The 56605-nt window shown below is 72.1% G+C and carries 55 protein-coding genes and 1 pseudogene (2 of these 56 running past the window's edge); 25 read left to right on the top strand and 31 right to left on the bottom strand.

Annotated elements, in window-relative coordinates; all coding sequences use genetic code 11:
* Positions 1–1812, top strand: the 3' portion of a protein-coding gene (locus AFR_RS17515) for a putative bifunctional diguanylate cyclase/phosphodiesterase (RefSeq protein WP_023361982.1). 543 nt of this gene lie to the left of the window's left edge; the window shows 1812 of its 2355 coding nt (coding positions 544–2355); its start codon lies beyond the left edge, outside the window; it ends in the stop codon at positions 1810–1812.
* Here the strand turns inward: AFR_RS17515 and AFR_RS17510 are convergent.
* From AFR_RS17510 to AFR_RS17495, 4 genes are all read right to left on the bottom strand, one after another.
* Entirely contained in the window at positions 1748–3043 is a 1296-nt protein-coding gene (locus AFR_RS17510) for an acyltransferase family protein (RefSeq protein ID WP_023361980.1), read from the bottom strand. The genes AFR_RS17515 and AFR_RS17510 overlap by 65 nt on opposite strands.
* 26 nt (positions 3044–3069) lie before the next feature.
* A complete protein-coding gene (locus tag AFR_RS17505) occupies positions 3070–4518 on the bottom strand; it encodes a GGDEF domain-containing protein (RefSeq protein ID WP_023361978.1) in 1449 nt (482 codons plus the stop codon).
* Between the two features lie 62 nt (positions 4519–4580).
* Positions 4581–5657, bottom strand: a complete 1077-nt coding sequence (locus AFR_RS17500) for a zinc-dependent alcohol dehydrogenase (RefSeq protein ID WP_023361976.1) — start codon at positions 5655–5657, stop codon at positions 4581–4583.
* A complete protein-coding gene (locus tag AFR_RS17495; RefSeq protein ID WP_041840933.1) occupies positions 5650–6591 on the bottom strand; it encodes a Gfo/Idh/MocA family protein in 942 nt (313 codons plus the stop codon). Before AFR_RS17495 ends, AFR_RS17500 begins: the two co-directional genes overlap by 8 nt.
* A 213-nt stretch (positions 6592–6804) precedes the next feature.
* Here AFR_RS17495 and AFR_RS17490 point away from each other — a divergent pair, with 213 nt between their 5' ends.
* Both AFR_RS17490 and AFR_RS17485 read left to right on the top strand, forming a co-directional pair.
* Positions 6805–7791, top strand: a complete 987-nt coding sequence (locus tag AFR_RS17490) for a glucosyl-3-phosphoglycerate synthase (protein WP_238547293.1) — start codon at positions 6805–6807, stop codon at positions 7789–7791.
* Positions 7788–8924, top strand: a complete 1137-nt coding sequence (locus tag AFR_RS17485; protein ID WP_023361970.1) for a glycosyltransferase — start codon at positions 7788–7790, stop codon at positions 8922–8924. The genes AFR_RS17490 and AFR_RS17485 overlap by 4 nt, the downstream gene beginning before the upstream one ends.
* Here AFR_RS17485 and AFR_RS17480 read toward each other — a convergent pair.
* Genes AFR_RS17480 through AFR_RS17470 form a run of 3 tightly spaced genes read right to left on the bottom strand, consistent with a single transcriptional unit; the run spans position 8876 to position 13070 of the window.
* Positions 8876–11173, bottom strand: coding sequence for a putative bifunctional diguanylate cyclase/phosphodiesterase (locus AFR_RS17480; protein ID WP_023361968.1), 2298 nt, complete (start codon positions 11171–11173; stop codon positions 8876–8878). The genes AFR_RS17485 and AFR_RS17480 overlap by 49 nt on opposite strands.
* Positions 11174–11223: 50 nt before the next feature.
* Positions 11224–12417: a sensor histidine kinase gene (locus tag AFR_RS17475; RefSeq protein WP_023361966.1), complete on the bottom strand. Its 1194-nt coding sequence runs from the start codon at positions 12415–12417 to the stop codon at positions 11224–11226.
* A complete protein-coding gene (locus AFR_RS17470; protein ID WP_023361964.1) occupies positions 12414–13070 on the bottom strand; it encodes a response regulator transcription factor in 657 nt (218 codons plus the stop codon). The genes AFR_RS17475 and AFR_RS17470 overlap by 4 nt, the downstream gene beginning before the upstream one ends.
* Before the next feature lie 105 nt (positions 13071–13175).
* On the opposite strand from AFR_RS17470, the gene AFR_RS47455 reads away from it, so the two are divergent.
* From AFR_RS47455 to AFR_RS17450, 4 genes and pseudogenes are all read left to right on the top strand, one after another.
* Positions 13176–13724, top strand: a complete 549-nt coding sequence (locus AFR_RS47455; protein ID WP_023361962.1) for a hypothetical protein — start codon at positions 13176–13178, stop codon at positions 13722–13724.
* Positions 13721–14758 (top strand): peptidoglycan-binding protein, encoded by a 1038-nt coding sequence (locus AFR_RS17460; RefSeq protein ID WP_023361960.1) that lies wholly within the window; start codon positions 13721–13723, stop codon positions 14756–14758. The genes AFR_RS47455 and AFR_RS17460 overlap by 4 nt, the downstream gene beginning before the upstream one ends.
* A gap of 5 nt (positions 14759–14763) precedes the next feature.
* Positions 14764–15411 carry an ABC transporter ATP-binding protein gene (locus AFR_RS17455; RefSeq protein ID WP_084298391.1) on the top strand — a complete coding sequence of 216 codons (648 nt, stop codon included), beginning with the start codon at positions 14764–14766 and terminating at the stop codon, positions 15409–15411.
* Positions 15408–16594 (top strand): annotated as a pseudogene (locus AFR_RS17450) (ABC transporter permease). The gene AFR_RS17455 and the pseudogene AFR_RS17450 overlap by 4 nt, the downstream one beginning before the upstream one ends.
* A gap of 1 nt (position 16595) precedes the next feature.
* Here the strand turns inward: AFR_RS17450 and AFR_RS17445 are convergent.
* From AFR_RS17445 to AFR_RS17430, 4 genes are read right to left on the bottom strand one after another with little or no spacing between them, the layout of a single operon-like run.
* The gene (locus tag AFR_RS17445) at positions 16596–17558 is read right to left on the bottom strand and encodes an AraC family transcriptional regulator (protein WP_023361954.1); all 963 of its coding nucleotides are present in this window, start codon (positions 17556–17558) and stop codon (positions 16596–16598) included.
* 4 nt (positions 17559–17562) lie between these two features.
* The gene (locus AFR_RS17440) at positions 17563–17880 is read right to left on the bottom strand and encodes an STAS domain-containing protein (protein ID WP_023361952.1); all 318 of its coding nucleotides are present in this window, start codon (positions 17878–17880) and stop codon (positions 17563–17565) included.
* A gap of 46 nt (positions 17881–17926) precedes the next feature.
* Positions 17927–18361: a hypothetical protein gene (locus AFR_RS17435; protein WP_023361950.1), complete on the bottom strand. Its 435-nt coding sequence runs from the start codon at positions 18359–18361 to the stop codon at positions 17927–17929.
* Positions 18358–21456, bottom strand: a complete 3099-nt coding sequence (locus AFR_RS17430; RefSeq protein ID WP_023361948.1) for an AfsR/SARP family transcriptional regulator — start codon at positions 21454–21456, stop codon at positions 18358–18360. Before AFR_RS17430 ends, AFR_RS17435 begins: the two co-directional genes overlap by 4 nt.
* 68 nt (positions 21457–21524) lie before the next feature.
* Here AFR_RS17430 and AFR_RS17425 point away from each other — a divergent pair, with 68 nt between their 5' ends.
* The gene (locus AFR_RS17425) at positions 21525–22286 is read left to right on the top strand and encodes an alpha/beta fold hydrolase (RefSeq protein ID WP_023361946.1); all 762 of its coding nucleotides are present in this window, start codon (positions 21525–21527) and stop codon (positions 22284–22286) included.
* On the opposite strand, the gene AFR_RS17420 is transcribed toward AFR_RS17425, so the two are convergent.
* A complete protein-coding gene (locus AFR_RS17420; protein WP_023361944.1) occupies positions 22276–22890 on the bottom strand; it encodes a hypothetical protein in 615 nt (204 codons plus the stop codon). The genes AFR_RS17425 and AFR_RS17420 overlap by 11 nt on opposite strands.
* A 122-nt stretch (positions 22891–23012) precedes the next feature.
* Between AFR_RS17420 and AFR_RS17415 the strand changes: the two genes are divergently transcribed.
* From AFR_RS17415 to AFR_RS17400, 4 genes are read left to right on the top strand one after another with little or no spacing between them, the layout of a single operon-like run.
* Positions 23013–24080: a hypothetical protein gene (locus AFR_RS17415; RefSeq protein ID WP_023361942.1), complete on the top strand. Its 1068-nt coding sequence runs from the start codon at positions 23013–23015 to the stop codon at positions 24078–24080.
* A complete protein-coding gene (locus tag AFR_RS17410; protein WP_023361940.1) occupies positions 24077–24967 on the top strand; it encodes a hypothetical protein in 891 nt (296 codons plus the stop codon). The genes AFR_RS17415 and AFR_RS17410 overlap by 4 nt, the downstream gene beginning before the upstream one ends.
* On the top strand, positions 24964–26100 hold the full coding sequence (locus AFR_RS17405) for a hypothetical protein (RefSeq protein ID WP_023361938.1): 1137 nt from the start codon (positions 24964–24966) through the stop codon (positions 26098–26100). Before AFR_RS17410 ends, AFR_RS17405 begins: the two co-directional genes overlap by 4 nt.
* The gene (locus AFR_RS17400; RefSeq protein WP_041840931.1) at positions 26097–26852 is read left to right on the top strand and encodes a sulfite exporter TauE/SafE family protein; all 756 of its coding nucleotides are present in this window, start codon (positions 26097–26099) and stop codon (positions 26850–26852) included. The genes AFR_RS17405 and AFR_RS17400 overlap by 4 nt, the downstream gene beginning before the upstream one ends.
* Here AFR_RS17400 and AFR_RS17395 read toward each other — a convergent pair.
* Complete coding sequence (locus AFR_RS17395) at positions 26830–28176, bottom strand: acetamidase/formamidase family protein (protein WP_023361934.1); 1347 nt, start codon at positions 28174–28176, stop codon at positions 26830–26832. The two genes, AFR_RS17400 and AFR_RS17395, sit on opposite strands and share 23 nt — an antisense overlap.
* Positions 28173–28874 carry a cytochrome P450 family protein gene (locus AFR_RS17390; protein WP_023361932.1) on the bottom strand — a complete coding sequence of 234 codons (702 nt, stop codon included), beginning with the start codon at positions 28872–28874 and terminating at the stop codon, positions 28173–28175. The genes AFR_RS17395 and AFR_RS17390 overlap by 4 nt, the downstream gene beginning before the upstream one ends.
* A gap of 159 nt (positions 28875–29033) precedes the next feature.
* Here AFR_RS17390 and AFR_RS17385 point away from each other — a divergent pair, with 159 nt between their 5' ends.
* The 4 genes from AFR_RS17385 (at position 29034) to AFR_RS17370 (ending at position 32250) form a co-directional block, all read left to right on the top strand.
* Positions 29034–29441 (top strand): hypothetical protein, encoded by a 408-nt coding sequence (locus AFR_RS17385; RefSeq protein ID WP_023361930.1) that lies wholly within the window; start codon positions 29034–29036, stop codon positions 29439–29441.
* 59 nt (positions 29442–29500) lie between these two features.
* Positions 29501–30439, top strand: a complete 939-nt coding sequence (locus AFR_RS17380) for an anti-sigma factor RsbA family regulatory protein (protein ID WP_023361928.1) — start codon at positions 29501–29503, stop codon at positions 30437–30439.
* 184 nt (positions 30440–30623) lie between these two features.
* The gene (locus AFR_RS17375; protein ID WP_023361926.1) at positions 30624–31685 is read left to right on the top strand and encodes a glycoside hydrolase family 43 protein; all 1062 of its coding nucleotides are present in this window, start codon (positions 30624–30626) and stop codon (positions 31683–31685) included.
* A gap of 7 nt (positions 31686–31692) precedes the next feature.
* Complete coding sequence (locus tag AFR_RS17370) at positions 31693–32250, top strand: hypothetical protein (protein WP_023361924.1); 558 nt, start codon at positions 31693–31695, stop codon at positions 32248–32250.
* 22 nt (positions 32251–32272) lie between these two features.
* Here AFR_RS17370 and AFR_RS17365 read toward each other — a convergent pair whose 3' ends face one another.
* A complete protein-coding gene (locus AFR_RS17365; protein WP_148307987.1) occupies positions 32273–33520 on the bottom strand; it encodes a PP2C family protein-serine/threonine phosphatase in 1248 nt (415 codons plus the stop codon).
* 70 nt (positions 33521–33590) lie between these two features.
* On the opposite strand from AFR_RS17365, the gene AFR_RS17360 reads away from it, so the two are divergent.
* Genes AFR_RS17360 through AFR_RS17345 form a run of 4 tightly spaced genes read left to right on the top strand, consistent with a single transcriptional unit; the run spans position 33591 to position 35440 of the window.
* Positions 33591–34031 (top strand): response regulator, encoded by a 441-nt coding sequence (locus AFR_RS17360; RefSeq protein ID WP_023361921.1) that lies wholly within the window; start codon positions 33591–33593, stop codon positions 34029–34031.
* Between the two features lie 23 nt (positions 34032–34054).
* On the top strand, positions 34055–34684 hold the full coding sequence (locus AFR_RS17355; RefSeq protein WP_023361919.1) for an NADPH-dependent FMN reductase: 630 nt from the start codon (positions 34055–34057) through the stop codon (positions 34682–34684).
* Between the two features lie 49 nt (positions 34685–34733).
* Positions 34734–35213, top strand: a complete 480-nt coding sequence (locus tag AFR_RS17350) for a DUF2975 domain-containing protein (protein WP_023361917.1) — start codon at positions 34734–34736, stop codon at positions 35211–35213.
* On the top strand, positions 35213–35440 hold the full coding sequence (locus AFR_RS17345; RefSeq protein ID WP_023361915.1) for a helix-turn-helix domain-containing protein: 228 nt from the start codon (positions 35213–35215) through the stop codon (positions 35438–35440). The genes AFR_RS17350 and AFR_RS17345 overlap by 1 nt, the downstream gene beginning before the upstream one ends.
* Positions 35441–36006: 566 nt before the next feature.
* Here the strand turns inward: AFR_RS17345 and AFR_RS17340 are convergent.
* Positions 36007–37374 (bottom strand): AI-2E family transporter, encoded by a 1368-nt coding sequence (locus tag AFR_RS17340; RefSeq protein ID WP_023361913.1) that lies wholly within the window; start codon positions 37372–37374, stop codon positions 36007–36009.
* 162 nt (positions 37375–37536) lie between these two features.
* Here AFR_RS17340 and AFR_RS17335 point away from each other — a divergent pair, with 162 nt between their 5' ends.
* From AFR_RS17335 to AFR_RS17320, 4 genes are all read left to right on the top strand, one after another.
* Positions 37537–37935 (top strand): DUF2752 domain-containing protein, encoded by a 399-nt coding sequence (locus tag AFR_RS17335; RefSeq protein ID WP_023361911.1) that lies wholly within the window; start codon positions 37537–37539, stop codon positions 37933–37935.
* A complete protein-coding gene (locus AFR_RS17330; protein WP_023361909.1) occupies positions 37932–38405 on the top strand; it encodes an RDD family protein in 474 nt (157 codons plus the stop codon). The genes AFR_RS17335 and AFR_RS17330 overlap by 4 nt, the downstream gene beginning before the upstream one ends.
* A gap of 88 nt (positions 38406–38493) precedes the next feature.
* Positions 38494–40323, top strand: coding sequence for a sensor histidine kinase (locus AFR_RS43695; protein WP_052359406.1), 1830 nt, complete (start codon positions 38494–38496; stop codon positions 40321–40323).
* A 64-nt stretch (positions 40324–40387) separates the two neighbouring features.
* Complete coding sequence (locus tag AFR_RS17320; RefSeq protein ID WP_063749538.1) at positions 40388–42715, top strand: putative bifunctional diguanylate cyclase/phosphodiesterase; 2328 nt, start codon at positions 40388–40390, stop codon at positions 42713–42715.
* On the opposite strand, the gene AFR_RS17315 is transcribed toward AFR_RS17320, so the two are convergent.
* The 7 genes from AFR_RS17315 to AFR_RS17285 all read right to left on the bottom strand — a co-directional run bounded on the left by AFR_RS17315 (position 42655) and on the right by AFR_RS17285 (position 48881).
* A complete protein-coding gene (locus tag AFR_RS17315) occupies positions 42655–43593 on the bottom strand; it encodes a hypothetical protein (protein ID WP_023361903.1) in 939 nt (312 codons plus the stop codon). The genes AFR_RS17320 and AFR_RS17315 overlap by 61 nt on opposite strands.
* Positions 43594–43654: 61 nt before the next feature.
* Positions 43655–44647 (bottom strand): class I mannose-6-phosphate isomerase, encoded by a 993-nt coding sequence (locus tag AFR_RS17310; RefSeq protein ID WP_041842325.1) that lies wholly within the window; start codon positions 44645–44647, stop codon positions 43655–43657.
* Positions 44644–45411: an SDR family NAD(P)-dependent oxidoreductase gene (locus AFR_RS17305; RefSeq protein ID WP_023361899.1), complete on the bottom strand. Its 768-nt coding sequence runs from the start codon at positions 45409–45411 to the stop codon at positions 44644–44646. The genes AFR_RS17310 and AFR_RS17305 overlap by 4 nt, the downstream gene beginning before the upstream one ends.
* The gene (locus AFR_RS17300; RefSeq protein ID WP_023361897.1) at positions 45408–46058 is read right to left on the bottom strand and encodes a nucleoside/nucleotide kinase family protein; all 651 of its coding nucleotides are present in this window, start codon (positions 46056–46058) and stop codon (positions 45408–45410) included. Before AFR_RS17300 ends, AFR_RS17305 begins: the two co-directional genes overlap by 4 nt.
* Positions 46055–46843 carry an ATP-binding cassette domain-containing protein gene (locus AFR_RS17295; protein WP_023361895.1) on the bottom strand — a complete coding sequence of 263 codons (789 nt, stop codon included), beginning with the start codon at positions 46841–46843 and terminating at the stop codon, positions 46055–46057. Before AFR_RS17295 ends, AFR_RS17300 begins: the two co-directional genes overlap by 4 nt.
* Positions 46840–47853, bottom strand: coding sequence for an ABC transporter permease (locus AFR_RS17290; protein ID WP_023361893.1), 1014 nt, complete (start codon positions 47851–47853; stop codon positions 46840–46842). The genes AFR_RS17295 and AFR_RS17290 overlap by 4 nt, the downstream gene beginning before the upstream one ends.
* Complete coding sequence (locus AFR_RS17285) at positions 47850–48881, bottom strand: substrate-binding domain-containing protein (protein ID WP_023361891.1); 1032 nt, start codon at positions 48879–48881, stop codon at positions 47850–47852. The genes AFR_RS17290 and AFR_RS17285 overlap by 4 nt, the downstream gene beginning before the upstream one ends.
* 194 nt (positions 48882–49075) lie before the next feature.
* Here AFR_RS17285 and AFR_RS17280 point away from each other — a divergent pair, with 194 nt between their 5' ends.
* The gene (locus AFR_RS17280) at positions 49076–50290 is read left to right on the top strand and encodes an ROK family transcriptional regulator (protein WP_023361889.1); all 1215 of its coding nucleotides are present in this window, start codon (positions 49076–49078) and stop codon (positions 50288–50290) included.
* Between the two features lie 104 nt (positions 50291–50394).
* On the opposite strand, the gene AFR_RS17275 is transcribed toward AFR_RS17280, so the two are convergent.
* The 8 genes from AFR_RS17275 to AFR_RS17240 form a co-directional block, all read right to left on the bottom strand.
* The gene (locus AFR_RS17275; protein WP_023361887.1) at positions 50395–50898 is read right to left on the bottom strand and encodes a LytR C-terminal domain-containing protein; all 504 of its coding nucleotides are present in this window, start codon (positions 50896–50898) and stop codon (positions 50395–50397) included.
* A gap of 83 nt (positions 50899–50981) precedes the next feature.
* On the bottom strand, positions 50982–51533 hold the full coding sequence (locus tag AFR_RS17270; protein WP_023361885.1) for a dihydrofolate reductase family protein: 552 nt from the start codon (positions 51531–51533) through the stop codon (positions 50982–50984).
* 64 nt (positions 51534–51597) lie between these two features.
* Positions 51598–52935 (bottom strand): NAD(P)/FAD-dependent oxidoreductase, encoded by a 1338-nt coding sequence (locus AFR_RS17265; RefSeq protein WP_023361883.1) that lies wholly within the window; start codon positions 52933–52935, stop codon positions 51598–51600.
* A 76-nt stretch (positions 52936–53011) separates the two neighbouring features.
* The gene (locus AFR_RS17260; RefSeq protein WP_023361881.1) at positions 53012–53845 is read right to left on the bottom strand and encodes a helix-turn-helix transcriptional regulator; all 834 of its coding nucleotides are present in this window, start codon (positions 53843–53845) and stop codon (positions 53012–53014) included.
* Positions 53845–54738 carry an SDR family oxidoreductase gene (locus tag AFR_RS17255; RefSeq protein WP_023361879.1) on the bottom strand — a complete coding sequence of 298 codons (894 nt, stop codon included), beginning with the start codon at positions 54736–54738 and terminating at the stop codon, positions 53845–53847. Before AFR_RS17255 ends, AFR_RS17260 begins: the two co-directional genes overlap by 1 nt.
* 52 nt (positions 54739–54790) lie before the next feature.
* A complete protein-coding gene (locus AFR_RS17250; RefSeq protein ID WP_148307986.1) occupies positions 54791–55432 on the bottom strand; it encodes a DedA family protein in 642 nt (213 codons plus the stop codon).
* A 63-nt stretch (positions 55433–55495) separates the two neighbouring features.
* Positions 55496–56281 carry a maleylpyruvate isomerase family mycothiol-dependent enzyme gene (locus AFR_RS17245; protein ID WP_023361875.1) on the bottom strand — a complete coding sequence of 262 codons (786 nt, stop codon included), beginning with the start codon at positions 56279–56281 and terminating at the stop codon, positions 55496–55498.
* Positions 56282–56300: 19 nt separating this feature from the next.
* Positions 56301–56605, bottom strand: the end of a protein-coding gene (locus AFR_RS17240; RefSeq protein ID WP_023361873.1) for a glycoside hydrolase family 27 protein. 1267 nt of this gene lie beyond the right edge of the window; the window shows 305 of its 1572 coding nt (coding positions 1268–1572); its start codon lies beyond the right edge, outside the window; the stop codon is at positions 56301–56303.

The following is a 56605-nucleotide window of genomic DNA, read 5'->3' as shown; positions in this document are numbered from 1 at the left end:
GCCGCGCTGGTCATCGTCGCGGCCTTCTCGGCCACCAAGGTGGCGCTCATCCCCGAGCCGCCGATGGCCCGCATCGCCGCGTGGCCGATGGTCGGCGCGGCCCTGCTCCAAGGCGTCAGTGCCTTCCTGCCCGGCCCGTTCCAGGAGCAGGACCATGCGTACGGGTACGCCCTGTGGCTGCTCCCGTCGTTGTTCATCGCGGCCGGTCCGCGCATCCAGGAGATCGTCGTGCGGGTCGGCGCGCACAGCGGCACCGCGAAGCGCCGCCCGTACAGCCTGCTGCCGTACGGGATGATCGCCCTGACCTTCCTGGTGTTCTTCGCGATGCTGCCCGAGCGGGTGTCGAGCCAGCTCTGGGGCGCCACCGCGGGTGTCGTGGTGATCACCTGTCTGGTCGCCGGGCGGCAGCTGGTCGCGTTCCAGGACAACATGAAGCTGATCCGGCGTCTCGACGTCGCCTTGAACGTGCTGCGGGACCACGAGGTGCTGCTGCGCCGGCAGGCGTCCTTCGACGGGCTGACCGGGCTGGCGAACCGGACGCACTTCAGCGAGGAGCTGGGCCGGGCGCTGGCCGGTCTCCGGACCGCCGACGAGGCGTCGGTGCTGCTCATCGATCTCGACGACTTCAAGACCATCAACGACACCATGGGTCACGCCGCCGGCGACGCCCTGCTCGTCACCGTGGCCGAGCGGCTGCGCGAGGCCGTGGGCGCCGACGATGTCGTCTGCCGGCTCGGCGGCGACGAGTTTGCCGTCCTCCTGCGATCCGCAGGTCCGGCGACGGCGATGCGGACGGCCGGGGAGATCCTGCGCGGGCTCGCCGTGCCGACGGAGGTGCAGCAGCACACCATCGTCACCCGGGCCAGCGTCGGTGTCGCCGGCGCGAGCCCCGGCGACGAGCCGTCGGCCCTGCTGAGCAACGCCGACATCGCGATGTACGAGGCGAAGCACCGCGGCAAGAGCACGTCCGTGGTGTACACCGACGCGATGGGCGCCCGGATCGGCTCGGAGGCCGATCTGATCCGCGAGCTGGCCCAGGCCATCGAGTCGGACCAGTTCTCGCTGGTCTACCAGCCGATCGTGCGGCTCGACGACATGGCGCTGACCGGTGTCGAGGCGCTGATCCGGTGGAACCACCCGAGCCGCGGGCTGGTCTCGCCGATCGAGTTCATCCCGATCGCCGAGCGCACGGGGCAGATCGTGGCGATCGGCGCCTGGGCGCTGCGCGAGGCCTGCCGCCAGGCCGCGGACTGGCGCCGGGAATTCCCGTCGGCGCTGAATCTGACCATCGGGGTCAACGTCGCCGGCCGGCAGCTCCGCACACCCGGGTTCGCCGACGAGGTGCGCGGCGTCCTGGAGCGTACGCAGCTCCCGGCCGCCTGCCTGAGCATCGAGGTCACCGAGACCGCGGTCCTGGACGACGAGGAGTCGCACGAGGCGATGCTGGCCCTGCGCGGTCTCGGCGTGAAGCTGGCGCTGGACGACTTCGGCACGGCCGCGTCGTCGCTCGGGCTGCTCCTGACCTGCCCGGTCACCACGCTCAAGCTGGACCGGTCGTTCGTCGAGTCGATCACCACGGTCGGCCGGCAGTCGGCCGTGGCCACCGCCGTCAGCCAGATGGCTCATGCCCTCGAGTTCTCCTCGGTGGCCGAGGGCATCGAGACCGACGAGCAGCGTGAGCTGATCCAGAGCCTCGGGTACGAGTACGGCCAGGGTTATCTGTTCTCGCGGCCGCTGCCGCCCGAGCTCATGGCCGACCTGTGGGCGGCGGCACCCCGGCCGGCACGGGCGAGCGCGGCCGCGGGTCGCTGATCAGGGCATCGGACCCCCGGCGCGCGGTCAGCCACCGGGCGAGGCGGCGCCCGAGCCGCTGACCGGGCAGCTCCACGAACCGGTGGGTGAGCCAGGACAGGCTCAGCAGCAGGGCGAGGAACGCCACCGCCACGGGCACCTCGGCGATCGCCGGCAACCGGTTGCCGAGACCGGTCAGCACCGGGGCCAGCAGCTGGATCAGCACGAAGTGCACGAGGTAGACGGAGTAGCTGACCACGCCGAGCCAGGCCAGTGCCCGGGGCGTGCGCCGGTGGCGGGTCAGCAGGGCGAGCGCGAAGGCACCGCCGAAGACCACCAGGGTGATGACGGAACGGGTGCGGTACCGGGCGGTCGGCGCGCCGAGGGCGTCGAGTTCGGCGTACCAGGTGAAGAGGAGGGCGGCGGCGACCGTGGCCGCGACGGTCAGGGCGGCCCACCACCGGAGCTGGCGCTGCTGGGCCCGGTAGAGGGTCGTGCCGACGAACATGACGGCGACGATGAGCAGGCCGTCCCAGACGTGGGCGGGGTCCTGATCGGCGACCAGCAACGTGCCGGCCAGCGCCGCCAGCAGCAGACCGCCCGGCACGACGGCCCACCGATGGCCGCTGGTCACCGCGACGAGCCCGATCAGCAGGCTCACGGCGGCCACGACGGTGGCCGTGCCGGTAGGGATCAGCGTCGGCGCGAGCGGGACCGTGCAGACCGTGAGCACGGCGAGGATCACGGCAACCGCTCCCCCGCGCCGGTGCCACCGGACGGCAAAGAGCGCGCTGACCAGCAGATAGAACACCATCTCGAAGGTCAAGGTCCAGAACACCGGTGTCACCAGCGGTACGCCCAGCAGGTGCGGCAGCATCGTCGCGTGCGCCACCGCCGACGTCCACGGATGCGCCGTCAGCCAGGGATCGAGGGGCACCAGCCCACCCAGGCCCAGCACGACGACCACCGCGGTGACCACCAGATAGAGCGGCAACAGGCGGAACAGCCGGCTGACCCAGAACGCGCGCAGACTCCCGTGCCGTTCCAGCGACGCCGGGATGATGAACCCGCTGACGAGGAAGAACAGCATGACCCCGGCGGTCCCGGCGTGCAGCCACTCGCTGGAGAAGTCCCGTGCGCCGCGGAACAGGTAGCGGCTCAGGTGGGCGTAGACGACCAGGAGCACGGCGAGCGCACGCAGCCCGTCCAGCCAGGCTATCCGTTCGCCGGGGGCGGGGACGGTGGCCGGCATCCGCGAACGATAGCCCGGGGAACCCCTCAGCGGGTGAGGGCCGGCTCCGCGGTGAGGACGCGGTTACGGCCCGCGTGCTTGGCGCGGTAGAGCGCACTGTCGGCACGGGCGATCAGCTCGTCCGAGGTCTCCGTGCCGTCCCAGGCCGCAACGCCGGCCGAGAACGTCTGGCCCGCCGGTGTGGCGGTCAACGCCCGGTGCAGGGCCTCGGTGGCCAGCTCCGGCCCGGCCGCCGGCAGCAGCACGATGAACTCCTCGCCACCCCAGCGGGCCAGGGTGTCCGTCGTCCGCAGCTGCCCGTGCCAGGCGGCCGAGGCTTCCTTGAGGAGGCGGTCGCCGGCCGGGTGCCCGTACGTGTCGTTGAAGGTCTTGAAGTTGTCGAGGTCGAGCAGGGCGACGCTGACGGGCACACCGTCGCGGCGGGCGACCTCCAGCGCGCGGGGCAACTCGTCGTTCCAGGCCCGGCGGTTGGCCAGGCCGGTGAGCTCGTCGGTCCGGGCCAGCTCGCGGACCAGGCGCGACTGCCGCTCGACCTGCCGCAGCAGCTGGCTCATCCGACCCACGACCAGCAGGAAGAGCACCGTCGAGCCGATGCCGATCGCGGTGCCGTTGGTCACCGAACCGTCGTACGCCTGGGCGATGAGGGTGACCGGGGCGACCAGCGACGCCGCCGTCAGGAGCAGCAGGAGGGCGGGGCTGACACCCCGCGACTGATCACCGGTGCTGCGCGAGAGTCCGGACGAGCTCGGGTGCAGCGCCGCGACCGCGAAGAGCGAGTACGCGACCAGCGCCACCGACTCCACCCCCCGGTTCACCAGCAGCATGTCCTGCACCTGCTCGTCGAGGTTGCCGAGGACGACCCAGCAGGTGTCGCCGACCAGGAACGCCGTCAGCGACGCGGTGACCCACCAGAACGCCGAGCCGCGGACACCGCCACCACGCAGCAGCCGGGCAGTGAGCGCGAGCAGGACCAGGTCGCCGATCGGGTAGCCGACCTGCACCGCCTTCGCCGCGGCGGTCATGCCCAGACCGAACGCCGTCGGCTGGATCACGAAGATCCAGGCGAGCAGACCGAAACCGACGGTCACGATGGCCGAGTCGATGACGGCCGCGGTGTTCCGCCGGCTCTCCCGCCGCCGGATCATGAGCACCAGCCCGTAGGCGCAGGCCGGGTAGAGGCCCAGGAAGAACGGGTCGGCCAGGGTGGGCATCGACGTCTGGTCCAGCACCAGGGTGCAGAACTCGGCGACAGCGATGCCGGTGGCGTTGGCGAAGATGCCGGCCGCGAAGAGGAACCACGGCAACCGGTCGTGACGGTTCATGCGGCGGGCGGAGGCCGCGATCGCCGCCGCGGCCGCCCAGCCCAGGCCGACCTGCCAGGGCACCTTCCAGGCGGGCGTCTCCGGGATCAGCTGATAGGCGACGATCGCGAGGAGCGCCGCCAGGGCGTACAGCTTCCAGAGGTGGGTCCGCACAGTCCCAGGAGACACCCGGCGGGGAGCAGCAGCGGTCCCGCCGGGTATCAGCCCGGGAGCACTCAGAACTCGAGGACCACCTGCAGCTCGTGGCGCCGGCGGGCGGCCAGGTCGTCGAGCAGGGCCGGGGCCTCGGCGAACGGCACCACGGCCGAGATCAGGTGCTTGCGGATCAGGTCGCCGTGGGAGCCGAGCAGCGCCACCGTCTCGGCCGAGAGGCGTTCGCGGTCCCAGGTCGGCGCGAGCCCGCGGGGCACCCGGCCGATCTGGGCGCAGCGCACGCCGAGACCGTTGTGGTGGAACTCCTCGCCGAGGCGTACCTCGTCGGCGCCGCCCTGATAGAAGGCCAGGTCCACGACCGTGCCCTGCGGACGCAGCAGACGCAGGGCCAGGTGCAGCGCGGAGGCCTGCCCGCGGCACTGGAACACCACGTCGGCGCCACGGTCGTCGGCCGTGTGCCGCCACCGCGTCTTCAGCGTCACCGCCGGATCGCCGGCCTCCGGGTCGAGGGTCTCCAGCCCGAGCGCCTCCGCGACCGCGCGCCGCTCGGGCGTCGGGTCGAGCACCACGACGGAGGCGGCGCCGTTCGCCTGGGCGAACAGAGCGGTCAGCAGACCGACGACGCCGGCACCGGTGACCGCGACACGACGACCGGCGACACCGTCGCCCAGACCCCGGACGGACGGGCCGCGCAGATCGGCCGCGGCGTGCAACAGGCCGTTGGCGCAGATCGGGCCCATGTGCGCGACGTAGATGCCGAGGATCGGGTCGAGCCCGGCGGGCAGCGGGACGACCCGGTCGACCAGTGGATCACCGGTGTACCCGGTGCGGTGGCCGTACGTCATCGCCACGACCGTCCCGTCGGCGACGGCCGGGGTGCTGCTCTCCTCGACCCGCCCGACCTCCATGTACCCGAGGCGGGTCACCGGGTACGCGTCGGGCGCCTCACCGCCGAACAGCCCCAGCACGGGGTCGAACCCCGCGTGCAGCGCCGGGTTGGTGCCCTTGACGTAGCTCAGCTCGGTGCCGGCCGAGACGCCGCTGTAGAGCGTACGGACGCGGAACGGCCCGGGGGTGACGTCCTCCTCGACGATCTCCAGCCGGCCGGGTGCCGTGACGACGAGGTTGCGGTCACGCATGGGCCACCGACTCGGCGACCGCGACGGCCAGGGCGTGGGTCTTCAGGGCCTCGGCGTAGGGCACGCGGATGTCGGAGCCCTCGCCGCGGACCGCCTCGATGAAGGCGCGGTCGACGGCGACCCGGGCCGAGTCGGGGTCGCTCTCGTAGGTGCGGGTGCCGTCGGCGTCCCGGACGACCAGGCTCGTCTCGGTGATCGCCAGGGCCAGGCCGTCGGCGTAGACCTCCAGGCCGGCGCGTTCCTTCCAGCCGAGGACGCAGGTGGCGGCGAGCGTGCCGACCGCGCCGCCGGCGAACCGCAGGGTCGCGGCCGTGGCGCTGTCCACGTCGGCGCCGTCCACGGGCGGGGCGGGGTTGCCGATCGCGGACACCTCGACGACCTCTCCGGCGAGGTGCCGGGCGAGGTCGAGGACGTGGGCGGCCTGCTCGACGACCGGACCGCCGGAGCGGTCGCGGTGCGGCCACCAGCCGACGGGCGGCACCTTGTCGAGCCAGGCGCCGCTGACGAGGCGTACCGGCCGGTCGCCCAGCAATTCCCGGGCCTGCTCGACGATCGCCAGGTAGCGCCAATGATGACCAACCGAGGTCAGGAGGTCACGCTCGGCGATGAGGCCATTGATTTCTTGCGCATCGTCCAAATTGAGCGCTATTGGCTTTTCCACGAATAGCGGTAGTCCAGCGGCGATCACGGCCCGCTCGGCCGGCCCGTGCGCAAACGGCGGAACGCACACGTACGCCGCGTCGAGCCCCGACTCCAGCAACGCCGCCACATCGGGCAGCGCTCGTGTGCCGTGCTCCGCGGCGAGTTTCTCCGCGGCTTCCGGCACGACGTCGGTCACGCCCACCACCTGCACGTCCGGCAGACCGGACAGCACCCTCGCATGACGCTGGGCCACGCCGCCCGCGCCGATCAGTCCCACTCTTGTTGCCGCCATGCGGTCTCCCCGTCTCGATCGGTGTCACCGCGCCAGGACTTCTCCGCGCCCGGACCGCCGAAACGTGTGACTTTTCCCCGCACCTCCCGGACACGCAGCCGTAACCCGGTGGCTGGATTGGCGCCTGCTACACCGGGCAAACGTTGATCTCCATTCGTGATCGTGACTCTTGGGGGGTGTGCCTTGGGGCACTCAAACACGACCGTGGCACCGGTGGCCTCGCCCGTCGTCGAAGCCTGGACGACCTATCGCACCGGCAACGCCGCGGACTGGACCGCACGGGGACTCGCGCGCGCCAAGAAGGGTGACCGCGTCAGCGTGGTCATCCCCGCCCGCAACGAGGAGGCGACGATCGGCGCGATCGTCTCCACGATCCGGCGCGAGCTGGTCGACCGCGTGTCCCTGGTCGACGAGATCCTGGTGGTGGACTCGCGCTCGACCGACACCACCGCCGCCGTCGCCCAGGCCGCGGGAGCCCGGGTGGTGAGCCAGGACGAGGTGACCCGGGGCCTGCCCCGGATGGACGGCAAGGGTGACGCCCTGTGGGCCGGCCTGGCCGCGAGCACCGGCGACATCGTCGCCTTCGTCGACGGCGACCTGCGGGAGTTCTCCTCCCACTTCGTCACCGGCCTGCTCGGTCCCCTGCTGACCGATCCCTCCGTCGAGTTCGTCAAGGGCTTCTACCACCGGCCCCTGGTCTCCACGACCGGCGTCGAGGCCGACGGTGGTGGCCGGGTGACCGAACTCGCGGCCCGCCCGATGCTCAACCTCTTCTGGCCCGACCTCGCGGGCATGGTGCAGCCCCTCGCCGGTGAGTACGCCGGCCGCCGCCGCACCCTCGAGCGGATCCCCTTCGTCTCCGGGTACGGCGTGGAGATCGCGATGCTGATCGACCTGCTGGACCTCGTGGGCCTCGACGCCCTCGCCCAGGTCGACCTGGGCGAGCGGTTCCACCGCCACCAGAACACCGAGGCGCTCGGCCGGATGTCGGCGCAGATCATGGTGACCGCCTGGTCGCGGCTGCACCGCCGTGGCCTGGTCACCGAGCCGATGCCGCCCTCGTCGCTGCTGACACAGTTCCGCCGCGGCGGCGACGCCCTGCCCCACCTGGACCGCGAGATCGTGGTGACCGACATCGGCGTGCAGGAGCGGCCGCCACTGGCGACGCTGCCCCGCCCGGTGGCGGTACCGGCCGCATGAGGGTCCTGGTCAACGCCGGGCCGTGGCTGCAGGTGCCGCCGCACGGGTACGGCGGCATCGAGAACGTGATCGCCACCCTCGTGCCGGAACTGCGCCGGCTCGGCGTCGAGGTGGTCCTCGCAACGGTCGGCGAGAGCTCACTTCCCGTCGAGGAACAGGTCTCCGTCTTCCCCGAGGGGATGTTCGGGGTGCTGCAGCGGCCGTACAACCAGGTCTGCGGGGTGGTCCCGGCGCACCAGAACGCCGTCGTGCGGCGCCTCGCCGAGGGGGACATCGACCTGGTCCACGACCACGTCGAGGCGGCCGGGCTGTCGACCCTCGTGGCGCTGGGGGCGTACGGGCCGCCGGCCCTGCACACCCTGCACTGGGATCTGCAGAAGCACCCCGAGCTCTACGGCACCTTCGACGGCGGTGACCGCGTACGCGTCAACGGCGTCTCCGCCGACCAGCTGACACACGCCCCCGCGGCGCTGCAGGCCGGTTCGGTCGGCCACGTCCACCTGGCGACACCGCTGGCCGTCGGCGCGGACCGCCGCGCACCGGTCGTCAAGGACGGTTCCGTGGTGGTGCTCGGCCGGATCAACCCCGGCAAGGGTCAGGATCTCGCCGCCCGGCTGGCCCACGAGGCCGGCTTCGACCTCGTGCTGGCCGGTCCGGTCGGGCCGTACCACCGGCCGGAGGACCTGGCCGCGGCGGACCAGCAGAACCCCGACGTGCGGTTCTGGCGCGAGCACGTCGCCCCGCACGTCGACGGTGACCGGGTGCGCTGGATCGGCACGGTCACCGGCGAGGACCGCGACCAGCTCGTGGCCGGCGCCCGGGCGACGTTGTTCCCGCTGCGCTGGAACGAGCCCGGCGGCACGGCGGTCGTGGAGTCCCTCGCGCTGGGCACCCCGGTGGTCGGCATCGCCCGCGGCTGCCTGCCCGAGCTGATCGAGCACGGCCGGACCGGCCTGCTCACCACGGACGAGGCGGAGCTCGGCGACCTGGTCCAGGCCGTCGACAAGATCGAGGAAGCCGAGTGCCGGGCGGAGGCGGCCCGCCGGTTCACCCCGGCGGTGATGGCCGCCGGTTACCTCGAGCTCTACGAGAAGGTCCGGAGCCTGGCCGCGGGGAGTACGGAGAGAAGCTGATCGGTTTCGGCCGCCGGTGCGGGACGGGCGTACAGGTAGCCCTGACCCTTGTCGCAGCCGAGGCTGATCAGCAACGCCGCCTGCTCCGGTGTCTCGACACCCTCGGCCACGGTGGTCAGGCCGAGGTCGTGCGCCATGCCGACGATGGTGCGGACCAGGGCGGTCCGCTGGCCCGCCTCCGCGTCCTCCCCGACCGGGAGGAACGACTTGTCGATCTTCAGGATGTCGATCGGCAGGTCGCGGAGGTAGGCCAGCGACGAGTAACCGGTGCCGAAGTCGTCGACGGCCACCCCGACGCCCGCCGCTCGCAGCTCGGTGAGGTGGGCCAGGCTCTGCGAGGCGTGGTCGCCGGTGCTGACCAGCACGCCCTCGGTGATCTCGAGGATGAGGGCCGGTGCCGGCAGACCCGTGTCCCGCAGCGCCCGGGCGACCTTGGCGGCAAAATCGGGCTCCCGCAACTGGCGCGGTGAGACGTTGACGGTGACCTTCGTGCCGTGCCGCTCGTGCCAGACGGCCGCGTCGCGGCAGGCGCGGCGCAGCACCCACTCCCCCAGCCGCACGATCAGACCGCTGTCCTCGGCCGCCGGGATGAAACTGTCCGGGAAGATCGGGGCCTCACCCGGCGGGCGCCAGCGCACCAGCGCCTCGACCGCGTCGAAACCGCCGGTGCCGAAGGAGAGGATCGGCTGGTAGTGCACGGCGAACTCGTCGGTGCCCAGGGCGCCGCGCAGCCGTTCGACGACCGCGATCCTGGTCTGCTGCTGGTCGCGGAGCCGGGTGTCGTAGCTGACCGCGCGGTCCTTGCCGGCCGCCTTGGCCGCGTGCAGCGCCATGTCGGCATCGCTGAGCGCCTCCGAGGCGGTCGCCCCCGGGTCGAGGCGGCGCACACCGATGCTGGCCGTCACGTACAGCCGGTGGTCACGCACCTCGACCGGGCGGCGCAACGCGTCCAGGACGGTCCCGCAGCTCTCGGTCACCCCGGACTGATCATCCTCGGTCAGCAGCACCGCGAACTCGTCGCCGCCGAGCCGGGCCACCAGCACCCGCTCGTCCAGCGACGTCCGCAGGCGTGACGCCACCCCGGACAGCAGCGCGTCGCCGACGGGGTGGCCGAAACTGTCGTTGACGTGCTTGAAGCCGTCCAGGTCCAGCATCAGCAGCGTGGCGGGCTCGCCGTCGCGTACGGCCGCATCGATCCGCTGCTCCAGCGAGAGGCGGTTCGGCAGCCCGGTCAGGGCGTCGTGCAGTGCCAGGTGGCTCATCCTGCGCTGCAGGGCCGCCTGCTCCTCCAGAGCCACCTGCAGCTCGGTGGCGCGCCGGGCGACCAGGGCACCAGCATGGGACAGCCTGATCACCAGCAGCACCGCGATGATGGCGGTGGCCGTGAGCGGGACGACGATGTCACCGGCGTCGAACTCACCCTCGCGCAGATCCTTCAGGAACGCGTACGCCGTGATCGCCGGGCCGACGAGGACAACGACCAGGTAGACGCCGGTGGTCCAGCGGCCGGCGGAGGACCGGCGGCTGCCCGGCGCGTCCGCCATCGAGGGATGCACCGCCGCGGCCCCGGTCAGCAGGTGGAACAGCAGCCAGCCGGCCACGCTGACGCCGGTGCCGGACCACGATCCGCCGGCGACGACGGAGAGGAAGTAGACGACGTCGGCCGACACCAGGGCAGCTGCCGCCAGCAGCAGGAACGTGTGCGATCGGGTCCGCACGCCCGCGGACACGACCAGCCGGACCGCGGCGGCGAGCACCAGGAGATCCACCAGCGGGTACACGACGATCTCGCCGCCGCTCGCCCACCCGCCGCGGTCGTTGACGAACGGGTCCAGCAGGAAGACCCAGACCACGACGGCGGCGGTGCACGCGGCGATGCCGGCCTCGGCCAGGCCGGACAGCGCCGAGCCCTGGCCGGCCGGGGTCACCGCGACGATCCCGGCGGCGAAGAACAGGTACATGGCTAAGTAGACGATCGTGAGCACGGGAACGTCCGTGAGGTCGGCACCGGCGAGGAACCCGATCCCCCAGACCAGACAGCTCAGCCCGCCGGCGGCCGGTCCGGCGGCGAGCAACCACCACGACCACGGACGGGCCGGCCGGTACGCGCGCACACCGGCGACCACCGCCACCACGGCAGCCGCAGCCACCAGGGCGTAGGCGAGTTGTTCACCCGCCTCGCCCAGCCACGGTGCGGCCAGCACGACGGGCAGCCCGCCGATCAGCAGCCGGCGCCACGCGTGCCTCATCCGTACAGGTTTCCCGCTGACGGGGTCCGGGCGCGGGATTTTCCCAAAGGTCAGACAGTCACGGTGACGCGAAGGCCTCCCGCCGGGCCCGGTTCCGCGGTGACGTCGCCGCCGTGGGCGCGGGCGACGGTCCGCACGATCGACAGGCCGAGCCCGGTGCCGCGGGCCGAGCCGACCCGGTCGGTCAGCCGCTGGAACGGCTCGAACAGCCGGTCGACCTCGTACCCGGCGATGGGCGGACCGGTGTTGGTGACCACGAGCCGGCCCGGTCCGCAGGTGACCTCGACGCTGCCGGGGCTGACGTTGTAGGTGACGGCGTTCTGGAGGAGGTTCTGCACCAGTCGTTCCAGGAGCACCGGATCGCCCGAGGTCGGCGCCGCCCGGGCGGTCAGCGTCAGCTCCACCCCGGCCGCCGCCGCCTCCGGGCGGGCCGCGCGGACGAGCCGGGTGACGATCTCGGTGAGATCCACCGGCACCGGATCGGTGATCTCCTGGTCCGACCGGGCCAGCAGGAGCAGCCCGTCGATCAGCGCCTCGTGCCGGGCGTTGACGGCCAGCATCGTCTCCCCCAGCTGACGGACCTCCGCCGACGGGTGCGGCCGGCTCAGCGCCACCTCGATCAGGGTGCGGTTGATGGCCAGCGGTGTCCGCAGCTCGTGGGAGGCGTTGGCGGCAAAACGACGCTGGGCGGCGAAGGCGGCGTCGAGGCGGGCCAGCATGTCGTCGAAGGTGTCCGCGAGCCGCCGCAACTCGTCGCGGGGCCCGGTCAGACCGATCCGCTCGTGCAGGTTGCGCTCGGCGATCCGGCGCGCGGTCGCGGTGATGTGCTGCAGGGGCCGCAGCGTACGCCCGGCGGCGAGCCAGGCCAGCGAGGTACCGGCCACCGCCACGGCGACCAGCGCGATGACACCCTGCTGCACCAGCGAGCCGAGCGTGTCGGCGCGGAACTCCTGCTGGAGCTTCTGGGCGAGCTGCCACCGGCTCTCCGCCTCCTCCTGCTCCTCGGCGGTGAGCCCCGTGGGCAGTGCGGTCAGGTCGAGCCCCGAGTTCGCCGGCACCGCGCGGGCGGCGACCACGGCCGAGGACGAACCGGCGACCACCAGCGTCTGGTCGACCTGCTGCGAGGTCAGCGCGCGGGCCAGCAGGAAGTAGGTGATCGTCAGCAGGGCTGCCCCCGCGACCAGGAACAACACGCTGTAGAGGGCAGTCAGCCGGACCCGGACGGTCCACCGGTGGGTCGTCACGGGATCTGATACCCCACTCCGGTCACGGTCTCGACGACCTGCGGCGGGCCGAGCTTGCGGCGCAGTGTCATCACGGTCACCCGGACGACGTTCGTGAACGGGTCGGTGTGCTCGTCCCAGGCGCGTTCCAGCAGCTGTTCGGTGCTCACCACCGCCCCGTCGGCCCGCAGCAGCTCCTCCAGCACCGCGAACTCCTTGCGGGAGACGCCGACGTACTGCCCGTCGCGGAAGACCTCCCGGCGGGCGGTGTCGAGCCGCAGACCGGCGCGGTGCAGCACCGGCGGCGCCGCCGGCCGGGCCCGGCGGCCCAGCGCCCGGATCCGGGCCAGCAGCTCGGCGAAGGCGAACGGCTTGGGCAGGTAGTCGTCGGCGCCCAGGCCGAGCCCGTGGACCCGGTCGTGGAGCTCGCCGGCCGCGGTCAGCATCAGCACGCGTACGTCACCGCCGGAGCCGGCCACCGAGCGGCACACGTCGTCGCCGTGCACCCGGGGCAGGTCCCGGTCCAGCACCAGGACGTCGTACTCGTTGACCGCCAGCCGCTGCAGGGCGGTCTCGCCGTCGTAGACCGTGTCCACGGCCAGTGACTGCAGCCGCAGCCCTTCCGCGATGGCGTCGGCCAGCACGACCTCGTCCTCGGCGATCAGTATCCGCATCCGTGCATGGTGACCGGCCCACCTATAAGACTGCTGTAAGCGCCGGCGCTGATGCCCGTCCTACGGCCCCTGCGGTGTGGTTGCGGCCGACCGAGAGGAGCCGTGATGACACGCGGACAGAAATTGTGGCTGATGGCGGTACCGATGATGCTCGTACCGGTGCTGGGTGGGTGTGGTGCGGCCGAGGACAGGCCGCGGGTGGCGTCGGCCGGCCGGGACGGCAGCGCCCCGGCCTCGGCCCCGCCGGCCGACGACACGCAGAAGGCGCGGGAGTTCGTGAAGTGCATGCGGGCGGCGGGGATCGAGCTGCCGGACCCCCGCTCCGACGGGATGATCGCTGTCCCGGCGCAGGCGGCCGGCTCGGAGGGCTCGCCCGGCGCGAAGAAGATGGACGCCGCGATGGAGAAGTGCCGCGACCTGCTCCCGGCCGGTGGCGAGCCGCCGAAGCTGTCGGCCGAGGACCTCACCAAGGCGCGGGATCTCTCGCGGTGCATGCGGGAGAACGGCGTACCGGAGTTCCCGGACCCGGACCCCGAGACCGGCGCCTTCGCGATGACCGAAGACCTCGGCGACAACTCCAAGCTGGGCAAGGCGACGGAGAAGTGCCGGGGTGTCGGGCCGGACGCCCTGCCGGGCATCACGGCGGTCAAATGAGCCGCCGCGCGAGGACCGTCGCGGTCGCGGCCGCGGCGGCCCTCGCCCTGGGCGGTGCGGCCGCGGTCGCCGTCACCCTCGACGACCGGTCCTCCGGTACGCCTGCAGCCGACCTGCCCCCGGCGACGACCACGGTGACCCGGCAGACCCTCGCCACCTCCGTCACCGTCGACGGCGAGCTGGGCTTCGGCACACCCGTACCGGTCGTCTCGAAGGCCACCGGCACCGTCACCTGGCTGCCGAAGGCCGGTGCGGTCGTCAGGCGCGGCGGCACCCTGCTGCGGGCCGACGACCGGCCGGTGGTCCTGCTCTTCGGCATCCTGCCGATGTACCGGCAGCTCTCCACGGGCGCCGAGGGGCCGGACGTCGAGCAGCTGGAACGCAACCTGCACAAGCTCGGCTACGACGGCTTCACCGTCGACGACGAGTTCACTGCTCTCACCGCGAAGGCCGTCCGCCGCTGGCAGAAGAAGCTGGGCCTGCGCGAGACGGGCACGGTCGACCCGGCCTGGGCGGTGGTGGCCAACGGCGCGATCCGGGTGGCGAAGCTGACCGTCCGACTCGGCGCCCCGGCGACGGGCGAGGTGTTCTCGGGCACCGGGGCGGCCTCGGTGGTCACCGCCGACGTCGACGCGGACGCCGCGGACTGGGCCCGGGAGGGCGCCCGCGTCAGCATCGCTCTGCCGGACGGCAAGAAGATCGCCGGCCAGGTGACCTTCGTCGGGACGAAGGCCGACCCGAAGGAGGGTGAGACCCCCACGGTGCCGGTCACGATCTCGCTCGCCGGCCGGGCGCCGGGCCGGCTGCGGGAGGCGCCGGTCGACGTGACCCACACCGGCGAGCAGCGCAAGGACGTGCTCACCGTCCCGGTCGCCGCACTGCTGGCCCTGGCCGAGGGCGGGTACGGGCTCGAGGTGGTCGCCGACGGCACCACCCGCTACCTCCCGGTCGAGGTCGGCCTGTTCGCCGACGGCCGCGCCGAGGTACGCGCCGACGGCCTGACCGAGGGCCTGACCGTGGGGATGCCCTCGTGATCACGATGACCGGCGCCGGCAAGGTGTACCCGGGTGGTGTCACCGCCCTCGCCGGGGTGTCGCTGGAGGTCGGCCCGGGTGAGCTCGTCGGTGTCGTGGGCCCCTCGGGGTCGGGCAAGTCGACGATGCTGCACCTGCTCGGCGCGCTGGACCGGCCGTCGACGGGCATCGTCCGCATCGCCGGGCACGATGTGGCGGCTCTCCCCGACCGGGCCCTGTCGGCGTTGCGGGCCCGGACGATCGGCTTTGTGTTCCAGCAGTTCCACCTGGCCGCCGGGGTGTCCGCAATGGACAACGTGGCCGACGGCCTGCTCTACACCGGGGTGCGGCGGCGGCAGCGGCGCGTCCGCGCGGCGCAGGCCCTCGACCGGGTGGGCCTGCGGCACCGGGCCCATCACCGTCCCCACGAGCTGTCCGGCGGCGAGCGGCAACGGGTGGCGATCGCCCGCGCGGTCGTCGGGGAACCGGCGCTGCTCCTGGCCGACGAGCCGACCGGCAATCTCGACTCGGCGGCCGGGGCGGTCGTGATGCGGCTGCTGCACGACCTGCACGCGGCCGGCACCACGGTCGTGGTCATCACGCACGACCGGGACATCGCGGAGGCGCTGCCCCGGCGGGTCGAGCTGCGCGACGGAAAGCTGGTGGCGCCATGAGTTCCCTGCGTCCGGCGCGGCTCGCCGGTGCCGACGTGCTGCGCCTGGGGGCGGCGGGCCTGCGGGCCAGGCCGCTGCGCATGGTGCTGTCGGCGGCGGGCATCGCCATCGGCATCGCGGCGATGCTCGCGGTCATCGGCATCTCCGCGTCGAGCCGTGCCGGTCTGGACCGGACCCTCGCGGCGCTGGGCACCAACCTGCTCACCGTCGCGCCGGGCCGGACGTTCTCCGGTGCGGACGCCGACCTGCCCGCCGAGTCCCTGGCCATGGTCGGGCGCATCGGCCCGGTCCGCTCGGTCAGCGCCATCGCGCGCCTGGCCGCGAAGGTCTACCGCACCGAGCGGATCCCCGAGGGCGAGACGGGCAGCATCGCGGTCCTCGCCGCCCGGCCGGACCTGCCCGGTACGGTCGGCGCCCGGACCGCGCAGGGCCGCTGGCTCGACGCCACCGTGGACGGCCCGGTCGTGGTGCTCGGCGACACGGCCGCCCGCCGGCTGGGCATCCCGGGGCGCCGGGCCCGCGGGTGTGGCTGGGCGGTCTCTGGTTCTCCGTGGCAGGCATCCTGGCCCCGGTGCCGCTGGCGCCCGAGCTGGACTCGGCCGCCCTGGTGGGCTGGACCACCGCCGCGCGGCTGCTGGACTTCGACGGCTCGCCGACCACCGTCTACACGCGGTCGGTCGAGCAGTCCGTCGAGGAGGTCCGCCAGGTGCTGGCCGCGACGGTCAACCCGCAGGCGCCCAACGAGGTCCAGGTCTCCCGCCCGTCCGACGCCCTGGCCGCGGCCCGGGCCACCGACGCGGCGCTGAACGGCCTGCTGCTCGGCCTGGGCGCGGTCGCCCTGCTGGTCGGCGGGGTCGGCGTGGCGAACACGATGGTGATCTCCGTCCTGGAACGACGCTCGGAGATCGGTCTGCGGCGGGCCCTGGGTGCGACCGGAGGCCAGGTCAGTGTGCAGTTCCTGATGGAGTCGCTGCTGCTCTCGGCCCTGGGCGGCGGTGCCGGTGTGCTCTGCGGCGTGCTGGCCACCGCGGGCTGGTCGTGGTGGCGGTCGTGGCCGGTGGCTGTCCCGCTGTGGGCGCTCGCCGGTGGTTTCACGGCGACGCTGGTGGTCGGCGCCCTGGCCGGTCTCTATCCGGCACTGCGCGCGGCGCGGCTCTCCCCGACCGAGGCCCTCGCGCGGTGAGTCAGTCCCGCAACGTCGCCGACGGCGGTACGCCGTACCGGCTGCGGTACAGCCCCGCGAACCGCCCGAGGTGCAGGAAGCCGCAGCTGTAGGCGACCTCCGTGACGGTCGTCCGGCCCGGGTCGGCACGGCGCAACTCGTCGTGGACCCAGGCCAGGCGGACGTCGCGGAGGTACGCCATCGGCGACGTCGACAGGTGCCGCTGGAAGCTGTCCTGCAGCGACCGGGCGCTCACCCCGGCAGCGGCCGCGAGGTCGGCGACGGTGAACGGGCGGGCCGGATCGGCCCGGATGACCTCGATCGCACGCTGCACGGCGCGGGGTGTCGCCAGGGTCGTGCGCCGCCGCTCCAGCCGGTCACGGTAGTTGTGGGGCACGGCCAGGAGCAGACCGGCGACCAGGCTCTCCCGGAGCCGGCGGCCCAGCACCGGGTGGCCGGTGAGACCTTCCGGCTGCGCGGCGTCGGCGGCGATCAGGTGGGCGAGCCGCAGCCAGGTCGCGCCGGCGCCGCGGGACACGTCGAGCTCGGGACTCAGCCGCAGCGGTGTGGTCACCGGCGCGTCGAGCATCCGCTCCAGCTCGGCCTCGAGGACCGGACGTTCGATCTTGATCGCCAGGACCCGGGTGGCCGCGTCCCACCGGTCGAGGGTGGTGTCACCGTCCGGTGAGAACACGGCGGCGCTGCGCGGGGTGGCGAGGATCGGCTCCCGCCGACCCTGACGCCACAGCAGGTCACCACCCGACGGCAGATCGACGTGGTAGGCGCCGAGCTCACCGAACCGGAGGCGGACGTCGGTGCCGAACCGCAGGTCGCCGATCGTGAAGAGACCGGCGCGGGTGATCTCGAAGTCGACCGCCGGCAGGGCGCCGGGCGAGAGCCCGTCGATGACGTTCGGGTAGAAGTGCTCGGCCAGCATGCCGCGCGCCTGGTCGAGGTCCGAGGAGTTCAGATGGACGGTGCGCACCGGGTCAGCCGGCGGCCCAGGGCCACGGCCCCGTGATGTCGAGAACCCGGCTCACCACCCCGCGAGCATCCCGTACGCGGAACCGCACGTCCAGTGCCGCGGTGGCCGAGCGGCAGCCGATCAGCGCGGTGAGGCCGCCGGCGTCCAGAAAGGTCACCGCGGTGAGCAGCAGGATGATCTCGCGGACCTCGGGACGGCGTGCGGCCGTCCCGACGCTGCGGCCCAGGTCGACGCCCGTCTGGCCGTCGAGCTCACCGGTCGCGCTCAGCACGAGGGCACCGGCGGGGCCGGGCTGCTCGGTGATCGCCAGGAGTGTCCGCATCGCGACGAAGGCTACGCAACTCGTTGCCCTATGGCAAAGATCTGCGTCAGGACGAGTGAACGAGGGCACCTTCGGCGGCTATCGACGCCGCGATGACAGCCGCGGCATCCTCGGCCAGGGCTCCCGGAGTGCCGAAGCCGCTCCGGGAGGCGTACGCCCGCCACGACGCGCCGGCGTGGCTCGCGGCGACAGCCGCCACCGCCGCGATCAGCGCGGGTGCGACCACACCGGCGCCCGCCCGGCGCGCGAGGACGGCACCGGCGAGCGCACCGAGCACGATACGGCCACCCAGCGGTCCCGGTTCGAGCCGGCTCGGCGTACCCGGCAGCTTGTCGACGACGAGCTCACCCGCCGCCGCCAGGGTCGCGAGGATCCGGACCGGTCCTCCCCTGCGCTGGGCCAGAGCGGCGAGCGGGGTCGCGCTGCGGGCACCGGCGGCGGCGCCGAGCACGGCCGCGCGGAGCAGGACATGATCAGTCATGACGCAGCGCTACCCCCGGGTGACATCGTCAAACGCCCCGGGCCGGACGTCGGCGACCGGACCAGGGCCCGGGCCTCCGCGACGCTCAGCTCCCGTCCGGCGGCGGCCAGCGCGTCGAAGCCCGCACGGCCGAGAACGGCGGTGAGGCGGTCGCCGACCCGCTCGAGCTCGTCGCGTTCGGCCGGGGCGGCCGGGGCCCCGGCGGTCTCGCGAGCGGCGGCCGCGGCACCGAGCAGCCGGGCGTGCGACCTCCGGCTCGGCCCCGGCCACGCCGACGCCATCCCCTCCAGGGTGCTGATGGTGTCGCGCGGGGCGCCCATCGCCTCGGCGGCCGCGTACGCCTCGGCGTGCAGCGCCAGGGCCGCCTCCGGGTCGCCGCTCTGCTCGGCCGCATAGCCCAACTCGACCAGGACCATCGGCAGGTAGAGCGCCGGTTGCGACTCGCTGCGGCCCTGGTCGGCGAGGTTCGTCAGGTGGGTCACGGCGACGTCGAGCTTGCCCTCGCGCCGGGCGGCGATGCCGAGGCTCAGCTCCGCGAAGACCACGGCGGTCGGCGCGCCCTGCTCGACGGCCAGCCGGTACGCGCGTTCGGCCAGCTCGCGGCCCGCCGGGTAGTCACGGGTCTGCACCGCCAACCAGGCCAGCCAGGACAGGGTGCTGCCGGCCTCGGGCCACAGCGACAGCTCCTGCGCCCACCGCAGTCCTTCGCGGTGCAGGGCGGCCGCGCGTTCGAGCTCGCCGCGCATCTCGGCGAGCCCGCCGAGCCACCCGTTCGCCTGCAGGCGGCCCCAGCGGTCGCCCAGCCCGGCGAAGAGGGCGGCGCTGCGGGTGCCCGCGCGTTCCAGGGCTTCGAGGTCGCCGGCGGCGTGCGCGAGCATCGCGCGGGAACTGAGGACCGCGGCCTCGGTCCAACTGTCGACGAAGGTGTCCGGCAGCAGCGCTGCGGCCAGGGTCACGTCGCCACGGTCGAGAACCGCGGAGGCGACGAACCACGTGGCCGGGCCGTCGGTGCGGCCCGCCACCGCGGCCCGGACCTCGTCCGGTACGACCGGGGCACCCTGCCGCAGGGCGAAGCCGAGTCGCCAGGGCGCGGCGCGGATCTCGTCGGCGGGGTCGCCTGCGGCCGCCAGGGCCCGGCGGGCCTCGGTGAGCCGCCCGCGCAGGAACCAGTACCAGCTCAGCGCGAGGGCGAGACGCAGGCCGCCGCGGACCAGGGCCGTCCGGAGGTTCGCCGTCTCCGCGTCGAGGCGGGCCAGCCACTCCTGCTGGCCGGCGCCGCGCAGCTGCGGATCGGCCGTCTCGGCCAGCGCGGTGAAGAAGGCCGCGTGCCGGGCCCGGACGTCGTCGGCCCCGGTGAGCCGTTCGAGGCAGAACGCCGCCACGGACTCGAGCAGCCGGTAGCGGGGACGGGCGCCGGTGTCGTCGAGGACCACCAGCGAACGGTCGACCAGCCGGGCGAGGACGTCGAGGTCGGTGCCGCAGACCTCCTCGGCGGCCTCGGGCGTGCAACCGTCGCTGAAGACCGCGAGCCGGGCCAGCACGAGGCGTTCGGTGTCGTCGAGGAGATCCCAGCTCCAGCCGATCACCGCGGTCAGGGTGCGCTGCCGCGGCGCGACGTCACGCTGGGTGGTGCTGAGCAGCCGGAACCGGTCGTCGAGGCGGTCCACGACCCCCTGGACACCGAGCGCGCGGACCCGGGTCGCGGCGAGTTCGAGGGCCAGCGGCAGTCCGTCGAGGCGGCGGACGAGCTGGGCCACCACCGGCGCGGTCCGGTCGTCCAGCCGGAAACCTCGCTGCTGCGCGGCCGCCCGCACGGCGAAGAGCCGGGCCGCGGCCGACCGCCGGACAGCGTCGGGGTCACGGTCGTCCTCCGGTACGGCCAGCGGCGGCACCTCCCAGAGGAACTCGCCCGTGAGCCCGAGGGGTTCACGGCTGGTGGCCAGCACGCTGACGCCGGGAGCCTCGCGCAGCAACCGGGCGACCAGACCGGCCACGGCTTCGACCACGTGCTCGCAGTTGTCCAGCACCAGCAGGAGCTGCCGCTGCCCGAGCGCGGTGCACAGGCGGTCGGTCGCGGACAGGCCGGTCCCCGCGGACTCGCGCAGGTCGAGTGCCCCGAGCACCAGCTCGGCGATGCCCGGGTCGCCGGCCGGGAGCGGAGCGAGCTCGATAAGGTGCACGCCGTCCGGGACCGTGCGCTCCCGCGCGGCCTCCGTCGCCAGCCGGGTCTTGCCGACTCCGCCGGGGCCGATCAGTGTGACCAGCCGCCGCTCCGGGAGCAGGGTGCGCAGCCCGGCCAGGGCCTCGGCCCGTCCGACCAGGTCGTCGAGCCGCGCCGGCAGGCTGTTGCGCACGATCGCGGTCCGGGGCGCGGCGGCCAGCCCGGTGTCCTGTTCGAGGATCCTGCGGTGCAGCGCGGTCAGCTCCGGGCCGGGATCAAGGCCGAGCTCGTCGGCGAGGCGGGCGCGCAGGTCGGTGTAGCTGTCGAGGGCCTCGGACTGGCGGCCGGCGGCGTACAGGGCTCGCAGGTGCAGGGCGCGCAGGCCCTCGCGCAGCGGATGCCGGGCGACCAGCTCCGCCAGCTCGGCGGCGACCAGATCGTGCTCACCCGCGGCCAGGCGGGCCTCGGCGAGCCGCTCGTGGACGGCGAGCCGCTGCTCGGCCAGTCGCAGGGCCTCGGCCCGCACGAACTCCTCGTCCGCCATGTCGGCGTAGGCGTCACCGCGCCACAGGGCCAGGGCCGCAAGGAGCCGCCCGGTGTCGGTCGCGCTCGCGAGCTCGGCGAAGCGATCGGCGTCCACCGCGGCGGTCCGCAGCACGTAGCCCGGTGGCCGGGACTCGATCAGGTCGCGGGCACCGGGCTCGGCGTCGTTGAGGGCCTTGCGCAGCTGCGAGACGCGCACCTGGAGGGCGCCCGCGGGGTTGGCCGGAGCATCGTCGCCCCACAAGTCCTCGATCAGCCGGTCGGCCGACACCACCTGGTTGCGGTGCGCGAGCAGGTCCGCCAGCAGCACCCGCACCTTGACCCCGGGCACCACCACCGGCTCACCGGCACCGGTCGTGACGGCGAGCGGCCCGAGCACCCCGAACTCCACGGCGAGCATCCTAACCGCCGTAAGACGAGCTGAAGGGGACCGTAAGCGCCACGGCGCATCGTCGGGACATGGACATCCACCACGAAGTACACGGCACCGACGAGGGCCGTCCGCTCCTGCTCGTCCACGGCGCACTGTCCGGCATCGGCACGTCGTTCGGGCTGATCCTGCCGCTGCTGGCCAAGTCGCGACGGGTCATCGCCGTCGAGCTGCAGGCGCACGGCCACACCCCCGACATCGACCGGCCGCTGACCGTCGAGGCGTTCGCCGACGACGTCGTCGGCCTGCTGGACCGGCTCGGTGTCGACCGCGCCGACGTCTTCGGCTGGAGCATGGGCGCGGCGGTCGCCCTGCGCCTCGGCACCGACCACGCGGACCGCGTCGGCCGCCTGGTGCTCGCCTCGGTGAGCTTCGACGACGCCGGCCTCCACCCGGGCCTGCTGGACGGCATCCAGGACCTCCAGCCGGAACACCTGCACGGCTCGGAGTTCCACGAGGAGTACCTGCGGACCGCACCGGACCCCTCGGGCTGGCCCGGCCTGGTCACCAAGATGAAGGTCCTCGACGCGAACCTTCCGCACTGGACGCCCGAGCAGATCCGGGCCCTTCAGGCTCCCGTGATGATCGTCCTGGCCGACTCGGACATCATCCGGCCCGAGCACGCCGTCGAGATGTTCCGGTTGCTCGGCGGGGGTGTGCCCGGCGACCTGACCGGTCTGCCGCGGTGCCGGCTGGCGATCCTGCCCGGCACGACCCACACCACGGTCCCGCACCGGGCCGACTGGCTGGCCCCGATGATCGACGAGTTCCTGGACGCCGTCACGGCGTGACGTTCTCCGGGGTCACGTGGCGGCGCGCCTCGGTCACGTCGGCCATCAGCTGGTCCCAGACCGGATCCGCGCGGAAGGGCCCGGCCAGCATGTCGTTGCCGACCCGGGCCCACATGTACTCCCACCAGGCGGCCACCCGCACCGGCCACAGCCCGGCGCGGAGCGCGCCGGCCAGGAAGCACCGATGCACGAGCAGGGTCGCCCCGAGCGTCTCCGGGTCCAGCTCCAGCGCGGGATCGTCGATCGCCTTGCCGAGCGCCCGCACGTCGCGGTGCATCTCCGAATAGGCCACCAGGTTGGGCGAGGACGGCACCCGCAGCAGGGGCGCGTCCGGCTCCACCATGTCGGCGGCGTACGCGGGCATGAACACGACGTCATCCACGGTGATGATCAGCGGCAGGCGCTCGTGGCCGCGCCGCACCTCGAGCTCGATGCCCGGCACACCGCTCGGCGCGATCAGGTATTCCCAGTCGAGCACGTCCACGGGCTCCAGCCGCACGGCGTCCCCGATCGCCGGGACCCGCGTGACCACGAGCCCGCCCTCGATCGACACCTCGATCTCGGGCACCTCGGCGATCACCTGGGCGAGCTCCTCAAGGTCCATGGGCCTGTTATACCCAATCACCGCACTGCGCAGCGGTGCCCGGTCGGCGGGTGCCCCTTTCGTCACCGGAAATGTAGATTGCAGGCCGGACGGTCCGGCACCACCGACCTGAGGAGACTCACGTGACACCGTCGTCGTTCAGCGCACGGGAACGCTGGGTGCTGCTCGTGGCGAGCGCCTGGCTGGTGAGCGGCCTGCAGCTCGACGCGTACGCGCACGCCACCACACCCGAGCTGGAGACCTTCTGGACGCCGTGGCACGGTGTGCTCTACTCCGGCATCGCGGTGTCGGGGCTGACGCTGGTCTGGCTGATGCGCCCGCGACTGCCCGTGATCCCGACCTACCGGACCCTGCTGGCGCTGCCGAACGCTCTGCGCGTACCGATGATCGGTATGGCTCTGCTGCTGGTCGGCGGGGGCGTGGACACGCTGTGGCACAACGTGTTCGGGATCGAACAGGGCCTGGAGATCTTCGTCAGCCCGAGCCACGAGTTCATCATCCTGGGCATGGTGCTGGTGGCCGCCGGTCCCGCGCTGATGCTGGCCACGGTCCCGGGTGACCGGCTGTCCCCCGGCGACGCCACGCTGGCCACGATCTCGGCGTTGCTGTCCGCGCTGCCGCTGCACATCTACTCGCTGCACGCCTCGGCGCTGGGCTCGACCTTCTTCGGTGACGGCCGCGACCCCGTGCGGATCTTCTCGACCGACGCGCAGTCCGTCCACGGGTACCTCTTCAGCACGGTTCTGCTGCTGGTCCCGATCCTGCTGATCGGCCGCCGCTGGCATCTGCCGATCGGTGTGCCGACCCTGCTGGTGGGCCTGCCGGCCATCCTGATGCACCTGATGTTCACCACCGACGACGGCTGGTGGATGTCCCTGACCGTCGCCGGCGCCGCCGCCGGTGCCGAGCTGGTGCTGCGCCTCGGCGCGCACTTCCTGCGGCTGCCGGCCGAGGCGGGCTGGTTCCTGATCGGCCTGCTCGCCCCGCCGCTGGTGTGGGGCACGGTGCTGATCGTGGCCTCCCGCATCGAGGGTGTCGGCTGGAACGTCCACATGGTCAGCGGCCTGCTCACGCTGACCGCCTTCACCGGTGCGGCGACCACGCTGGTGACGCGCAACGTGCGCCCGGCCCCCGCGGCGACACCGCAGGCCGTCCCCGAGGAGGTCCGGACGGGCGTTCCCGCGTCGTGACGGTGCTGCACCGGCTCGCCTGCCTGGTCCTGACGGCGGGCGGGCTCCTCCTGGCCTGGGCGTCACCCGCGGCGGCCCACGCGGGAGGCCTGGTCGCGACCGACGCCCGCAGTCACGTGGTGGCGCTCTCCCCCGCCGTGCCCGGCCTGGAGGTGACCGCGATCGAGGACGGCGCCCGGCTGCGTCTGCGCAACCACACGACGGTCCCGGTCGGCGTGCCCACGGGTGGCGGCGCAGCCACCCCGGCAGTGGTCGCCGCCGGGCAGAAGCTCACCTGGATCGACACCCGCAGCACCCCGGAGGGACGCTCCCTGGGTGCGGGCGCCACGCAGGCCTGGTCGATCGTCCTGGACGTGGGCGGCACACCGGTCACCGTCACCGGCGAGCTCGTCGGTGCCCGCCCGCCCTCGCCGGTGCCGTGGTGGCTGGCCGCGGTCCTTCTCGCCGTCGCCGTGCCGCTGGTCGCCCGGCGCTCGCGGCGGCCGGGTGACCTGCTGGCGGCGACGGGACTGGTCGCGATGGCCGCCTCGATCACCCACGTGGCCGGGTCGACCCTGGCCGTCGAGTCCGCGCCGATGGCCGGGACGTTCCTCAGCGCCGCCGGGATCAACCTGCTCGCCTGGCCGCTGATCCTCGGCGGGGCGGTCACGGTGTTCCGGGGCCGGCCCGCCGGAGTGCTGGCCGTGTGCGCGGGTGCGGCGCTGACGGCGGTCTTCGTGCTGCCCGACGTGACGTCGTTCCACCGGGCCGTGCTGCCGTTCGCCGGCCCCGCCGTCGTCGAGCGGATCCTGGTCGTGCTCGCCCTGGGCACCGGGATCGGCGTCGCCGTGGCGGGTGCTTCCGTTCTGCGTACACTCGCGCTCCGAGCCGGCGCCGAGGTGCGGTGAGCGTCCTCGCCCACGGCATCGGGCAGTCGCAGGACCTGCCGCTGCCCCTCGACCTGGTGCTGCAGGCCGGCGCCGCCACCGTGGTCCTCTCGTTCCTCGTCTCGGCGGTGCTGTGGCAGCGCCCGCGACTGGGTGCGGCCGTCCGGCGGGCCGTGCGCTCGACCTGGTGGCGGCTCCCGCTGCAGGTGGTCGTCCTGGTCCTGTCGCTGTATCTGGTGGTGAACGCGTTCACCGGATCGCGCGGGCCGGAGAACCCCGTCACCCGCGCGTTGTTCGTCTGGCTCTGGGTGGGGCTGGTGCCCGTCAGCGTTGTCCTCGGTCCGGTGTGGCGGATCGTCAACCCCCTGCGGACCCTCTTCCGGCTGCTCCGGCTGCCTGCCGCGGGGCTGCGTCCCGTACCCGGGGAGAAGTCGGCCGGACGCCTCCCGGCGGCGGTCTGGTTGCTGGTCTTCGTCTGGTTCGAGCTGGTCTCGCCCGGCCGCACCGACCCGGTCGTGATCGGTTGCGCCCTCCTCGGGTACGCCCTGGTGCAGCTCGCCTTCGCCACCGTGCGCGGCGAGGAGTGGTTCGCCCGGGGTGACTGCTTCGAGGTCTACTCGGAGCTGGCCGGGCGGCTCAGCCCGCTGCGGTGGCGCAATCCCCTGGCCGCCGTGGCGAACACCCCGCGCGACCGCGGCCTGGCGGTGTTCCTCGCGGTGTGGTGGGGCTCGACCATCTTCGACAGTGCATCCTCGTCACCCGCCTGGGACGACTTCCTGGACCGGGCCGGCAACCCCCTGCTGTACGGCACAGCCGGCCTGGTCCTGCTCTGTGCCGGGGTGCTGGCGAGCGTGCGGTGGATGGCCGGCCGCCTCGACGTCACGGCCTCGCTGATCCCGATCGCGGTGGGTTACACCGTGGCGCACTACCTGACGTTGCTGCTCACCGAAGGGCCCGCCCCCGGGCTGATCGCGGGACTGCAGATCACCCTGATCCTGCTCGGGCACCTGCTGGCGGTGCTGATCGCCCACGACATGGCGCTCGCCGCCGGCCCGGCCCGGCCGGTGCTGGCCACGCTGGCCGACGAGCTTCCCGTGGTGCTGCTGATGATCGCGTACACGTGGGCGGGCCTCTTCCTGCTGTTCGTCCGGTGAGCCCGTGGACGGTCGTGTTCCTGGCCGGTGCCGGTGTTCTCGCCGGGATCTTCGGTTCGGTGGGCGGCCTCGCCTCGCTGGCGTCGTACCCGGCACTGCTCCTCGCCGGCCTGCCACCCACCGCAGCCAACGTGACCAACTCCGTGGCTTTGGTCGCGACCACCGTCGGCGCGGCCGCGGGGTCCGGGCCCGAGCTGCGCGGTCAGGGCCGCCGCATCGGCCGGCTGTCCGTGGTCAGCGCGGTGGGCGGCACCGCCGGGGCGATTCTGCTGCTCACGCTGCCACCGGGGGTGTTCGAACTGGTCGTGCCCTGGTTGATCGCGGGCGCCTCCGTGGTCCTCCTGCTCGGTCCACGGCTGCGCCGCCCGACGGACGGCGACCATCGCCACGCGAGCGTCGGCGTCTTTTTCATCGCCGTCTACAGCGGCTACTTCGGCGCGGCGGCAGGCGTGCTGATGCTCGCGCTCCTCTCCGCGATCTCCACGCAGTCCCTCGCCCGGACCAACGCGGCGAAGACCCTGATCACGGGCGCCTCGAACGCCGTCGCGGCCGTGATCTTCGCCGTCGGCGGGCCCGTCCACTGGGTCGCCGCCCTGGCCCTGGCCGCCGGATCACTGGCCGGCGGCTGGCTCGGGCCCGCCGTCGTCCGCCGCCTCCCCGAACGCCCACTGCGCATCGGCATCGCCTGTGCGGGACTCGTGCTGGCGGCCAAGCTGGCCGTGGACGCGTTCAGAAGTGGGTCTTGGGGATGACGCCGTGCACACCGACGGTCCCGTCGACCACCTGCGACACGGAGAAGTCCGCGGCGGCCGACAGGTAGGCGTAGGCGACGGCCCGGTTCATCCCCAGGTCGTGCTCGAGGAAGTCGAGGGCGTTCACCACGGCCCGGCGCATCGCGATGTCCAGGTCGTTGCCCTGCCCGTCCCGCGCGCCGTCCGGGTCCGACAGGCCGATCGGCACCCAGGCCTGCGGCGTCTCCGCGAACGGGTAGGTGAAGGCGACCGACGGCGCACCCCGGCCACCCTTCTTGACCACCGTCAGCCGGTAGGTGGCGCGCAGCGAGCCCTCGAGAGCGGTCAGGGCCACCTCGCCGTCACCCATGGCCAGATGCGGGTCACCGACGTAGAACAGCGCGCCCTCGGCGAAGACCGGCAGATAGAACGTCGCGCCCGGACCGAGCAGGCTGATGTCGATGTTGCCGCCGCCCAGCGTCGGCGGGATCGAGTTGAGCAGCGGATCGGTCAGCGATCCCGCGTCGGCGAAGGCCACACCCATGATGCCCATGAACGGGTGCAGCGGGAACGCCACGTCGCGGTGACCCGGACGGGGCAGCACCCCGGTGAGGGCGCCGCCGCGGCCCGACCGGACCGGCGTGAAGACCGACACGTTGCCGTAGCGCAGCGGGTCGCCGGTCGCGCGGCCGTCCGTGGCCACCGGCGGCATGATCTCGGCCTCGGTGATCCCGGGCGGCACGGCACCACCGGCCAGCCGGGGCAGCGCCCCCTTGCCGTGCCTGCTGGACACCACGCCGTACGGCACGCGGGGCACCGCGGACAGCACCTCGATCTTGAGGACGTCACCCGGTGCGGCACCGTCGACGTGGATCGGGCCGGTCACTACGTGCGGCCCGTCCACGTCGAAGCTGCGCGGGGTCCGGTCGTACCCGCGGGCGATCGCGACCGCATCGGTCAGCACGCGGCGGGCGGGCACACCGTGCCCGGCGAAGAAGCTCACGGGGTCGCGGCCCTGGTCCTCGAGGATGCCCTCGTGAGACACGGCGTCGATCGTGACGGTCTGTCCCGAGCGCATCCGCAGCACCGGCTCGCTGGTCACCGAGGGCACGTAACCCCAGCGCACCTCGTCCGGCCGCGACGGCAGGTAGTGGCGTCCCGGGATCGGCCCGGTGCCGGGCTGCAGGATGCCGCCCGGCGAGGTGCGGGTCTGCGCGTTCGCGGGTGTCGCCGTCGCCCCGGCCGTCAGCCCACCGGCACTCACGGCCGCGGCGGCCCGCAGAAAGGTCCGCCGTCCCAGCGCCGCCACCAGCGTGTCCCGGGCCTTGCCCGCAAATTCAGTCATGCCTGCTGTTGATAGGCGCACCCGGTGTCGGGCCCGTCGCTGATCGATGTCCGGGTTGTTAAGGCGAGGGCATGGTCGCGGCCCGGGCAGGCGTGCGGTCCCGCGCCGAAGGCGAGCCCGTCCGCCAGACCCACCCGCACGATCTCACCGGCCTCGACCCGGACCCCGTCGACAGTGGTCGCGACGAGCGCCTGCCGTCGTGTCGCCCGGACCGGCGGGTCGTCCCGCAGCACCTCGCCCGCCGGGCGGTGACGGGCCCGGTCGATCAGCGTGGCGGTCGCCTCGCAGGCCTGCACGAGAATGCCGATGCGGGCGGCGGTCGCCTCGTCGTGGGCACCACCGAGACCAACGACGAGCTGCTCGACGGCCGCATCGGCACGGTCCTCGTCACCGGTGCCCGGCTGGTAGGCCTGGGCCACCTCACGGACAAGATCCGCGGGCAGGTCCACCAGACCCATCGCGGTCGCCAGGGTCGTCACCGGGTGGACGCCGGGCTCGCCGCGCAGGGTGTGCGGTGGGATCGCGGCGAGGACGGCGGTGGAAAGGGCGCGGCAGCGGGCGTGGCTGTCACCCGTACCGAACCGGGCGACCGAGGCACGCAGCCAGCCGACGCCGGTGGCTGCGGGCGGGACCGGGGGAACGACGAAGGCCGGGTCGCACAGGACGGACCGGGCCGCGGGGCCGGTGATCTCACGCATGGGCGCACGCTAGGGCCCGGAAGGTTCGGCGCCGGCCGAAGTGTTTGTGACGAGCCGGTTTCCGGGCTTCACAAAACCGTCCGAGACCGCCGTGACCCCGCCCGCAAGCCGTCCGAGTGGCCGATCCTCCAACCCCGCGTACGCGGTTAAGCTCCGCCCGTGAACGACATCGACGCCGCCCGCCGGCCCCGCACGGTGCTGTGGATCGGCGCGGCCGCGGCAGCCGCCCTGGTGCTGGTCGTGGCCGCCGGTGTGCTGCTGCTGACCCGCGGGGGCCCGCACAACGTCACGTTCGAGATCGCCTCCAGCGGTGAGAAGGTCTCCTCGATCATCTACGGCTCGGGCGACAAGCAGCTCGGCAAGGACGTCGGCGCCGCCGCGGCCGCACCCTGGTCGAAGTCCTACGAGATCAGCGACACCTCGGGCAAGCTCTGGCTGCACGCCCTGTCCCCCGCCGGCGGGGCCATCACCTGCACGATCTGGGTCGACAACAAGGTCGTCATGGAGGCCACGGCGCTGTCCGGCGCGGTCTGCGAGATCCCGTTCGGCGACGCCCTGGACCAGTGAGGCAGCCGCTCGTCCGGCCGGTGTAGCCTGGGCCGCCTGGACGGATCCGGGGGTGACGCATGCGGGACGAGGCCTCCGGCTGCCTGACCCACGACGCGATGTTCTACCGCGACGACCACGAGTTCGCCGCCACCCTCGTGCCGTACGTCCGGGCCGGTCTCGCCGAGGGGCAAGCCGTCGCGGCCGCCGTGACGGGCCCGAACATCACCCTGCTGCGTGATGCCCTGGGCACCGACCACACGCAGGTGTCGTTCTTCGACCGCGACGACTGGTATGCCCGGCCCGCCACCACCGTCGCCCGCTGGCACCGGGTGCTGACCGAGGCCACCCGTCGCGGGCGGCGCCACGTGCGGCTCGTCGGCGAGGTCGGCTTCGGCGGGCATCTCCCGTCCTGGCACCGCTACGAGGCGGCCCTCAACGACATCTTCGCCGCCGCGCCGGTTTCGATCGTCTGCCCGTACGACACCCGGGTGCTGCCGCCGGAGCTGCTCGACGAGGCCCGCCGGACTCACCCGACCGTGGTCGCCGGCGAGGGCCGGCAGCCGAGCGACGCGTACGTCACCACGGCACAGTTCCTGCTGAACGTGCCCGAGGCCCTGCCGCCGGTCAGCGGGCCACCGGTGCTGACCATGGAACTCGTCGGCGGTGTGGTCCAGGCCCGGCAGGCCGTCACCGCGCTGGTCGAGGCGAACGGCTGGACCGGGCTGGACCGGGCCGACGACCTGGTGCTGGCGCTCAGCGAGATCACGACGAACAGCCTCCGGCACGGCGGCGGACGCCGGGAGCTGCGGGTGTGGGTGGACGGCTGCACCCTGACCTGCGAGGTCGCCGACGACGGACCGGGTCCGGCCGACCCGCTGGCCGGTTACCGACCGCCGGATCCGGCCGGCACCGGTGGCCGCGGGCTGTGGATCTCGCGACAGCTCTGCGACGCCCTGGGGATCGGGCACCGAGACGGTGCGACCCAGGTGCGCTTCGCCGTCCTGCTCTCGCACTGAAGCTCGTCACCCACCCATCGATCGATGTCCATTGACAACATTGTTACAAACCTGAAAACTCAGAGAGCGCTCTCAGCGCACGGCGGGGCTGCCCCCCATGGATCCGCCTCCACCTCCACCAGCCCTGTCCGGACGCCATCCCCCTCCTCGGCGTCGAAGCGGAGGCCGACCACGGGTCGTGACCATGAGAATCCCCGGAATCGTCACCCTCGCTCTCACCGGCCTCCTCGTGGCCGGACACCTCATCCCCGCGACCGCACCGCCGGTGCCGGTGGCTCAGACCAGCTTGCGCGCGGCCGACCCCAGCGTGATCCGGGTCGGCAGCACCTACACCGCCGTCCAGTCGTACAACGGCGGGATCGCCGTCCGGCAGGCGTCGTCTACCGGCGGCCTGGCGGCCGCGCCGGCCCGCCAGATCTGGAGCGACACCCGCAACCTCGGTGAGGTCTGGGCCCCGGAGATCACCTTCGACGGCGGCCGCTACTGGATCCACTTCTCGGCCGGCCGCGGCAACGCCCACCGCATGTACGTGATCAGCTCCGCCGCCGCCACCTCCGGGTACACCGGCGAGACCCGCATGGCCCTGCCCGACGACAAGTGGGCGGTCGACGGCAGCATGTTCGTCTTCAACGGACAGCGCTACTTCGTCTGGTCCGGCTGGGCCGGCGACACCAACGTCGAGCAGAACCTCTACCTCGCCCGCATGAGCAGCCCGTCCGCGACCACCGGCGGCCGTTTTGTCATCTCCCAGCCCCGCGAGAGCTGGGAACGTGTCGTCGGCAACCCGTTCATCAACGAGGGCCCCGAGGCGATCAAGGACCCGAACGGCCAGCTGCACGTCTTCTACTCGGCCAACGGCAGCTGGAGCGACCAGTACTGCATCGCGGACCTGCGCCTGCGCGCCGGCGGCGACCCGACCTACGTCTGGGACTGGTACAAGTCCAACGGCTGCCAGTTCGGCTCCAACCGCGCCACGATGATGGCCGGCTGGGACCCGACCCTGACCGTGAACGGCCCCGGCCACCACAGCTTCGTGCTGCTCAACGGCGACATCAACACCAGCCCGCCCGCCGGTTCGCACTTCCCGCTGATGTTCCACGCCGTCCCGAAAGGCACGCCGTACTCCTGGGACAACCGGTACTGGTACACCGGCACGTTCCTGTGGTGGGGTAACAGCACGTACACACGGGCCAACGTCCCCGGCGCCACCAGCACCACCGGGTTCGGCCTGAAGTTCTTCGAGTAGGAGCACGATGGGCACGAACCCCCGGATCAAACCGGTCGAGCGGGCCACCGACCGCACCTGGGACGAGTGGCTGACGTTCATGGACGGCATCGACGCCAGGAACCTCGACCATCAGGCCATCGCCCTGAAGGTCTACGAGGAACTCCAGGGCAAGGTCGACCCGCTCGGCTGGTGGACCCAGGCGGTGACGGTCGCCTACGAACAGCACATCGGCCGCCGCATCCCCGGCCAGCGCCCCGACGGTACGTTCCAGACCAGCGTCAGCAAGGCCACCAAGCTCGGCATGCAGGACCTGATGGACAGGTGGGTGACCTTCGCCGCCACGGACCCGGACGTGCAGAAGGTCATCGCCACCGACCCCCGCGTGAGCGGCACCGACCGCCGCATCACCTGGCGTGTCAAAGCGGCCGACGACTCGTTCATCACCATCACGAGCGAGCCCAAACCCACCGGCACGGCAACGATCGTGGCGGGCCAGCAGGGCCTCCAGACCCCCGAACTCAACCTCGAAGCCAAACAGTTCTGGGCCGCCACCCTGACCCGCTTCCTGGCGAGCGTCGGGTGACACCGGGCCCGGCGGGTTGCCGCTAGCGGATGCGGAGGGCCACGACGACGGTGTCGTCGCGGATCGGGGTTTCGGTGGCTTGGAGCATGTGGTCGAGCAGGGTGTCGGCCACCGCCTGGGCGTGGTCGGCCGGGCCGGTGCCCAGGCCCGCCCGCAGGGCCGCGTCGTCGATCGGGGCGTCAGTCCGCAGGACCAGGAGGTCGCCCGGCCGGAGCTCTGTTTCGTCGATGCGGATGGACAGGCGGGGCAGGATGCCGAGCGGGCTCGACGGCTGGCCGAACGCCTCGACGGACCCGTCCGCGCGGCGGATGAACGCCGCCGGGTGACCCGCGGTGCAGATGCGGGCCACGAAGCCGCCCTCGGACGCGCGCAAAGACAGGTACGCGCAGGTCACAAAGCCCGGGGCCGTGGTTTCGGCGTACCAGCGGTGCAGGGCCGAGTCGAGCTCGGTGAGCACGATCGCCGGTGAGCTGGCCCGGAGTGCCCCGGCCCGGAGGGTGTATTTGGCCAGGGCACTGGTGCGGGCGGCCTGGGCGCCACGGCCGGCGACGTCGCCCAGGAAGAGGGCCCAGCCGGTGGGGGTCTGGACGGCGTCGTAGAAGTCGCCGAGGACGTCGTCGCCGCCGAGGCGGTAGGCCGCCGCCAGGTCGAGGCCGTCGATGGTCGGCAGGTCGCGGGGCAGGAGGCTCTCCTGCATGGTCAGGGCGAGCTGCTGGTAACGATCGGCCGCCGCACGGGCATCGTCCGCCTCGCGGGAGGCCGCATCGGCCGCGACCCGCAGGGCGACCTCGCCACCGGCGGCGTGGGACAGCACTTCGAGGGTGCGGAGGTCCTGGGCGGTCCACTGCCGGGGCCGGCTGTCGACGACGCAGAACGAGCCGAGCACGAAACCGTCCGGGGACCGTACGGGGAAGCCGGCCCAGGCGATCACACCCATGGACTCGATCGACGGGTTGTCGCGGGTCATCGGGTCGAGGCGGGCATCGCCGATGATCACGGGTTCGTCGGTGGCGATGATGTACTGGCAGAAGGACTCGCCCACTGGGTTCTGCCGGTCGGCGAGCTCGTTGCTCGTGATGCCGACGCAGCTCTTCCAGAAGGAGCGGCGCTCGTCGACCACCGTGACAAAACCGAACGGCGCGTCGAGCAGCTCGCAGGCGAGCCGGGTGAGCCGGTCGAAGGGTTCCTCCGGACCGGTGTCGAGCAGCCCCGTTCGCCGCACCGCGTCGAGACGACCGGGCAGCGTCAGCATGCCACTCGAAGTATTCACCTCGTCAGTGTACGAACATGAGGGCCCCGACCTCTATGCTTGCCCTCCGGCAAACAAATGAGGGCAAGGCATGCGCGACGTGAACCGAAAGACCCTCTCCGTCCTGGTGGTGGACGACGACGACGCCGACGCGATGATGATCGAGGAAGCGCTGCAGCTGTCCGATGCCGACGTCCGGGTCGACCGGGTCGGTGACGGCCGCGAGGCCCTCGACTATCTGCGCCGCACCGGTTCCCACTCCGGGGCCTCCCGGCCGGATCTGATCCTGCTGGATCTCAACATGCCGCGCATGGGTGGCCAGCAGACCCTCGCCGAGATCAAGGAAGACGACACCCTGAAGGCGATCCCGGTGGTCATCCTGACGACCTCGGCCGCCGGGGCCGACATCCTGGCCAGTTACGAGCATCGGGCGAACGCGTACGTGACCAAGCCGATGGAGCTCGATGCCTTCGAGTCGACCGTCGGTCAGATCAACCGCTTCTACCGGGATGTCGCGCTGCTCCCCCGGTAACATCCACACCGTAGGGTCGGCGCATGACCCGCATCCTGCTGATCTCGGGCAGCACCCGCGAGGGCTCTCTGCACACCTCCGCCCTGCGGGCGGCGGCACGGCTCGCACCCCCCGGGATCAGCACCATCCTGTACGACCAACTGCGGCACCTCCCTGCCTTCGTACCCGGTGAACCGGCCCTGCCCGGTGCGGTGACCGCGCTGCGGCAGAGCGTCGAGGAAGCGGACGCCGTGCTGTTCAGCACTCCCGAATATGCGGGCTCGCTGCCGGGGACGCTGAAGAACCTCCTCGACTGGCTCATCGCCGGTGGTGATCTGGTCGGCAAACCGGCCGCCTGGCTGTCGGTCGCCGCGCCGGGTCAGGACGACGGTGCCCTCGCCGCCCTGGAGGCCGTTCTGGCCAACGGCAACGCGCGGCTGCTGAAGGCCGCCTGCATCCGGGTCCCGGTCAGCCCGGAGGCGGTCGACGCCGACGGTGTGGTCGACGATCCGCGCCTGACGATGGCGCTGACCGACACCCTGCGCGCCCTGGGCCGTCTGCTCGCCGTGCCGGATCCGCGCAAGCAGCCGAACTGGCAGGCGTACTCGAGTGTCTTCCCGGTGGTCATGCGGCGCGACCCCACGGTCACCCGGCACGGGAGGCACGGCCTCTGACTCCGTGTCACCTATTGACAATCGATAGAAAGAGACTGAAACTCGATGCATGTTCATCGAGCGTCGAGCGGTTGCCGCTCTTCAGGTCTTTCTGGTGCTGTTGTTCGCGGTCCTGGTCTTCCTCCAGACCTTCTCGCTGCCCGGGCAGTTCCGCTACATGGCCGAGCAGTCCCCGGACGAGGCCTATCTCCGCTGGCCGTTGACGGCCGTCACCGTGTTCTGGGTGCTGTGCGTACAGGTGGTGATCGTCTCCACCTGGAAGCTGCTCACCCTGGTCCGCAAGGACCGCATCTTCAGTGACGACTCGATGGTCTGGGTCAACGTGATCCTGGGCGCGATCGTCGCCGGCTGGACCGTGCTGGTCGGGGTGTTCCTCTACGTCGGATTCAACGCGTCGGACCCGGGAGTCCCGCTGCTGCTGTTCCTGATGGTCGTTGGGGTCACCGTGCTCGGACTGCTGATGGTCGTCATGCGCGCCCTGCTGCGGCAGGCGACCACGCTGCGGACCGACATGCAGGCGGTGATCTGATGCCGATCGTCGTCCGCATCGACGTCGAGCTGGCCAAGCGCAAGATGAGTGTCGGCGAGTTCGCCGAGGCGATCGGGCTCACACCGGCAAACGTCGCGGTCCTCAAGAACGGCCGCGCCAAGGCGGTCCGCTTCACCACCCTGGAAGCCATGTGCCGGGTTCTCGACTGCCAGCCGGGCGACCTGCTCGAGTGGGTCGACGACGAGGACGCCGGCGCGGGCGGCTGACCGGCGGCGCAGGAACACACCGGTCAGCCGGGCCAGGGCGTACTCGTAGACGGCCGCGCCGAGGTTCGCGCCGATCAGGAAGACGAGGGCCTTGTTCGTGGTGACGGAGTCGCTGACCACGGCCGTGCCGAAGGCGCCGGCGTAATAGGGCAGTTCCTTGAGGATCTCCGTGCCGGTGTAGCCGGCGGCTGCCGCGACCCGGGCCGTGCGGGGGTTCGCCGTCCGGCGCCGGGTCAGGTCGTACGCGGCCTTGGACAGCACGTTGGTGCTGGCGCCGGTGGCGACGAGCAGGCGACCGTTGGCCAGCAGACCGGCGCGGAGCCCGGCGCCCCAGAGTCCGTAACTCGACACCAGCAGGGCCAGGAGCCACGGGTGGGAGAGGCCGCCGAGGACACCCGCGGCCACCAGGGTGATGCCCGCCGCCGTGGCGATCGCGTCGAGGGCGTACGTCGACACCGCCGTGGCCAGGACGCTGAGTCCCCACAACCGCACCATGGGGGCCTCCAGACGACTCGTACCCCGTCAACGCACAAGAGCGTGACGGGGTACGCGCAGATACTGTCGTCTTATTGCCTCTGTGCCACCGGCATCGCATCCTCATCGACGGAGGTCTCTGCCGGAGGCGGCTCGGACGCGTCCGAGGCGCGGGCGGCGTCCTGCTCCCGGTCCTCCACCTCGGCCTCGTCGTCGTCCGTGGGCTCGGTGCCCGGCGGCACCCGGCCGGGCGTCGGCTCACCGGACGGATGCCGGACGAGGTAACGGATCGCGGTGTTGAGCACCGCGAGCAGCGGTACGGCGATCAGACCGCCGACGATGCCCGCCACCACGATGCCGGCCGCGATCGCGAGGATGACGGCGAGCGGGTGCAGCGCGACCGCCCGGCCCATGATCAGCGGCTGGAGGACGTGACCCTCGAGCTGCTGGACGGCGATCACGACGGCCAGCACGATCAGGGCCGTGACGGGTCCGTTGGCGACCAGGGCGACCAGGATCGCGACCACACCGGTGACGGTTGCACCGACCACCGGGATGAAGGCGCCGAGGAACACCAGGGCCGACAGCGGGAGCGCCAGCGGCACACCGAGCACGAAGAGGCCGATGCCGATGCCCGCCGCGTCCACGAAGGCGACCAGCACGGTGGCGTGGACGTACGAGACCAGTGTGTGCCAGGAGTAGTGACCGGCACGGGCGGTCGCAACGCGGGCCTCACGCGGCAGCAGCCGGCACAGGAAGGACCAGATCTGGCCGCCGTCACGCAGGAAGAAGAAGAGCGTGAACAGCACCAGGAAGAAGCCGGTCGCCACCTCGCCGAGCGTCGTGGCGGTGCTGAGCGCACCGGAGGTCAGGGCGCCCTGGTTCTCGGTGAGCGCCGACTGCATCCGGTCCACGTACTGGCTGAGCTGAGCGTCGCTGATGTGCAGCGGCCCCTGCGACAGCCACCTCTGCACCTCGTCGATCCCGTCGCCGACCTGTGACGACAGGGTGTCGATCTGGGCGATGAAGGTCCGGATGATCAGCCCGAGGCCACCGAAGACCAGCAGCAGGGCGGAGATGAGCACCAGCCCGGCCGCGAGCGACTTCTTCATGCCGCGCTTGGTCAGCGCCGCCGAGACGGGCTGGAACATCGCCGCGAGCAGGATCGCGATGACGACCGGAATGATCACGACGTGGAGCAGCCCGACGACCCGCAGGAACAGGTAACCGGCGACCACGAAGAGGATGAACCGCCAGGCCCAGGCGCCGGCGGTCCGTACGCCGCGGGGCAGGACGTCCTCCGACCGGGGCTCCTGCTGCTGCACGACCATGACCGGGGTCACCGTGTCCTGCAGGTCGGGGGTGGCCTGGAACGGCGGCGGGGCGTTGCGGCTCGCCGCCTCGGCCAGCCGGTCGCGTGCCCGTTGACGGACCGTCCGCGCCCATTGTGTGCCTGCCATGAGACCTCCCAGCTCGCGCCGAATGCTTCCGGACCGAACGGCCGGGCGTCCCTGAGTGCCCAGTCGGAGCCCACTTCACTCCCCACCCCCGGAACGGGGTCGCGCGGAGATCGCCGTGCCTCTACGATCGGGCGCCTCCCATCGAACAACTGGAGCGGAACCGTGCGGACTTTTTCGGTCCCCGAACGGCTCGGCGGTTTCGGGCTGGCCGTAGCAGCGGCCGCCCTCGCCTGGCCGGCGGTCGCCGTGGGGACCGGTCTGGGTCTGCCGTGTCCTCTACGGACATTCACCGGCATTCCCTGCCCCGCCTGCGGTCTGACCACCGCGGCGGTCGCACTGGTGCGCGGCGACGTCGGCGGGGCGGTGGCGGCCAACCCGGTGATCCTCGGGCTCGCCGCGCTCACCGCCGTTGCCGTGCCGCTGCTCGTGCTGCGGTCGGCCGGGGTGCTCGCCGCACCCCGTCCGTGGCCCGCGGCGCGGCGCCGTCTCCTTCGATGGCCGGTCGGCCTGCTCGCCCTCGCGAGCTGGCTCTTTCAATTGCACAGGGAGAACAACCTATGACGTACGACCACCCGCAGGGTGCTGCCTACTCCGGGCAGGGCCAGGCCGCTCCCGCCGTTAACTACGCCTCCTGGGTGCAGCGCGTCGGTGGCTACCTGATCGACATGCTCTGCGTGGCGCCGTTCTCGATCCTGGCGGTGACGCTGGGCCGCGACACCGACGAGGCCACCGGTCTGCCGACCTTCAACGCGCTGTACTTCGTCTTCGTGCTCCTGGCCCTGGTGGTCAGCGGCTACAACCGCTGGTTCCAGGCCGGGAAGACCGGTCAGAGCTGGGGCCGCAAGGCTCTCGGCATCCGTCTGGTCAGCGAGCAGACCGGTCAGCCGATCGGCGCCGGCATGGCGTTCGTGCGCGATCTGGCGCACTTCATCGACTCGATCATCTGCTACATCGGCTGGCTGTTCCCGCTCTGGGACGCCAAGAAGCAGACCATCGCCGACAAGCTCATCAAGACCGTCGTCGTCCGCTGAGTGACCCACGGGCGCGGCCGGCTCCCCCGGCCGCGCTCGTGATCGCAGATTGCCTGCTCGGGCCGGTGCCGCGGCGTAGCTTGAAGACGTGGAAGCGGCTCCGGAGGGAGACGGCCCGCGGCGGAGGGCGCTGCGGTTCCTGATTCCGGTGATCGCCCTGGGGCTGGCCGGTACGGCCCTGGCCGCATTCGCGCTGCGCCGCACCGACGCCGACCGCCTCAGCCGGGCCCTGGACCAGCAGACCGCCATCGTGGCGCAGACGCTCGCGGGCGAGATGCGCCGGTACACGACCTCGCTCCTCGATCTCGCGGCAGCGGTGGGCTCGCAGAGCCGGCTCGAGACGGCCGAGTTCGCGGCGATCACCGCGGCCACCGACCGTCAGCGGCTGCCCGGCGCGAGCGGTGTCTCGCTCGTCGTGCCGGCCACCACGGGTCAGATCGGTGGTGTCGAGCGGGCCTGGCGGACGGCCGGCAGCCCGGGACTGCGGTTGCGGGCCGCGCCGGGCATCCGCGACGGCCACCTCTTCGTCGTCCAGAGCAGGCCGATCGACGGCACCGCGGAGGCCGTCGGTCAGGACCTCGCCGCCTCCACCCCGGCCGCGACGGCGCTGGCCAAGGCCCGGGACAGCCATCAGGTTGCCATCAGCCCGACCTACCGGTTGCTCGAGGACGGCGATGTGCCGAGTGCCCGGCGGCAGTGGTCGTTCGTGCTGGCCGCGCCCGTGTACTCGACCTCACCCGCGGCACCCGACGCCGGACAGTTCCGGGGATGGATGGTGATGGGGCTGCGCGGCGCCGACTTCCTGCACCAGGCGATCAGCCGGACCGCGGGTAACACCGTCGTCCTCGCCCTTTCCGACAGCTCGGCCGGGCGACGGACCGAGGTCGGACGCTGGCAGCCGGCCGCGGAACCGGCCCGGGGACAGCCCGCGCGGACGGTGCCGATCGTGGTGCCGCAGGGCACGTGGGAGCTCACGGTCACGCCCACCGACCGGCTGCTGCCCGGCACCGACCTGCATCTCGACATGATCGCCTGGGCGGTGGGCGGCTTCATCACCCTGCTCCTCGCCGCCCTGACCGGAACGGTGATCACCGCACGCAACCGCGCGCTGCGCCGGGTCGACGCCGCCACCGCCGCGCTGCGGGACGACATCGATCGCCGGGAGGCCGTCGAGGTGCAGCTCCGGCAGCGGGAGAGCGAGCTGGTCGGTTTTGCCGGCATCGTCGCGCACGACCTGCGCAGCCCGCTCGCCCGGATCACCGGTTACGCGGACTTCCTGCGCGAGGAGGCGGCGCCGCGGCTGGAACCCCTGCACCGCGACTTCCTCGAACGCCTCTACGGCGGCGCCCAGCGCATGCAGTCGCTGATCGACGACCTCCTGGATTACGCCACGGCCGACAACCAGGACCTGGTCACGGCGCAGGTCGACCTCAACCGGATGGTGGCCGAGGTGGTCCGCGACCGGGTCAGCGGTCACGGCGCCCAGCAGCCGAGGATCGTCGTCTGGCCGCTGCCGACCGTCGACGGTGACGCCACGCTGCTGCGGCAGGTCGTCGACAACCTGATCGGCAACGCCCTCAAGTACACGCCGGAGGGCGAGGACCCGAGCATCGAGATCACGAGCCGCCGGGAAGAGGCGGGTGGCTGGCGCGTCGAGGTCGCCGACCGGGGCATCGGCATCCCGCCGGACCAGCTGGACACGATCTTCGACGCGTTCATCCGGGCCGGCGGCAGCGAGGGATACCACGGCACCGGACTGGGCCTGGCGATCGTGCACCGCATCATCGAGCGGCACGGGGGCCTGGTCGGTGTCGACAGCAACCCCGGCGGTGGCAGCCGTTTCTGGTTCTCGTTGCCGGCCCATGCCCGGCTCGTCGCCGGCACCGGGGCGACGGAAAGGATCGTGCACTCTTCTTGAGATTCGCCGGCGCGCGCCGAATTGATCCGTCACACCCCGACGGAGTCAGGAAAGGCGGTCGCCGGTGAGGACCGTGCACCCGCGCGCCGCTCTCGCGGCCGGTGGAGCCCTGCTGGTCGTGTCCTTCCTGTGGCTGGGCATCGGTCTCGGGCACGTCTGGGCGTACCCGGTGCTCGGCTGGCTCCCCCTGCCCGTGCTGAGCCTGCTCGCCGCGCGGGCCTGCCGGCAGACCGGCCGCCGCGTGGAGCTCGGCATCGCGACCCGGCGGTTCTGGACGCAGCTGGGCCACGCGACCACGATCATGGCCGTCGGCATCGTCAGCAACGCGTACGACGCCGTCGGCGGTCCCGAGCCGTCGCAGCGCCTGAGCACCCTCACTTTGTCGGTCTATCTGCTGGCGCTGGCGGTCCTGCTCTGGGCGCTGCTGCGCCTGCCCACCTGGCAGCGCTCCCGCAGCGACTGGGCGCGTTTCGGCCTGGACACGTGCATCGTGCTGATCACCAGCGGCGTGTTCGTCTGGCACTTCTCCCTGCGCAAGGTCGAGGTGTGGACCGAGCAGACCGGGTCGGCGATGCCGTTGCTCGCGCTGAGCGTCGTCGGCTTCATCTCGGTGGTCACCTTCGTCAAGGTGGCGTTCGCCGGCGCCGGCTGCCTCGACCGGCAGTCGGTGCGCCTGCTCTCGTACGGCACGGCGGCCAGCGCGCTGTTCGGTGGCCTGTCGCCGTTCCTGGTGGACCGCCCGTACCTGTCGTCGAGTTTTGTGGCGGTCTCCGTGGCCGCCTTCGCCGTCCAGCTCGCCGCCGTCCGGCAGCTGCACTCCGAGGTGCAGATCGCCCCGGTACGCACGAAGCCGCACCGGGCGAGCGTGGTCCCCTATCTCGCGGTGGCCGCGACCGACGCCCTGCTGCTGTCGATCGGGACCAGCCACCCGGCCGAGATCACGGTCATGCAGATCAGCGCGGTGTCCCTCACGGCGCTGGTGATCGTGCGGCAGATCGTGACCATGCGGGAGAATGTGCGCCTGCTCAACACCGTGGACGCCAACCTGGGTCAGCTGCGCCGCTATCAGGACCAGCTCGAGCACCAGGCCACCCACGACACGCTGACCGGCATCCCGAACCGCGCGCTGCTCGAGCGTGAGATCGCCGCGCTGCTCGTCACCGGTGACGACTTCCACCTGGCGTTGCTCGACGTCGACGACTTCAAGTCGATCAACGACCGGCTCGGTCACGGCCGGGGCGACCAGATGCTCGTCGAGTTCAGCGGGCGCCTGCAACGGGAGATCCGCCGGGAGGACACCGTCGCCCGCCTGGGCGGCGACGAGTTCGTGGTCCTGGTGCGCGACGGCGACGAGGCCGCGCTGCCGACGCTGCTGACGCGCCTGCTCGAGACCGTCGAGCGGCCGGTACCGCTCGACGGGCAGGACATCGTCGTGCAGGCCAGCATCGGCGTGACCCGCAGCCGGCCCGGTGACGACCCCCACGAGCTGCTGCGCCGCGCCGACGTGGCGATGTACTCCGCCAAGGCGGCCGGCGGCAACCGCTGGACCCGCTTCGACGAGGTCATGGACCGCGAGGCCGACCGCGAGGCGCGTCTCGGCCGGGACCTGCGCGGCGCCGTCGCCCGCGGCGAGCTGTTCCTGCTCTACCAGCCGCTCGTCGAGCTGCCCCACGGCCGCCTGGCCGGTGTCGAGGCGTTGCTGCGCTGGCAGCACCCCGAGCACGGCCTCGTCCCGCCGGACGTCTTCGTCCCGATCGCCGAGCGCAACGGCGCGATCGTCGAGGTGGGCCGCTGGGTCCTGGAGGAGGCCTGCCGTCAGGCCGCGGCCTGGCAGCACCGGTACGGCGAGCGCGCACCGGGCAAGGTCAGCATCAACGTGTCCGCCCGTCAGCTCGCCGAGCCCGGTTTTGTCGCCGAGGTCGCCGCGGTGCTGAGCAGTACGGGCGCGGACCGGCGCCGGCTGATGATCGAGGTGACCGAGACGGCGGTGCTCGGGGCCGACACCGCGATGGCGGCGGTCCGCGAGCTGCGCGGTCTCGGGCTGCAGGTGGCCCTGGACGACTTCGGCACCGGCAACTCGTCGCTGAGCCTGCTGGTCGACTGCCCGGTCGACGTCCTCAAGGTCGACAAGTCCTTCGTGGACGGTGTCACCGGTGACGGCCCGCAGGCACTGGTGGTGCAGAGCCTGATCACGGTCGCCCAGGGCATGCGGGTCGAGGCCGTCGCCGAGGGCGTCGAGACCCCCGAGCAGGCCCAGCGGCTCTACGAGGCCGGCTACCGCCTGGTGCAGGGCTTCCTCTACGACCGCCCGCTCTCCGCGGACGACGTCGCTCAGGGGATCGAGGCGGCCACCAACTCCTGGTACGCCGCGACACCGTCCGGGTCCGCGTAACCGCCCGGGGGTGTCACCGACGAGCCGAGGTACCAGTTGTCGTGCTGCCAGTAGCAGACGATCCGGAAGCCGTGCGACGCCAGCCAGGTCCGTGAGGCGCGGATGGCCGGTCCCCGCGAGGCCCGGACGCCCAGGTCGTCGTCGATCCCCCACTCGGTCAGCGCCAGCGGGCGGCCCAGCGCGCCGAAGGCGGTGTACCAGCGGAGCATCCGTGGGTCACTGCCGACGCTCACCGGGTCGTCCGGCTCACTGCCGCGGGTGCTCGCCTGCCAGTACAGGTCGATCCCGTACCCGTCGGAGAACGCCACCGGCACGATCCAGTCCTGGATCTCGCGGTCCCCGCCGGTTCCGTTGTTCGTGACGTTCACCGATCCGGTCCGCCACTGGTACGCCATGTGCACCGGCACCACGTCGACGGTCGTGGTGATCGCCTTCGCCTGCGAGTAGACCCGTTTGAAGGCGTTCACGAACTGGACGCCCGTCATGTCGTCCTCGGGCTCGTGGAAGTACGTGAGAATGCTGCCCGCGGGCATCGCCGCGGCGATCGCCTGGATCTCGGTGTCGCACGACCCCGCCGCCACCGCGGTGGGTGTGCAGGAGGTCTTGAACGAGTACCAGAGTTTTGCGCCCTGGGTGGTGTGGCAGGTGACGGCGTCGGCGGGTGGCAGCTGTCCCGCGTTGGCGAACACCCGGCGGATCCCCAGCAGCGGGCCGAGGTGTCCGCGTTCGTCGAGGAACCCGGCGCAGGTGTTGCCGCTACCGACGACGTCGGTGGCCGAGGTGGTCGCCCCGACCGCGAACGTCGGCAGCGTCAGGGCCGCGGCCGGCGACGGCACGGCGGAGGACAGGATGAGCGCGACGGTCAGGCTGACGTGCATACGTCCTCCGCAGGCGGTCGATAGTAATCGACAGACTACGATGCGTAACCATTGATCGCCATCAGTCCGGAAAACAGCGCAGAACAGACACGTCGCCGGCCAGGGTGAGCGGGCCCGCCGCGTACGAGACGACCAGCGTCTGGCCGGCGGTGATCTCCGTGACGCCGGGACCGGTGAGCGTGCCGGCGCCCCGGTCGACGATCAGCACGGCAAAACGCGCGTCGAGGGTGGCCTCGCCGACGATCTGCTGCGCGTGGAAGAACTCGTCGGCCGCCGCGGGCAGCAGCGAGGTGATGCCCGGTTCGGCGCGCAGGACGTGACCGGCGAGCTCGGACTCCGGCACGGCGGTACGGCGCACGGCCGACAGCGCCAGCTCCGCGTCCAAGCCCAGGAAGACGTCCTCCGGCGCGATCGGGAAACCGTCCCACTCCAGCATGATCGAGAAGTCGGTCATCTCCTGCAGCTCGACGACCAGGATCCCGGCGCCGATCGCGTGCGGCACCCCGGCCGGGCAGAGCAGAACATCACCGGCCCTGACCGGTACGCGGTTGCACGCGTCCAGCAGCGCCGCAACGTCCTGAGTGGACACCCACCCGGCCAGCTCCGCGGCGGTGACGTCACGGGCGAAGCCCAGATGCACACTCGCCCCCGGATCGGCACGCAGGACCAGCCACGCCTCCGTCTTGCCGTACGGGCTGCCCAGGTGTGCCTGCGCGAACGGCCGATCGGGGTGCACGTGCAGCGGCAGCCGCTGACCGGCGTCGAGCAGCTTCACCAGCAGCGCCGCCCGGTCGCCGTGCCGCGCCACGTGCCCGGGCCCGAACCAGCCCTGCGGGTCGGCGGCGAACCGCTCGCCCAGATCCGTGCCGTCCGGCAGCCGGGTCCGGCCCCGCGGTGCCATCCCGGTCCGCGCGGTCGCCGACGCGACCCAGTCCTCGGGATCGGTCGCCGGGACGGCCGGATCACCGCGGAAGGCGGCGATCCGGCCGGCACCGGCATAGAACGACGGCAGCGTGTTGGCCGGCAGGACGACCGGCGCGTCCGGCGCGCTCACCACAACGTGTAACCGCCGTCGATGACCAGCACCGAGCCGGTGACGAAGGTGGACGCGTCGCTGGCGAGGTAGAGCGCGGACGGCGAGATCTCCGACGACTGGGCGTACCGCTGCATCGGGACCTCGTCGATCCAGTAGTGCTTGAACTCCGGGGCGTCGATGTCGGAGATCTCGGTCTTGGTGTAGCCCGGAGCGATGGCGTTGACCCGGACGCGGTGCGGCGCCCACTCGGCGGCCAGCGACCGCGTGAGGTGGTGCACGCCCGCCTTGGAGACGGCGTACGGCGCGTGCCACTGCGGGCGGTTGATGATCATGCCGGACATCGAGCCGACGTTGACGATCGAGCCGGAGCGGCGGGCGACCATCTGCTCGCCGAAGACCTGGCTCGCCTTCCACACCGCGTCCAGGTTGGTCGCCATGACCCGCTGCCACGACTCGTCGTCGATGGTCAGCGACTCGCCGTGGATGCCGACCCCGGCGTTGTTGATCAGCACGTCGACCGGGCCGAGGCGTTCGGTCACCGTGTCGCGCAGGGCCGTCAGGTCGCTGCGGCTGGTGACGTCGGTGGTGACCGCGAGCGCGGCCGGGCCGATCTTCGACAGCTCGGCGACGGCCTGCTCGTTGCGCTCGGCGTCGCGGGCCGCCACCACGACGGAGGCGCCGGCCTCGGCCAGGGCGATCGCGATCGCCTTGCCGATGCCCCGGTTGCCACCGGTCACGACGGCCACCTTGCCGTCGAGGCGGAACAGATCGAGGACGGTCATGCCGGCTCCTTCTCGGTGGTGATGCGGACGACGAGCCCGGCCCGCGGCCGGGTGCTGCCGATGAGTTCGGCGTTGCGCTGGTCCGAGCCGTGCGAACGCTCGTACGCCTCCTCGGGGCTACGGCCGAACTGCCGGTGCCGGGCGATGAGGCGCTCGAGCCGCACGTCCTCCCCCGGCTCGACGTACCAGGACGCGTCGAGCAGGGCCGCGGTGCCGCCCCAGCGTTCGTCGTCGACCAGCAGGTAGTTCCCCTCGGTCACGACCAGCGGCACGTCACGGTGCACCGGCACCGCACACGCGATGGACTCCTCCAGGCTGCGATCGAACTCCGCCGCGTACACGACCTCGTCCTGCTGGGGTCGCAGCCGCCGCAACAGATTCTGGTAGCCCGCCGCGTCGAAGGTGTCCGCCGCACCCTTGCGGGCGTGCCGGCCGAGGCGGTCCAGTTCCGCGTTCGAGAGGTGGAAGCTGTCCAGGCCGACCAGCACGGCACGGTCGCCCAGCGCGTCCACGATCTGGCGGGCGAGTGTCGACTTGCCGGCGCCCGGGGCACCGGTGATGCCGAGGATGCGGCGCTGCCCGTCGGCCACCAGCGCCCGGGCGGTCTCGACGAGGTGGGAGAGGCTGACCCCTCCGGGCGCCGTCACGCGGCACCGCCGTCGAGCCGCTGCAGGGAATCGGGTGATCTGGCGCCGGTCATCACCGCTACCGCCTCCTCCATCGTCGTGGTGCCCGGTTCGACCAGGGCGATGCGCCGCCCCAGCCGGTGGATGTGGATCCGGTCGGCCACCTGGAACACGTTGGGCATGTTGTGGCTGATCAGCACGACCGGCAGGCCGTTCTCGCGGACCCGTTCGATGAGCCCGAGGACCTGGTTGGTCTCGCGCACCCCGAGCGCCGCGGTCGGCTCGTCCATGATCACGACGCGGGTGGCCCAGGCCGCGACCCGGGCGACCGCGACCGCCTGACGCTGGCCGCCGGAGAGCGTCTCGACCTTCTGCCGGATCGACTGGATGCGGATGCCGAGATCGGCCATCTGCGTCGCCGAGCCCTTGCGCATCGCGGTCTTGTCGAGCTTGCGGAAGACCGTGCCCAGGATGCCCTTGCGGCGCTGCTCGCGTCCCAGGTAGAGGTTCTGGGTGATGTCCAGCGCCGGGGCGACGGCCAGCTCCTGGTAGACGGTCTCGATGCCGGCCCGGCGCGCGTCGAGCGGGCTGCGGAACTGCACCGCCTCGCCGTTGACGCTGATCGTGCCCGCGTCGGGCACGACGTCGCCGGTCAGCGACTTGATCAGCGTCGACTTGCCGGCGCCGTTGTCACCGATGACCGCCAGGATCTCCCCGGCGCGCAGGTCGAAGTCGCAGTCGTCCATCGCGACGACGTGCCCGTAACGTTTGGTCAGGCCTCGGGCCTGCAGGACGGTGTCGGTCATCGCGTCTGCCTCGTCCGGACGAAGTGGTCGACGGCGACGGCGATCACCACGAGCACACCGGTCGCCACCTGCTGGTAGAGCGAGTCGATGCCGGCCTGGGTGAGCCCGTTGGCCAGCACGGTCACGATCAGGGCGCCGATGAACGTGCCCACGACACCACCCCGGCCGCCGAAGAGGCTGGTGCCCCCGATGACCACCGCGGTGATGCTGTCCAGGTTGGCCGTCGAGTAGCCGCTCGGGTCGGCGGTCGGCGTACGCCCCAGGGCCTGCCAGGCCGCGAACGCGTAGATGACCGCCGCCGTGATGTAGACGCTCAGCAGCACCCGCTTGACCTTGATGCCGGTCAGCGCGGCGGCCCGCTTGTTGTCTCCGACGGCGTAGACGCGCACACCCCACGCGGTCTGGGTCAGCGCGTACCCGAGGAGGGCGGTGAGGGCCACCCAGAGGAACACGCCGTAGGTGATCGTCACCCCGCCGACCGTGGGCCCCTGGTTGAGGATCGTGAGCAGGTCGGAGTCGATCGGGTACGACTGCGAATCGGTGTAGAGGCGGGCGACGGCCGAGAGCACCGACAGCACGCCGAGCGTGACGATGAACGGCGGCAGCGAGAACGACGAGATGAGCGCGCCGTTGAGCAGTCCGAACGCCACACAGACGAGCGCGCCGACGACCAGCGCCCAGAGCGCGTTGCCGTCCGTGGCGAGCTTGCCGATCACCACCGCGCCGAGCACCATGATCGCGCCGTTGGCCAGGTCGATGCCGGCGGTCAGAATGATCAGCGTCTGGCCCAGGGCCAGCGTGCCGACGACCACCGACTGCGTGGCGATCAGCGACAGGTTGTCCGCGTTGAAGAACGTGCTCGTCGTGAGCGCGAAGACGACGACCGCGAGCACCAGCGCGGCCAGCGGGCCGGTGATCTGGCTGGTGGCGAGACCGCGGAGGAACCCGCCGCGGTCCTCCTCGAGCTCGAGGACGGCCGCGTCGGGTTCGCGCGTCGGGGTGCTGGTCACTTGCCGCCCCAGCAGTTCTGCAGCCCCCACTCGGAGGTCTGGGACTCGATGCCGTCGACGGGCTTGTCCGTGATCAGGACCGTGCCCGAGTCGTTGAGGCCGGACTTCGGCTTGGTGCCGTCCTTGAGGAAGGCGTCCGCGGCGGCGACGGCCAGCTCGCCCATCTTGCTCGGGAACTGCATTGCTGTCGCGCCGATGATCCCGTCCTTGACGTCCTGGACGCCGGAGCAGGCACCGTCGACCGAGGTGATGCTGACCTTGCCCTCGAGGCCCTTGTTCTTGATCGCCGTGTACGCACCGTGCGCCACCGGCTCGTTGATCGTGTAGACGGTGTTGATGTCCGCGTGCGCGGAGAGCAGGTTCTCCATCGCCGACTGCCCGGTCTCCACGGTGCCCTTGGTCAGAGCGGACCCGGCGATCTTCGGGTCCTCACCGGTGATGCCGTAGCCCTCGAGGTAGCCGTTGTGGCGGCCGCCCGCGGGCCCGTCGGAGAGGTCGAAGTCCAGCATGGCGATGCGCGGGCTCGCCGGCGCCGTCGCCTTGGCCCACTGGCCGATGAGCTTGCCGGCCGCGGTGTTGTCCGTGGCGAAGGTCGCGTCGGCGGCCTCGATCGGGGTGAGCGTCGCGTTGACCGTGACGACCAGGATGCCCTTGTCACGGGCCTTCTTGACCACGTCGACCAGCGCCGTGGGGTTGGCCGGGTCGAGGACGATCGCCTTCACCTTGTTGGCGATCATGTTCTCGATCGCGGTCACCTGGGTGGCCGAGTCGCCGGGCACCTTGGCCTCGGCCTTCATGACCTTCCAGCCCTTGGCCTTCGCGGCGGCCTCGGTGGCCTTCTCCAGCGTCCCGAAGAACGGGTTGGAGAGGTTCAGCTCGACGATGCCGATGGTGACGTCGGTGCTGTCCGAGCCGGAGCCCGAGCCCGAGCCGGCGTCGTCGGAGCCGCACGCGGCTGCGGACACCAGCAGCCCGGCGGCCAGCCCGGAGGCGACGACACGGTGGCGAACCGTGCGACTGACGTTCATATGAGGTCCTCCTGAGATCGATCCCGGCGACCGGACTCATTCCGTCGATGACAAGCATGAAGTCCATCGTGTTACGCCACATAGTGCGTTCGGTTACGTCGACTGTCAATCACTAAGTTCCGACTTATGTGTTGCGGTCGACATAAGTGCTGTGGTTCACTGACCGGCGTTCGACACAGTCACGGGGAGATCCATTGACCAGCGTCCTACCTGTCGCGCCCGGCCACGCCGAGGACGGCCCCGGCCGCATCCTCGAGCTGATCACCACCGGGGCCGCGCGCACCCGCACCGCGATCGCCCAGGAGACCGGTCTGTCCCGGTCGACCGTGGTGCAGCGGCTCGACGCCCTCTTCGCCGCCCAGCTGATCCGCGAGAGCGAGGAGAACGTCGCCTCCCGCGGCCGGCCGTCCCGCGCCCTCGAGCTCAACCCGCGCGCCGGGGTGGTCATCTCGGTCGACATCGGCGAGGAACGCACCCGCGTCGCCGTCCTCGACCTCAACGTCACGATCATCGGCGACCGGGTCGAACGGCTCGCGCTCGGTGACGGGCCCGACGTGCTGCTCGACCGGATCACCGCCACGGTCCGCGACCTCATCGACCACCTGGGCCTGCAGGAGAGCGCCGTCGCCGGCTTCGGGCTGGGCCTGCCCGCACCGGTCGACTACGAGGCCGGCCGCGTCATGGGCTGGTCCATCATGTCCGGCTGGGAGGGTTACGACATCCGGCGGCACCTGCGCCGCAGCTGGCCGGTGCCGATCCTCATCGACAACGACGTCAACCTGCTCACCCTGGCCGAACACCGTCGCTTCTGGGCCAGCCAGCGGCACCTGTTCTATCTGAAGGCGGGCACCGGCGTCGGCAGCGGCATGGTCATCGACTACGCGGTCAACCGCGGCGCCCAGGGCGCGGCGGGCGACATCGGCCACGCCCACATCGCCGGTTTCGGTGACCCGCAGTGCCGCTGCGGCAACGTCGGCTGCCTCGAGTCACTGGCCGGCGGCTGGGCCCTTGCCCGCGACCTGCGCGACCAGGACCTCGACAGCCACGACGCCCGGGACGTCGCCGACCGGGTCCGGCGCGGGGACTCCGAGGCGGTCGCCGGGCTGCGCAACGCGGGCCGCATCATGGGCGAGTCGGTCGCCTTCGCGACCAGCCTGCTCAACCCCGACGTGATCGTTATCGGCGGGATGCTCGGCACCACGGGCGACCACCTGCTGGCCGGCATCCGCCAGGTCGTCTACCAGCGGTCCCTGCCCCTGGCGACCCGTCAGCTGCGCATCGTCCCGACGAAGTTCAAATCGAGGGCGGGCATCGCGGGGGCGGGCTATCTGGTCCGGGACCACGTGCTCAACCCGTCAGCGCTCGACAGCCTGCTCGCCGCCGGCAAGTCCCCCTTCGCGATGACCTGAGCCCGAACACGGGCCGAGCCCGGAAGCGGGCCGAGCCCGGAAGCGGGCCGAGCCCGGAAGCGGGCCGAGCCCGGAAGCGGGCCGAGCCCGGAAGCGGGCCGAGCTCAGGCGCGGCAGGCTCCGGGCGGCAGCTCCGGCTCGCCGAGCTGGGCCAGCGACTGGTTGGCCTCGGTGAAGGTCGCCAGCTGCCGGAAACCGCCACCGACGACCACCTCGACGACCTTGCCCTTGCGCTTGGCCTCGTACTGCGTCTCGGCGTCGCCGAGGAAGAGCGCGCGGACGAGCTGGGCCGAGCCGACACCCTCGGGACCGAACCGGAGCAGGGCGACACCGTCGACCTTCTTCTTGCTCTTGGCCGGCTTCTCGGTGCGGAAGCGCCGGTTGACGAAGTCGGTGGTCAGGCTGTCGGCGACGCCGGGGCGGCCCGAGCCGTTGAACACCTTGACCGTCACCTGGTCGGGGCCCTCCGGGAGGGTGAGGTCGGCGACCGGGGCACCCTCGGCGCAGGCGCCCGGGACGGCCCCGCTCGCGGTGTCGCGAACCAGAGCCGTCACCACCGAGACCACCGCGGCGACCAACAACACCCCGACCACGATCAGTGATCGCACTCGCGCCAAGCTCATCAGAATCCCCCGGTGGTACCGCTGCACACGTCAGCGGCACCATATATCGGCGGCCTGTATATTCCGTGTTAGTTTTTGGCCGGTCGGTACGAGGCGACGATCACACCGCTCTTGAAGACCTTGGTGTCGATCAGCTCGAACGAGGCCTTCACGTCGCTCAGCGGCGTCGACAGGGTCGCGCCGCCCTCGAGCACCGGGTGGATCCAGAAGCGGACCTCGTCGACCAGCCCGGCCCGGACCAGCTGAGTGGTGACCGAGCCGTACCCGTACTGGATGATGTCCTTGCCGTCCTGGGCCTTGAGCGCGGTGACCGCCTCGACCAGGTCGCCCTGCAACACCTCGCTGTTCTTCCAGGTGGGGTCGGTCAGCGTGGTCGAGGCGACGTACTTCTTGACGTTGTTGAAGTAGGCCGCGCCGGTGCTGGGGTCGCTCTCGTCGCGGGCAGGCCAGGCCGCCGCGAAGCCGTCGTAGGTCGCCCGGCCCATCAGCAGGGCGTCCGCCGCGTCGGTCTGCGAACCGGCGAACGCGCCGGCCTCCTCGTCGAAGTACGGCATGGTCCACATGGGGTTCTCGATGACGCCGTCGAGGGTGATGTAGGTCGAGTTGATGAGCTTGCGCATCGGGTTCTCCTCGGTGTTCGCTGCTGACACCGAGAAGATTGCCCGATGATCCTTACGGTTCGCTTCAGGTCGCCTTACCGGCGCCGGCGCGTTCCCGGGTGAAGGGGTCGCCGTACTCCCGGACCGCGGCCCGGGCGAAGCCCTGCTGGAGGGTCGAGACCCGCTCGGAGCGCCCGCGGCCGAGGAAACTGACCGCCCAGTGCAGTACGGCGGTGAGCCTGTTCTTGAAGCCGACCAGGTAGAGCAGGTGCACCGCCAGCCACATCAGCCAGCCGAGGAACCCGGAGATGCGGACCCGGCCGATGCTCGCCACCGCGGAGAACCGCGAGACCGTCGCCATGCTGCCCTTGTCGAAGTAGTGGAACGCCTGACCGGTCTCACGGCCGGCCAGACGCCGCTTGATCTGTCCCGCGGCGTGCCGCCCGCCCTGGATCGCGACCTGCGCGACACCCGGCAGCCGGTCCAGCGCCATCATGTCGCCGACGACGAAGATCTCGGGGTGCCCCGGCAGGGTCAGGTCGGGCTCGACCAGCACCCGTCCGGCGCGGTCGGTCCCGGCGCCCGTCGCCTCGGCCAGCCTGCGGGCCAGGGGCGGGGCGGCCACACCGGCGGCCCACACCTTGGTCATCGACTCGATCCGCTGGTGACCCCGCGGTGTCTCGACCTCGATGCCCGTGGCGTCGACACCCACCACCTTCGTGTCCAGCTCGACCTCGACCCCGAGCAGGTGCAGCTGCCGCAGCGCCCGGGTCGACAGGTGGTCACCGAAGGTGTTCAGCACCGCGCCGACCGCGTCCACCAGGATGATCCGCGCCCGGTGCGGGTCGATGTGCTTGTACTGCCCCGGCAGGGTGCGGTGCGCCAGCTCGGCGATCTGCCCGGCCATCTCCACACCGGTGGCACCGGCGCCGACCACGACGAAGGTCAGCCAGCGGTCGGTCTTGTCCTCGTCGGTCTGCAGGTCGGCCAGCTCGAACGCGTTGAAGATCCGGGAGCGCAGCTCGAGGGCGTCGTCGACACTCTTGAGGCCGGGCGCGTGCTCGGCGAAGGCGTCGTTGCCGAAGTACGACTGCGAGGCGCCGGCCGACACGATCAGCGTGTCGTAACCGACGGTGTAGTCGATGCCAGGACCGGCGACCGAGACGGTTTTCGCGTTCACGTCCACGTCTCGCACCCAGCCGAGCCGGACGTCGACGTTGTCCTGGTTCTTGAGCACCTCGCGGATGGGCGGCGCGATCTCGCCCTCGGAGAGGATGCCCGTCGCCACCTGGTAGAGCAGCGGCTGGAAGAGGTGATAGGCGGTGCCGTTGATCAGAGTGATGTCGACGTCGGCCCGGCGCAGCGCCCGGGTGGCGAAGAGCCCACCGAAGCCCGCCCCGACCACGACAACCCGTTCCCGCATGTGTCCCAGCTCCTTCTTCAATTCCCCTAGGGACAGCGTCCTGAGCTGGGCGGATATGCCGCCTGGGGATGTGACCTCAGACGCCCCCGGCGCCGATCACCGACAACAGCCGCAGCTTGTCGGCCGTCTCCGAACCGGGCGCGGCCGTGTAGACCACCAGGAGCTGCGACTGGTCCGGGTCGACCAGCGTCTGGCAGTGCAGGTCGAGCCGGCCGAGCTCCGGATGCACCAGCCGTTTCGGCACGCAGTACGGCCCCGCGACCGGGTGCTCCCGCCACAGCCCGGCGAACTCCGGACTGGCCGCCAGCAGCTCGCCGACGATCTCGGCCGCCCGCGACCCGGCGCCGTCGCCGGTGTACGACGCGTGCAGATGCGCCGCGATCGTCCGGCTCTGCGTGTCGCGGTCCTCCTCCGGGTGCAGGAGCCGGGTGTCCGGGTCGGTGAACCAGCGGTAGTGCAGGCTGCGCGCGAGTCCGGTGTGGACACTCTCGTCGCCGATCAGCGCGGCGGACAGCCGCGTCTGCCGGAGGGTCTCGCCGAGATGGCTCACCACCTGGGCAGCGGCGTCCTCCAGCCCGTCGAAGATGCGCATCATGCCGGGGTTGACGTGCTCGCTGTGCGCCGCGCGGGACGGGGTGGCGTAGCCCGCCAGCCGGAACAGGTGGTCCCGTTCCTCCAGCGAGAGCCGCAGGCCCCGGGCCAGCGCGGCGAGGATCTGCTCGGAGGGGTGCGGCCCGCGCGGTTGTTCGAGGCGGCTGTAGTAGTCGATCGACATGTCGGTCAGCACCGCCACCTCCTCGCGGCGCAGCCCGCCCGTGCGACGGCGCTGCCCGCGGGGCAGACCGACGTCCTCGGGTTGCAGGGCCTCACGCCGCGCCCGGAGGAAGGCGGCGAGTCTCGGCCGGTCCATCAGCTCGCCGCCGCGAACTCGACGTGGGCCAGATCGAGCGACAGCTCCCAGAGCCGGGCCGCTGCCGCCTCGTCGCGGGCGGACCGGTACATCGTCAGCTCGGTGGGCCCGCCCGTGAACTGGCCGAATCCGTCCGGGCCGTAGAGGCGGCCGCCCTGCGCTTCGGGGCTCGTGGCGGCGTACAGGATGGGGAGCAGGCCGCGGCCGACCTCCTGGACCAGGACGCCGCGGCGGGCCAGGCGCGTCATGATCTTCTCCAGCTTCGGACGGGCGGCGTAGAGGTTGGTGATCGTGGTGCCCGGGTGCGCGGCGTTGCTGACGATGCCCCAGCCCGCGGCCCGGCTGCGCCGGTCCAGCTCCAGGGCGAAGAGCAGATTTGCGAGCTTGGACTGACCGTACGCCCGGATCGGCGCGTACCGGCGCTCGCTCTGCAGATCGGCCCAGTCGATCCGGCCCTGACGGGCGGCACTGCTGGTCAGGGTGGTGACCCGGGCCTGTCCGGCGCTGAGCAGCGGCAGGAGACCGGCGGTGAGCGCGACGTGCCCGACGTGGTTGGTGCCGAACTGCAGCTCGAGGCCGTCGGCCGTGGTCAGGCGGGCCGGCGGGGTCATCACGCCGGCGTTGTTGATCAGCAGGTGGACCGGGCGGCCCTCGGCGCGCAGCTGCGCGGTCAGCGCGGCGACGGACTCCAGCGAGGCCAGGTCCAGCGTGCGCAGCGACACCTCGCCCGCGGGCACGGCCGCGCGGATCCGGGTCAGGGCGGCCTCGCCCTTGGCGGGGTTGCGGACGGGCAGGATCACCTCGGTGCCGGTCGCGGCCAGGCGGGTCGCCAGGGCCAGGCCGATGCCGTCACTTCCGCCCGTCACGACGGCCAGAGCATTCACGTTCCGCACAACAGTTCTCCGCTCGGTGGTGTTTCCCCGAGCGTGCCGCGATCAGGTGAGGTCAGCCATGTACGGCGGATACATGGCTGAAGCTGCGGCGCAGCAGCCGGGCGCCGATCGGGACGGCGCCGAGGCAGGTCGCCCCGAGCGCGGTGAGCAGGAGTGCCGTGCCACCTCCGGCGCCCGCGCCGGCCGTCGCGGCGCCGACCCCGGCGAACGCACCGACCCAGAGCAGCGTGCCCAGGGCCGACCAGCCCAGGAACCGCCCGAACGGCATCCGGGCGACCCCGGCCGCGATCGGCACCACGGCGTGGATGACGGCGACGAACCGGACGGCGACCAGCGCCGCCGCGCCGCGCTCCGCCAGGTAGGCCTCGGCGCGGTCGAACCGCTCCACACCGATGCGGCGGCCCAGCCGGGTGGTGCGCAGGCGGGCGCCGAAACCGCGGCCCACGGCGTACCCGAGGATCTGGCCGGCCAGTGCGCCTGCCGTGCCCACCGTGACGGCGAGGGCGAAGCCGAGCGGACCGGACGGCAGCGCCGCGGCGAGCATGACCACCGCCTCGCCGGGCACGAGCAGACCGAGCAGGAACGTCATCTCGACGGCCGTGGACAGGAAGGTGAAGAGCAGGACCGACCACTCGTCGAGAGTGGCGAGCCAGCCGACGAAGGACGAAGCGGCGTTCAACAGGTCTGCTATCACCCCTACAGCCTCGTCGGCCGTCCACCTGCGGGCTATCGGGTCATACCCCTAGGCAACCCTGAATCAGTACCCGGGGAAGGCGCGCTGCAGGTCGTCGAGCGAGACGTTGCCGCTGACCTTGACGTCGGCGGTGTCCCGCTCGCGGAGACGGCCGGCGAGCAGGCGCATCGCCGCCTCGAGGGAGCCCTCGAAGGTCGCTGTGGGCTCGGCCGGGTCGGCCGTGAGCCGCGCCGAGCCGTCCAGGACGATGCTGAACGGCGTGCCCTGGATCCGGACCGTCGCGGGCTGCCCGAGCGTGTCGGGCTTGCCGATGAAACCGAGCAGGAAGCTCAGGTCACCGGCGAGCTGCTCGGCCAGGACCTGCGCGGACTCCGGGTCGAGCGTCGCCGCCGGGTCCACGGCGACCTCGACGTCCCAGCCGTGCAGGATCGCCTCGTTGAGCCGCATCCCGGCGTACCCGGCCAGCGGCAGCGGCTCCGGCAGGAAGCCCATGCTGATCCGCAGGCCGTCGCGCCGGTCCGCCGGCACCGCTTCGAGGGCGTCGACGAGCGCGGCGTCGGAGGTGATCGACGCGGGCGCCTGCTCCTCGGGGCTCAGGGCGTTCCACCGGTCCCAGACGCCCTGGTTGAAACCCTGGTCCGGGGCGGGGGTGCTGTCGACGGCCGCCCGGAAGCCAGCCAGGGTGATCTCGGCACCGCTGCCGACGTGCGAGAGGACGTCGGCGACGATCCACTGCGTGGCGCCGGACGGGCCGACGAGCTGGGCGGGTGTCAGCGCTGCCACGACCGCTGCGAGCTGGTCGTGGCGGCGCCGCAGGGCGTCGATCGTGCGGTCTGCGAGGGTCGTCATGCGCCGAGTCTAGATCCGGTCACCCCCGGGACCAGATCTGGTTGGCCGCACGGTGACACGGCCAGATGATGATGGCCGTGCCGGGCGCGGACCCACCACCCGAGACGTCGAGGCATTGCCCCGACTGGACCGCGGTGATCGTGCCGTCGGCGTTGAGCCGGAACTGCTGGTTGGCACCGCCGTTGCACTCCCACTGAATCACCCTGGTGCCGCCGGCCGTGCCGCCGTTGGTCACGTCGAGGCAGCGCGTGCCGTCGTAGACGCGCAGCTCACCGGCCGGGGTGGCGTTCCAGCGCTGGTTGGCACCGCCGTTGCACCCGAAGA

It is taken from the genome of Amorphoplanes friuliensis DSM 7358, from assembly GCF_000494755.1.
In the GTDB taxonomy this organism is placed as follows: domain Bacteria; phylum Actinomycetota; class Actinomycetes; order Mycobacteriales; family Micromonosporaceae; genus Actinoplanes; species Actinoplanes friuliensis.
This window is presented reverse-complemented; position numbering and strand designations above follow the sequence as displayed.

Coding starts and splice junctions, on each gene's coding strand:
- AFR_RS17510 (WP_023361980.1), bottom strand. CDS start 3,043: ATGCCGGCCACCGTCCCCGCCCCCGGCGAACGGATAGCCTGGCTGGAC.
- AFR_RS17500 (WP_023361976.1), bottom strand. CDS start 5,657: ATGCGTGACCGCAACCTCGTCGTCACGGCACCCGGCCGGCTGGAGATC.
- AFR_RS17495 (WP_041840933.1), bottom strand. CDS start 6,591: ATGGCGGCAACAAGAGTGGGACTGATCGGCGCGGGCGGCGTGGCCCAG.
- AFR_RS17485 (WP_023361970.1), top strand. CDS start 7,788: ATGAGGGTCCTGGTCAACGCCGGGCCGTGGCTGCAGGTGCCGCCGCAC.
- AFR_RS17480 (WP_023361968.1), bottom strand. CDS start 11,173: ATGAGGCACGCGTGGCGCCGGCTGCTGATCGGCGGGCTGCCCGTCGTG.
- AFR_RS17470 (WP_023361964.1), bottom strand. CDS start 13,070: ATGCGGATACTGATCGCCGAGGACGAGGTCGTGCTGGCCGACGCCATC.
- AFR_RS47455 (WP_023361962.1), top strand. CDS start 13,176: ATGACACGCGGACAGAAATTGTGGCTGATGGCGGTACCGATGATGCTC.
- AFR_RS17460 (WP_023361960.1), top strand. CDS start 13,721: ATGAGCCGCCGCGCGAGGACCGTCGCGGTCGCGGCCGCGGCGGCCCTC.
- AFR_RS17455 (WP_084298391.1), top strand. CDS start 14,764: ATGACCGGCGCCGGCAAGGTGTACCCGGGTGGTGTCACCGCCCTCGCC.
- AFR_RS17440 (WP_023361952.1), bottom strand. CDS start 17,880: ATGCGGACACTCCTGGCGATCACCGAGCAGCCCGGCCCCGCCGGTGCC.
- AFR_RS17435 (WP_023361950.1), bottom strand. CDS start 18,361: ATGACTGATCATGTCCTGCTCCGCGCGGCCGTGCTCGGCGCCGCCGCC.
- AFR_RS17425 (WP_023361946.1), top strand. CDS start 21,525: ATGGACATCCACCACGAAGTACACGGCACCGACGAGGGCCGTCCGCTC.
- AFR_RS17420 (WP_023361944.1), bottom strand. CDS start 22,890: ATGGACCTTGAGGAGCTCGCCCAGGTGATCGCCGAGGTGCCCGAGATC.
- AFR_RS17395 (WP_023361934.1), bottom strand. CDS start 28,176: ATGACTGAATTTGCGGGCAAGGCCCGGGACACGCTGGTGGCGGCGCTG.
- AFR_RS17390 (WP_023361932.1), bottom strand. CDS start 28,874: ATGCGTGAGATCACCGGCCCCGCGGCCCGGTCCGTCCTGTGCGACCCG.
- AFR_RS17380 (WP_023361928.1), top strand. CDS start 29,501: ATGCGGGACGAGGCCTCCGGCTGCCTGACCCACGACGCGATGTTCTAC.
- AFR_RS17375 (WP_023361926.1), top strand. CDS start 30,624: ATGAGAATCCCCGGAATCGTCACCCTCGCTCTCACCGGCCTCCTCGTG.
- AFR_RS17370 (WP_023361924.1), top strand. CDS start 31,693: ATGGGCACGAACCCCCGGATCAAACCGGTCGAGCGGGCCACCGACCGC.
- AFR_RS17360 (WP_023361921.1), top strand. CDS start 33,591: ATGCGCGACGTGAACCGAAAGACCCTCTCCGTCCTGGTGGTGGACGAC.
- AFR_RS17355 (WP_023361919.1), top strand. CDS start 34,055: ATGACCCGCATCCTGCTGATCTCGGGCAGCACCCGCGAGGGCTCTCTG.
- AFR_RS17350 (WP_023361917.1), top strand. CDS start 34,734: ATGTTCATCGAGCGTCGAGCGGTTGCCGCTCTTCAGGTCTTTCTGGTG.
- AFR_RS17345 (WP_023361915.1), top strand. CDS start 35,213: ATGCCGATCGTCGTCCGCATCGACGTCGAGCTGGCCAAGCGCAAGATG.
- AFR_RS17340 (WP_023361913.1), bottom strand. CDS start 37,374: ATGGCAGGCACACAATGGGCGCGGACGGTCCGTCAACGGGCACGCGAC.
- AFR_RS17330 (WP_023361909.1), top strand. CDS start 37,932: ATGACGTACGACCACCCGCAGGGTGCTGCCTACTCCGGGCAGGGCCAG.
- AFR_RS17315 (WP_023361903.1), bottom strand. CDS start 43,593: ATGCACGTCAGCCTGACCGTCGCGCTCATCCTGTCCTCCGCCGTGCCG.
- AFR_RS17305 (WP_023361899.1), bottom strand. CDS start 45,411: ATGACCGTCCTCGATCTGTTCCGCCTCGACGGCAAGGTGGCCGTCGTG.
- AFR_RS17295 (WP_023361895.1), bottom strand. CDS start 46,843: ATGACCGACACCGTCCTGCAGGCCCGAGGCCTGACCAAACGTTACGGG.
- AFR_RS17285 (WP_023361891.1), bottom strand. CDS start 48,881: ATGAACGTCAGTCGCACGGTTCGCCACCGTGTCGTCGCCTCCGGGCTG.
- AFR_RS17270 (WP_023361885.1), bottom strand. CDS start 51,533: ATGCGCAAGCTCATCAACTCGACCTACATCACCCTCGACGGCGTCATC.
- AFR_RS17265 (WP_023361883.1), bottom strand. CDS start 52,935: ATGCGGGAACGGGTTGTCGTGGTCGGGGCGGGCTTCGGTGGGCTCTTC.
- AFR_RS17260 (WP_023361881.1), bottom strand. CDS start 53,845: ATGGACCGGCCGAGACTCGCCGCCTTCCTCCGGGCGCGGCGTGAGGCC.
- AFR_RS17245 (WP_023361875.1), bottom strand. CDS start 56,281: ATGACGACCCTCGCAGACCGCACGATCGACGCCCTGCGGCGCCGCCAC.